Source organism: Amycolatopsis sp. NPDC058278 (assembly GCF_042881395.1).
Lineage (GTDB): Bacteria > Actinomycetota > Actinomycetes > Mycobacteriales > Pseudonocardiaceae > Amycolatopsis.
Genome location: NZ_JBHVXZ010000027.1, coordinates 55,117 through 98,361, shown reverse-complemented (window position 1 = coordinate 98,361; position 43,245 = coordinate 55,117). Strand labels below are relative to the sequence as shown.

Annotated in this window: 41 protein-coding genes (1 of these 41 only partly in view); 14 read left to right on the top strand and 27 right to left on the bottom strand. The window is 70.9% G+C overall.

Annotation, left to right across the window (positions count from 1 at the left end):
* Positions 1–40: 40 nt before the first annotated feature.
* The 12 genes from phoU to ACFVYA_RS16850 form a co-directional block, all read right to left on the bottom strand.
* Complete coding sequence (phoU, locus tag ACFVYA_RS16905) at positions 41–706, bottom strand: phosphate signaling complex protein PhoU (RefSeq protein ID WP_285987186.1); 666 nt, start codon at positions 704–706, stop codon at positions 41–43.
* 83 nt (positions 707–789) lie between these two features.
* Entirely contained in the window at positions 790–2,214 is a 1,425-nt protein-coding gene (locus tag ACFVYA_RS16900) for an LCP family protein (protein WP_285994010.1), read from the bottom strand.
* Positions 2,215–3,452: 1,238 nt separating this feature from the next.
* On the bottom strand, positions 3,453–4,121 hold the full coding sequence (locus tag ACFVYA_RS16895) for a GGDEF domain-containing protein (RefSeq protein ID WP_387045896.1): 669 nt from the start codon (positions 4,119–4,121) through the stop codon (positions 3,453–3,455).
* 120 nt (positions 4,122–4,241) lie between these two features.
* Complete coding sequence (idi, locus tag ACFVYA_RS16890) at positions 4,242–4,805, bottom strand: isopentenyl-diphosphate Delta-isomerase (RefSeq protein WP_387045894.1); 564 nt, start codon at positions 4,803–4,805, stop codon at positions 4,242–4,244.
* An 87-nt stretch (positions 4,806–4,892) separates the two neighbouring features.
* Positions 4,893–5,726, bottom strand: a complete 834-nt coding sequence (locus tag ACFVYA_RS16885) for an alpha/beta fold hydrolase (RefSeq protein ID WP_387045893.1) — start codon at positions 5,724–5,726, stop codon at positions 4,893–4,895.
* Positions 5,727–5,735: 9 nt separating this feature from the next.
* Entirely contained in the window at positions 5,736–8,717 is a 2,982-nt protein-coding gene (locus tag ACFVYA_RS16880) for an NACHT domain-containing protein (RefSeq protein ID WP_387045891.1), read from the bottom strand.
* A gap of 10 nt (positions 8,718–8,727) precedes the next feature.
* Positions 8,728–9,255, bottom strand: a complete 528-nt coding sequence (locus tag ACFVYA_RS16875; RefSeq protein WP_387045889.1) for a cysteine hydrolase family protein — start codon at positions 9,253–9,255, stop codon at positions 8,728–8,730.
* Positions 9,252–10,685 carry a purine-cytosine permease family protein gene (locus ACFVYA_RS16870; RefSeq protein WP_387045887.1) on the bottom strand — a complete coding sequence of 478 codons (1,434 nt, stop codon included), beginning with the start codon at positions 10,683–10,685 and terminating at the stop codon, positions 9,252–9,254. Before ACFVYA_RS16870 ends, ACFVYA_RS16875 begins: the two co-directional genes overlap by 4 nt.
* Entirely contained in the window at positions 10,682–11,557 is an 876-nt protein-coding gene (locus ACFVYA_RS16865; protein ID WP_387045886.1) for a PfkB family carbohydrate kinase, read from the bottom strand. Before ACFVYA_RS16865 ends, ACFVYA_RS16870 begins: the two co-directional genes overlap by 4 nt.
* On the bottom strand, positions 11,554–12,549 hold the full coding sequence (locus ACFVYA_RS16860) for an ADP-ribosylglycohydrolase family protein (RefSeq protein ID WP_387045885.1): 996 nt from the start codon (positions 12,547–12,549) through the stop codon (positions 11,554–11,556). The genes ACFVYA_RS16865 and ACFVYA_RS16860 overlap by 4 nt, the downstream gene beginning before the upstream one ends.
* Entirely contained in the window at positions 12,546–13,238 is a 693-nt protein-coding gene (locus tag ACFVYA_RS16855; protein WP_387045883.1) for a GntR family transcriptional regulator, read from the bottom strand. The genes ACFVYA_RS16860 and ACFVYA_RS16855 overlap by 4 nt, the downstream gene beginning before the upstream one ends.
* A gap of 32 nt (positions 13,239–13,270) precedes the next feature.
* Positions 13,271–13,924: a VC0807 family protein gene (locus ACFVYA_RS16850; RefSeq protein ID WP_387045881.1), complete on the bottom strand. Its 654-nt coding sequence runs from the start codon at positions 13,922–13,924 to the stop codon at positions 13,271–13,273.
* A 113-nt stretch (positions 13,925–14,037) separates the two neighbouring features.
* Between ACFVYA_RS16850 and ACFVYA_RS16845 the strand changes: the two genes are divergently transcribed.
* A complete protein-coding gene (locus ACFVYA_RS16845; protein ID WP_387045877.1) occupies positions 14,038–14,379 on the top strand; it encodes a hypothetical protein in 342 nt (113 codons plus the stop codon).
* Between the two features lie 12 nt (positions 14,380–14,391).
* Here the strand turns inward: ACFVYA_RS16845 and ACFVYA_RS16840 are convergent, their stop codons facing one another.
* The 3 genes from ACFVYA_RS16840 to ACFVYA_RS16830 form a co-directional block, all read right to left on the bottom strand.
* Positions 14,392–15,993, bottom strand: coding sequence for a glycoside hydrolase family 27 protein (locus tag ACFVYA_RS16840; protein WP_387045902.1), 1,602 nt, complete (start codon positions 15,991–15,993; stop codon positions 14,392–14,394).
* 215 nt (positions 15,994–16,208) lie between these two features.
* Positions 16,209–17,348: a tRNA dihydrouridine synthase DusB gene (gene dusB / locus ACFVYA_RS16835; RefSeq protein WP_387045876.1), complete on the bottom strand. Its 1,140-nt coding sequence runs from the start codon at positions 17,346–17,348 to the stop codon at positions 16,209–16,211.
* 34 nt (positions 17,349–17,382) lie between these two features.
* Positions 17,383–17,916 (bottom strand): hypothetical protein, encoded by a 534-nt coding sequence (locus ACFVYA_RS16830; RefSeq protein ID WP_285987173.1) that lies wholly within the window; start codon positions 17,914–17,916, stop codon positions 17,383–17,385.
* A 57-nt stretch (positions 17,917–17,973) separates the two neighbouring features.
* Here ACFVYA_RS16830 and ACFVYA_RS16825 point away from each other — a divergent pair, with 57 nt between their 5' ends.
* From ACFVYA_RS16825 to ACFVYA_RS16810, 4 genes are all read left to right on the top strand, one after another.
* Positions 17,974–18,939, top strand: a complete 966-nt coding sequence (locus ACFVYA_RS16825) for a Gfo/Idh/MocA family protein (protein ID WP_387045873.1) — start codon at positions 17,974–17,976, stop codon at positions 18,937–18,939.
* A gap of 60 nt (positions 18,940–18,999) precedes the next feature.
* Positions 19,000–20,913 carry a DUF2339 domain-containing protein gene (locus tag ACFVYA_RS16820; RefSeq protein ID WP_387045871.1) on the top strand — a complete coding sequence of 638 codons (1,914 nt, stop codon included), beginning with the start codon at positions 19,000–19,002 and terminating at the stop codon, positions 20,911–20,913.
* 85 nt (positions 20,914–20,998) lie between these two features.
* Positions 20,999–21,388, top strand: coding sequence for a TIGR03667 family PPOX class F420-dependent oxidoreductase (locus ACFVYA_RS16815; RefSeq protein ID WP_387045869.1), 390 nt, complete (start codon positions 20,999–21,001; stop codon positions 21,386–21,388).
* 95 nt (positions 21,389–21,483) lie between these two features.
* Positions 21,484–21,966, top strand: coding sequence for a DUF6328 family protein (locus tag ACFVYA_RS16810; protein WP_285987170.1), 483 nt, complete (start codon positions 21,484–21,486; stop codon positions 21,964–21,966).
* Here the strand turns inward: ACFVYA_RS16810 and ACFVYA_RS16805 are convergent.
* Positions 21,942–22,334 carry a VOC family protein gene (locus tag ACFVYA_RS16805; RefSeq protein ID WP_387045867.1) on the bottom strand — a complete coding sequence of 131 codons (393 nt, stop codon included), beginning with the start codon at positions 22,332–22,334 and terminating at the stop codon, positions 21,942–21,944. The genes ACFVYA_RS16810 and ACFVYA_RS16805 overlap by 25 nt on opposite strands.
* 79 nt (positions 22,335–22,413) lie before the next feature.
* Between ACFVYA_RS16805 and ACFVYA_RS16800 the strand changes: the two genes are divergently transcribed.
* Together ACFVYA_RS16800 and helR are read left to right on the top strand one after the other, a co-directional pair.
* Positions 22,414–24,231 (top strand): LamG-like jellyroll fold domain-containing protein, encoded by a 1,818-nt coding sequence (locus ACFVYA_RS16800; RefSeq protein ID WP_387045866.1) that lies wholly within the window; start codon positions 22,414–22,416, stop codon positions 24,229–24,231.
* A 100-nt stretch (positions 24,232–24,331) separates the two neighbouring features.
* Positions 24,332–26,539, top strand: a complete 2,208-nt coding sequence (gene helR / locus ACFVYA_RS16795; RefSeq protein ID WP_387045864.1) for an RNA polymerase recycling motor ATPase HelR — start codon at positions 24,332–24,334, stop codon at positions 26,537–26,539.
* 42 nt (positions 26,540–26,581) lie between these two features.
* Here the strand turns inward: helR and ACFVYA_RS16790 are convergent, their stop codons facing one another.
* Entirely contained in the window at positions 26,582–27,058 is a 477-nt protein-coding gene (locus tag ACFVYA_RS16790) for an Lrp/AsnC family transcriptional regulator (protein ID WP_285987166.1), read from the bottom strand.
* 277 nt (positions 27,059–27,335) lie between these two features.
* On the opposite strand from ACFVYA_RS16790, the gene ACFVYA_RS16785 reads away from it, so the two are divergent.
* Entirely contained in the window at positions 27,336–28,868 is a 1,533-nt protein-coding gene (locus ACFVYA_RS16785) for an APC family permease (RefSeq protein ID WP_387045863.1), read from the top strand.
* On the opposite strand, the gene lysA is transcribed toward ACFVYA_RS16785, so the two are convergent.
* The 5 genes from lysA to ACFVYA_RS16760 all read right to left on the bottom strand — a co-directional run bounded on the left by lysA (position 28,861) and on the right by ACFVYA_RS16760 (position 33,706).
* Positions 28,861–30,204, bottom strand: a complete 1,344-nt coding sequence (gene lysA / locus ACFVYA_RS16780) for a diaminopimelate decarboxylase (RefSeq protein ID WP_387045861.1) — start codon at positions 30,202–30,204, stop codon at positions 28,861–28,863. The two genes, ACFVYA_RS16785 and lysA, sit on opposite strands and share 8 nt — an antisense overlap.
* A gap of 205 nt (positions 30,205–30,409) precedes the next feature.
* The gene (locus ACFVYA_RS16775; RefSeq protein WP_285987163.1) at positions 30,410–30,592 is read right to left on the bottom strand and encodes an RGCVC family protein; all 183 of its coding nucleotides are present in this window, start codon (positions 30,590–30,592) and stop codon (positions 30,410–30,412) included.
* Complete coding sequence (locus ACFVYA_RS16770; protein ID WP_387045859.1) at positions 30,589–31,593, bottom strand: fatty acid desaturase family protein; 1,005 nt, start codon at positions 31,591–31,593, stop codon at positions 30,589–30,591. Before ACFVYA_RS16770 ends, ACFVYA_RS16775 begins: the two co-directional genes overlap by 4 nt.
* Before the next feature lie 506 nt (positions 31,594–32,099).
* Positions 32,100–33,005 carry a dihydrodipicolinate synthase family protein gene (locus ACFVYA_RS16765; RefSeq protein ID WP_387045857.1) on the bottom strand — a complete coding sequence of 302 codons (906 nt, stop codon included), beginning with the start codon at positions 33,003–33,005 and terminating at the stop codon, positions 32,100–32,102.
* Positions 33,002–33,706, bottom strand: coding sequence for a GntR family transcriptional regulator (locus ACFVYA_RS16760; RefSeq protein ID WP_285994007.1), 705 nt, complete (start codon positions 33,704–33,706; stop codon positions 33,002–33,004). The genes ACFVYA_RS16765 and ACFVYA_RS16760 overlap by 4 nt, the downstream gene beginning before the upstream one ends.
* A 62-nt stretch (positions 33,707–33,768) precedes the next feature.
* Here ACFVYA_RS16760 and ACFVYA_RS16755 point away from each other — a divergent pair, with 62 nt between their 5' ends.
* The 5 genes from ACFVYA_RS16755 to ACFVYA_RS16735 all read left to right on the top strand — a co-directional run bounded on the left by ACFVYA_RS16755 (position 33,769) and on the right by ACFVYA_RS16735 (position 38,735).
* Positions 33,769–34,995 (top strand): extracellular solute-binding protein, encoded by a 1,227-nt coding sequence (locus ACFVYA_RS16755; protein ID WP_387045854.1) that lies wholly within the window; start codon positions 33,769–33,771, stop codon positions 34,993–34,995.
* A complete protein-coding gene (locus ACFVYA_RS16750; RefSeq protein WP_387045851.1) occupies positions 34,992–36,035 on the top strand; it encodes an ABC transporter ATP-binding protein in 1,044 nt (347 codons plus the stop codon). Before ACFVYA_RS16755 ends, ACFVYA_RS16750 begins: the two co-directional genes overlap by 4 nt.
* A 43-nt stretch (positions 36,036–36,078) precedes the next feature.
* Positions 36,079–36,972, top strand: a complete 894-nt coding sequence (locus ACFVYA_RS16745) for an ABC transporter permease (protein WP_103338128.1) — start codon at positions 36,079–36,081, stop codon at positions 36,970–36,972.
* The gene (locus tag ACFVYA_RS16740) at positions 36,969–37,796 is read left to right on the top strand and encodes an ABC transporter permease (RefSeq protein ID WP_013230679.1); all 828 of its coding nucleotides are present in this window, start codon (positions 36,969–36,971) and stop codon (positions 37,794–37,796) included. Before ACFVYA_RS16745 ends, ACFVYA_RS16740 begins: the two co-directional genes overlap by 4 nt.
* 105 nt (positions 37,797–37,901) lie before the next feature.
* On the top strand, positions 37,902–38,735 hold the full coding sequence (locus ACFVYA_RS16735; RefSeq protein WP_387045848.1) for a MerR family transcriptional regulator: 834 nt from the start codon (positions 37,902–37,904) through the stop codon (positions 38,733–38,735).
* Positions 38,736–38,841: 106 nt separating this feature from the next.
* Here ACFVYA_RS16735 and thrS read toward each other — a convergent pair whose 3' ends face one another.
* The 4 genes from thrS to ACFVYA_RS16715 form a co-directional block, all read right to left on the bottom strand.
* Positions 38,842–40,035, bottom strand: coding sequence for a threonine--tRNA ligase (thrS, locus tag ACFVYA_RS16730; RefSeq protein ID WP_387045899.1), 1,194 nt, complete (start codon positions 40,033–40,035; stop codon positions 38,842–38,844).
* Between the two features lie 141 nt (positions 40,036–40,176).
* On the bottom strand, positions 40,177–40,332 hold the full coding sequence (locus ACFVYA_RS16725) for a hypothetical protein (protein ID WP_387045847.1): 156 nt from the start codon (positions 40,330–40,332) through the stop codon (positions 40,177–40,179).
* Positions 40,333–40,348: 16 nt separating this feature from the next.
* Positions 40,349–40,816, bottom strand: coding sequence for a heme-degrading domain-containing protein (locus ACFVYA_RS16720; protein ID WP_387045846.1), 468 nt, complete (start codon positions 40,814–40,816; stop codon positions 40,349–40,351).
* Between the two features lie 25 nt (positions 40,817–40,841).
* Positions 40,842–41,219: a VOC family protein gene (locus ACFVYA_RS16715; RefSeq protein WP_285987155.1), complete on the bottom strand. Its 378-nt coding sequence runs from the start codon at positions 41,217–41,219 to the stop codon at positions 40,842–40,844.
* A 69-nt stretch (positions 41,220–41,288) separates the two neighbouring features.
* Between ACFVYA_RS16715 and ACFVYA_RS16710 the strand changes: the two genes are divergently transcribed.
* Positions 41,289–43,238: a phosphocholine-specific phospholipase C gene (locus ACFVYA_RS16710; protein WP_387045844.1), complete on the top strand. Its 1,950-nt coding sequence runs from the start codon at positions 41,289–41,291 to the stop codon at positions 43,236–43,238.
* Here the strand turns inward: ACFVYA_RS16710 and ACFVYA_RS16705 are convergent.
* On the bottom strand, positions 43,235–43,245 hold the 3' end of the coding sequence (locus tag ACFVYA_RS16705; protein ID WP_387045841.1) for a M20 family metallopeptidase. The gene runs 1,219 nt beyond the window's last position; the window shows 11 of its 1,230 coding nt (coding positions 1,220–1,230); its start codon lies beyond the right edge, outside the window; the stop codon is at positions 43,235–43,237. The two genes, ACFVYA_RS16710 and ACFVYA_RS16705, sit on opposite strands and share 4 nt — an antisense overlap.

Genomic DNA, 43,245 nt, shown 5'->3' with positions numbered 1-43,245 from the left:
GCCCCCGGCCGCGGCCGGGGGCTTTCTTCGTCAGTGCGGCTCAGATGGTGTCGTCGGAGCCGTAGCCCGGCATCTTGCCGGTGACCACGAAGATCATCCGCTTCGCGACCGACACCGCGTGGTCGGCGTAGCGCTCGTAGAAGCGGCCCAGCAGCGTCACGTCGACCGCCGCGGCCACGCCGTGCGGCCACTCGCGGTCCATCAGGACCGTGAACAGGTGGCGGTGGATGTCGTCGACCTGGTCGTCGTCGGACTCGAGCGTCTTCGCGGCTTCGACGTCCTTCGTCTTGATGACCAGCTCGGTCTGGCGGGCCAGCTTGACCGCGATCTCGCCCATCTCGGCGAAGTACGGCCGCACCGCCTCCGGCAGCACCGGATCGGGGTGACGGCGCCGCGCGGCCTTCGCCACGTGCAGGGCCAGGTCGCCCATCCGCTCCAGGCTTTCGGCGGCGTGGATCGCCGCGAGCACCGTGCGCAGGTCGGTCGCCACCGGCGCCTGCAGGGCCAGCAGCGCGTACGCCTGCTCCTCGCACTGGGCGCGGGCGTCGTCGACCTTGGCGTCGTCGCTGATCACCTGCTCGGCGAGACCCAGGTCGGCCTCCAGCAGTGCCCGCGTGGCCCGCTCCATCGCTTCGGCGACCTGGACCGACATCGCGGCCAGGTTGACGGCGAGCTGTTCGAGTTCGACATGGTAAGCCTCACGCATGGCCCAACCCTACGGCCAACCGTGGCCAAATACCGCATCGCCGGGTGAACCGCACGTGAACCCGGACTAACGATCCTCGCGGATCAGCCCGTGGTGGTGCTCTTGCGGGTGGTCGTCGACTTCGAAGTGCCGCTGCTCTTCGGCTTCGACGTGCTGGTCGGCGGGGCCTGCTCGCCCACCGGGACCGGTGCCTTCGGGTCGGGCAGCGCGGTGTTGTTGCGCAGCGCGTCGAAGAGGGCCTTCGTCTTGCTGACGACGAGGACCTCGTTGCCGCGGTTGTTGGCCATGCCGACCGTCGGGACGGTGAGGAACGTGATCTTCGACTGGTCGAGGCCCTTCATCGACTGCGCCAGCGTCATCATCTGCTTGACGCCGAGGTTGTCGCCGAAGGTGGCCTTCGCGAAGGCGCTGATGAAGTCGCTGAGCTTGCCGGGGTCGAGCACGACGTCCGAGGACATGACCTTCTTCAGCAGCGCGCCGATGAACTCCTGCTGCCGCTTGATCCGGCCGTAGTCGGACGTCGGGTCGCCCTTGACGTGCCGCGCGCGGACGAAGTTCAGCGCCTGGTCGCCGGAGATCGTCACCTCGCCGGTCTGCAGCAGCACCTTGCCGAGGATGGTGTCGTCGATCGGGATCTCGTTGTTGATGGTGACGCCGTGCACCGCGTCGACCATCTCCTTGAAGCCGTTGAAGTCGATGCCGATGAAGTGGTTGATCCGCAGCCCGGTGATCTGCTGGATCACCTTGGTCACGCACGCCGGGCCGCCGACCGCGTAGGCGGTGTTCAGCTTGGCGAACTTCGCGCCCTTGTAGACCTCGGCGGTCGTCTTGTTCTGGGCCGGGTCCCACTTCTGGCAGTCCGGGCGGTTGATCTCGAGGTCGCGCGGGAACGACGTGACGACGACCCGCTTCCGGTCGGCCGGGATGTGCGCGACCATCACGGTGTCGCTCCGGGCGCCCGGCGTGCTGTCGGCGGTGCCGACGCCTTCCTCGGCGGACGCGCCGTCGCGCGTGTCGGAGCCGACCATCAGGAAGTTTTCGTCGTTGGCCTGCGCCTCGGCGTCCTGGATGTCGGCGGAGTTCTCGTCGAGCGCGGAGACCTGGGTGAACTTGGCGTCGAAGTAGGTCTGCGCCCCCCAGGCACCCCCGATCCCGAGGAAGACGAGCCCGGCCACGACGGCGGCGGCGATCCGCCCGAACCGGGCCGACCGGTCGAGCTTCCGCTGCTTCGTTTCCTGCAGCCGGGTCTGTTCGGCGTCGGCTTGGGCCTCTTCGGGTGCCGTGGTGACGACGCGGTGCAGGGCGGTGCGGGTGCTTTCGAGCAAGGAGGTGGGCGAGAGCCGTTCACGGCGTTCGCGCCGCTTGGCCTCTTCGGCATTCATCTCGTCGTGGGCGGCGGAGAACCGGGCGAGGGTGTGATCGATCTTGCGGCGGTACTGGGTCGCCTCGTCGATCGCTTCCATCTCGTCGGTCATGGTCAGCGGATCGAGTTCGGCCCGCGACGGCACGGCGGAGGGCCGCTGGGGTGCGGAACGAGACCCATCGCCGTCGGCGGCGGCACGCTGAGGCGCCGCCGGCTCGGGGCGGCGGTTCGCCGGGCCGTCGCCGGCCGCGCGCTCGGCGTTCGCCGTGCGGCGGGGCGCCGGACTGTCGGGCGTGGGGCGCGACGGGGCAGCCACGTCGGCCGGAGCTGCCGGGCGCCGGGACGCGGGGTTCTCCGTGGCGCGGCGGGGTGCCGGGCTGTCGGCGGCGGGGCGGCGGTTTGCCGGGCCGTCGCCGGCCGCGCGCTGAGGGCTGAGCCCTTCGGCGTTCGCCGCGCGGCGGGGCGCCGGGCTGTCCGGCGTGGAGCGCCGGGACGCGGGGCTCGCCGGGCTGGGGCGCTGCGGGGCGGCCGCGTCGGCCGGACCTGCGATGCGGCGGTTTGCGGGGCCGTCGCCGGCCGCGCGCGGGGGTGCGGCTCCTTCGGCGGCCCGGCGGGGTGCCGGGCTGTCCGGCGTCGGTCGCTGGGGGGCGGCCGCGTCGGGGCGGGGTGCGCGGCGCGGCGGGGTGCTGTCGGCCTGGGGCGCCTCGGCCACCGGGCGCCGGGGGCGCCGGGGCGGCTGCGGTGCGGCCGACGTCTGCTGCGGGCCCGGGTTCGTGGCCGGTGGGCGCCGCTGGAGCGGGGCCTCCGGCAGCGGGGCCGCGGCCGTCGTGCGGCGGGGCTGGCGGGGTCGCGGAGTGCGCGGTTGACGAGTGGCGTCCGTGGGTACTGGGTCTTCAGGAGCACCCTGCGCCGGCCTCGGGGCACCCGGCTGCGACGACCGCGCCGGGGCCGGTGGTTCGGCGCTGTGGGCCCGGCGTCCGGGCTGGTCGGGGCGGTCCTGCTGCTCGCGGGGCGGCAACGGGCGGGCGCCGGTGGTCTTGGCGACGACGTCCGAGACGCTGATCCCGCCCTGGTCCTCCATCGACCGGCGCCGTCCGGGCCGGGGCCGCGCGGCACCGTCGAGGCGGCGACCGGTTCCCGGGCTGTCGAGCTCGTCCGGCACTCGGTCTCCTTTCGCGCGATCGAAGGGGGTGGCTTCTCCGTGGCCGTCTTCCCCCGCAGGAGGTGATCGTTCCTCCGGAGGTTTTCGTTATCGTACGGATACCCCCCGTTCGTGACGACACCCTCCCGGAATTTTCTTCACCTTGAGTCGACGAACGGCCGGTGTGCGTCGACAAACGGGTGACGACGCTTGTCGGCGGACGGAGTAATCCCGTCTTTGCGTTACTCAGAGTGGGTCATTAACTGCGTCGTTTGTGCGTCGCGATAGACGACTTTGTTGCGGCCCGCGCGTTTCGCCGCATAAAGCAGGACGTCCGCGCGGCGCAGCTGGCGCTCCGGTGACGCCGGCGTCCCCGGCTCGTGCGCCAGGCCGGCGCTGATGGTCACCCGGAGTCCCGGCTGGAGTTCTGACCAGGGGTGACGGGCGACGCGCAACCGGGCGTCGTCGACCACGCGGACGGCCCGCCCGGCGTCGACCCCGGGCAGCCACAGGACGAACTCTTCGCCGCCGTAGCGGGCGCAGAAGCCGTCCGGCGGGAGGTTCTCCTGGAGGAGGTCGGCGACCCGGCGCAGGACGCGGTCGCCGACGAGGTGACCGTACGTGTCGTTGATGCTCTTGAAGCGGTCGAGGTCGATCAGCGCGAGCGCCAGCGGCGGACGGTCGGTGAACGGTCCGTACAGCCGCTCGTCGAGGTAGCGGCGGTTGTAACTCGACGTCAGCGCGTCGCGGAGGCTGCCGTCGCGGGCGATGTCCAGCGCGGACCGCAGGTGCTGGTAGGCGCGCCGCCAGTCGCCCTGGGTGGCGAAGAGGCCGGCGATGGCCTCGTGCAGGCGGAGCAGGTCCGGCGGGCTGGTCGTCCGGCCCGGCGTGCCTTCGCCCTCGGCGACCATCCCCACCTCCACCACCCCTTGGTTGTCGTCGTGGGGACGGCCGCGCTTGAGGTACCGGTGCGGAAGAAGATGAATTTCGCTCAAACGGGACGGCGACGGTGACTCTCCGGAGTGTTCGGTTCAGAGCTCGGAGAACGGCTCGATGCCATTGAGCTGGGAGAACTGGTCCTTTGCCCAGTAACTCACATTAGCCGTTGCGTCGTCCAGCAACTCAATGTAGTCAGCCCAGGCGACCCAGCGCCAGCCGCCGACCTCCTCGGGGTTCGGCGCCGGCTCGGCGTCGGCCCAGGCGGCGAACACCGGGCAGAACTCGTTCTCGACGATCCCCTGGAACGGCGGCGTCCGGTAGCGGTAGTTCGGCAGCACGCAGTGCAGCCCGGACAGCGACGGCAGCCCGAGTTCGTAGCCGGCGCGGCGCCGGACGGCGTCCTCGAGGGTCTCGCCGGGCGCGGGGTGGCCGCAGACGCTGTTGGTCCAGACCCCGGGCCAGACCTTTTTGTGGAGGGCGCGCTGGGTGATCAGCAGGGCGTTGTCGCTGCGCCGCAGGACGTAGCACGAGAAGGCCAGGTGCAACCGGGTGTGCTCGTGGTGGCTGGCCAGCTTCGGGCCGGTCTCGCCGGTGGGCACGCCGTCCTCGGTGACGAAGACGATCTGCTCGGTCTCGGGTTCGATCGCGGTATCCACGTGCCCCAGTGAACACGACGGGCCGCGCCGCGCCGTACCGCGAGGCGGGTGGGTTACCCGTGGTCCGCCCGGCGGGGTGACGGGCCGTCACCGCGCGTTGAGGTGCTCCACGAGCAGCGAGGTGACGGCTTCCGGCGTCTCCTCGGGCGCCCAGTGCGTGACGTCTTCGAGCATCTCGAAGCGGTAGGGCGCGGTGACCCAGTTGGCGGTGTCGAGCGCGGCGGCGGAGCCGAAGGAAACGTCCTCGGTGCTCCAGATGTACAGCGTCGGCACGGCGATCTTGCCGATCTTCCCGCCGGGCCGCCCGGCCCGGTACCAGTTGAGGGCGGCGGTGAGCGCACCCGGCTCGGACAGCCGCCGCACGTACTCGTCGACCTTCGACGGCGACACGCGCCGCTCGAACATCTCCCGCAGCGCGCGGCCGTCGTTCTCCAGCATCCGCCGCTCGGTGACGCGGGTCTGCCGCCACTCGGTCATGTACCGGGTACGCAGGTGCTGGTCCTCATCGGTCTTCATGGCCTCGGCGAGCGCGGCGGGGTGCGGAGTGGAGACGACGGCGAGGCTGCGAAGGCGTTCGGGGTGCGCGTCGGCAGTCCACCAGGCGACAGCACCACCCCAGTCGTGCCCGACGAGGTCGAACTCCGCCCAGCCGAGCGCTTCGGTGACGGCGACGACGTCCCCGACGAGGTGAACGATGGAGTAGTCCCCGGCCTGCTCGGGCCGAACGTCCGGCGAGTAGCCCCGCTGATCCGGCGCGACGGCCCGGAACCCGAGCACCCCGAGGGTGGCGACCTGGTGCTCCCACTCGATCGCGGCTTCGGGAAAGCCGTGCAGCAACAGCACGGGCCGGCCATCCTCGGGCCCGGCGGCGATGGCGTCGAAGGAACCGGCCTCGGTGGGGATGCTGATGTGGTCGATCACGGCCCGAATCTATCGCCTGCTGCTGTGTCCTGGTCGAAGAGCGTCGGATCCGAGGGGCCTTCTCACCTTGAGGTCGGGCCGGTGGGCGAGGGGGCTCAGATCGATGTCGTCGGTGCCGTGCAAGCGCAGCTCCCGGAGCGCCTTCAGGCGGGACACGAGCCAAAGGTCCGCAATGGAAGCGTTCATGAGCTCAAGCACCCGGAGTCCGGTCAAGGACGGCAGCAAACTCAGGTCCACCTTGGGGCAATCGATGAAGCTGAGCTCGGTCAGGCTACCGGCCCAGCGGACCAGGGCGCGGATGTCCCGTAGGTCGTAGCAGTGCTGGAAGCCGAGCTTGAGTGGCCGGTCCAGAAAGGACAGATGCTGCAGGTCTTCGAGGTCCGCGGCCCAGTCCAGCGTCAGCGCCGGCAAGTGCCGCAAGGGGGTCAGCTCGACGAGCTGGTCGCCGGCTTCGATGTGGCTCAGCGTGAGGGCTTTCAGGTCCGGGAGCTCCGCTAGCCGCGCCCACCCGTGCGTCGGCACCTCGGCGATGACCTCTCGCAGGGTGCGAATTCCTGCCAGCGGTCCGATATCCGTCGGTGCCTCGACCCAGGCGCCTGTCAAGGTGATGCTTTCCAGCAAAGTGCCCGCCAATAGGGCAAAATCGAACTCGTCCGAGCCTCCGAGGTCACAACCGAGGTACCTGAGATGTCGCAGGTGCTTCAGACCGGCAAGGGCCGCCGGTTCGTCCGCCCACAAGTAGTCGATCGGCAGATCGGCCAGCACGCGTTCGGCGAACTCCGCCGGATCGAACTGCTGTCGTGCGTTGACCAGCACTCTTACCACGGTCTTGTCCTGGGCGTTGCGGTGGCGGGTCAGGAGCTCCAAAGCGCCAGGACCACCGACCAACGCGATCGCGTGGACGGTCGCCGCCGTGGTCGCGGGGTCCTCGGGTTCGCAGTCAGCCAGCAGGTCGAGGACGAACTCGCCCGCTGCCGCCAACGCTTTTGCTTCCTCAAAGGTCGAAGGCGGGATCAGCGTGCTGGCCCGGTCCTCGATCTCGTTCCGCAGCCGCTCGCTCAACACCGGGGACGTCTCCAAGCACGCCAGCGCCACCAGGTCGAGCTTCAGCCGCTCCTGCTCGTCCGTGTCCCACTGGAGGATCCCGTCCAGCAGACGCTCGCGTTGTGCGGGATGGGCGTGGCCCGCCGCCAGGATCACCACTTCGCGCCACTCGTCGCGGTAGGCGTTCGCCGTCAGGATGCCGATGTCGTCCTCTTCGATCGCCGCCTGGGCGGCCAGGTACTCCTGGAACGTGCGGTGTACGAAGTCGATCCGGCCCGGGACCGGTTCGCGCAGCACGCCGCCTCGATCCAGGAGGTGGCGGAAGACCGTCCGCGGTGTCACGTCGATCTGGCCCATCGAACGCAGCTTCGCCGTGATGCGGGCTTCGGCGTCGGCGGCCGGGACGTCCGTGTGGCCGTTGCGGACCAGCCAGTACGCCAGGCTTCGCAGCAGCACCAGTTTCTCGGTCAGCGACAGCCGGACGGGAGCTTCGATCCCGCGCTCGATGTCGCGGCTGTCGAGCAGCATGCGCAACGCGACTTCGTACAGTTCCATCCGGTTCTCCGGAAGGCGTCCGTTGCCTTGGTGGTGCAGCGCGCACAGCAACGCGCACAGCAGCGGGTTCTCGGCGAGCCGCCGCAGCGCGCTGCGGGCGCCGATGGCCGTGATCAGGGCGTCGCGTTCTTCGTCGAGCGGCTCGTCCGGCAGCGCGTGGTGCCAGCGCGTGACGAACGTCCGGACATCGCGCGGGGTCATCGGCTGGAGCCGCACCTCGGTGAACCCCTCGGCACGCAGCCAGCCGGAGGTCACCGCGGTCGGGCGCGTGGTGACGACGAACCGTGCGCGCGGGAACGCGCCGACGAGTTCCCGCAGCCATTCATGCACCTCGCGGCGGCGCCCGTCCGGGACCTCGTCGAGGCCGTCGACGAGCACGACGGCCCGGCCTTGGCGCAGCTGCCGCTGCACCCAGCCGGGCGGCATCTCGTCGGCGATGTGCCTGCCGACTTCGTCGAGGAAGCGTTCCGGTGCCGGCAGCGGCGAGTGGCTGAACCGGCGCAGCCGCACCAGGAACGGCTCGAGGTTGTCCCAACCGTCGACGTTCTGCAGCTGCCGGCTCGCGCACTGGACGGCCAGCCACTGCAGCAGCGTCGTTTTGCCGGAGCCTGCTTCACCGCGCAGGAGAATCCTCGACGTTCGCGGCAGCACGTGCTCGATCCGGTCGCCGGAGACGCCATCCTCGGACGTGACGCTCAGGCTCAGGTAGGCGACCGACAGCGGATACAGCCGGGTTGCCTCGGCCAGGCCCGCGCCGAACAGCGCCATCCGGTCGAGCGCCGTCACGACCTGGCGGCGGAAGTCCGCGGCGAAGTCGTCCGGGTGACGGCGTTCGGGCAGCGTCGCCAGTACCTTCCGGACTGTCTCGAGGATCTCCGTCTCGCGCTGCAGGATCTCGACGAGCGCACCCGGCTGGAAGCGCGGCAGGGTGCTTGTGACCTGGACCAGGTACGCGCAGCATTCCCGCAGCACCCGCTGGTACAGCTCGGTCGCGTCGGCCGAGAGGAGCCTGGTGACGCCGGGGACGGTCCGGAGCAGGTAGCGGTAGAGGTACGCGGCATCGAGGTCGGTGGCGAACAGGTCGTCGTCGGTCAACGCGGCGCGCTCGAATGTCTCGTGCACCGCGTCCACCGCGGCCGCGCGCTCGTTCTCCGGCAACGCACGGAACTCGACGTCGAGGAAGGGCAGCAGCTGGTCGGCGACCCGAGACTCGAGGTTGGTGAACAACAGCCGGAGCTTGCGGCGGTCGTTCAGGCCGGTGACCTGCTTCTCGAGCAGGTCGAACACTTTGGCCGTGGCGTCGGCGGCGATCGGGCGATCTCCAAGCCAGATCTTGGCGGCGGCTTTCACCACCGCCGTCGTCAACGCGATCGCCGAGGCTTCGAGGCTCACCGAGCCCAGACTAGCCGAGCAGCTCCGCGGTTGTGACGACGGTCACCAGGGGGGCGTACAGCCTCATGATGTCCAATGCCTTTGCGTGGCTCTCGTCGTCCACGCCCGCGCACGCGTCAGACACCACCGTCACCGCGACGCCTGCGTCCGCGGCTGCCAGCGCTGTCGACAACACGCAGCAGTCCGTTGAGACGCCCGCGAGCACCAAACCCGCTCCGCCCACCCGGGTGGCCATGCGGGCGTTCCACTTGCCGAAGGTGTGTGCGTCCACAGTGGATGATGGGTCGAACGCGTCGACCACCTGGTACAGCGGTGCGTCCGGTGACTGCAAGGCGAACGGCCACTGCTCGTAGTACCGGCGCCACGCTCCTTCCGGGCGTGCAGGCGCGACGAACCGCGTGAACACGACGTCGTTGCCGAACGCCGTCACCAACCGGTGGATCGGCGGGAGCACCTCGGCGAAGCGGGGGGTGAACCACGGGCTCGCCGGGTCGGCGAACACGTTCTGCAGGTCGATGACCGCCAGGATCCTCTTCACGCCGCCTCCTGTTCGCGGACCCGCCGCCGCGTCAGCAATGTCACCAGGAAACCCAGGGCCAGCGCCAGCAGCACGCCGAGGTTCGCGAAGGCCCACGCGCCTTCGCGACCGCCGAGCCCGAACGGCTCCAGGAGGTATCCCTGCCACTTCAGCCACTCGGCGGACGTGTTCGTCACCAGGCCCCAGCCGAGCGCCGTCGACATCAGGACAAGGGCGATCGGGCCGACACGGACGTCGCCGTAGCGGCCGGCCGGGTCGAACAGCTCGCGCTCGGCGTAGTCGCCTCGGCGCAGCAGGACGTCCGCGAGCATCACGCCGCACCACGCCGCCACCGGGACGCCCAGCGTCACCAGGAAGCCCTGGAACTGGCCGAGGAACTCGCCGCCGAAGAAGACGATGTAGATCGTGCCGAGGATCATGATCACGCCGTCGACCAGCGCCGCCGCCGGGCGGGGGATGCGCAGGCCCGCCGAGAGCAGGGCCAGGCCCGACGAATAGATGTCCAGCACCGCGCCGCCGACCAGGCCGAGCACCGCGACGATCGCGAACGGGACCAGGAACCACAGCGGCAGCAACGTCGTCAGCGCGCCGATCGGGTCCGCCGCGATCGCCTTGTTCAGGTCCGGCGACGAGCCGGCCAGCAGCAGCCCGAACACCAGCAGCACCACCGGCGCCACCGACGCGCCGAACGTCGTCCAGCCGACCACGCCCCGGCTCGACGACGACCGCGGCAGGTAGCGCGAGTAGTCCGCGGCCGCGTTGACCCAGCCGAGGCCGAACCCGGTCATCAGGAACACCAGCGCCCCGACCCACTGCTGGGCCGAACCCGACGGCAGCGCGCTGACCGCTTCCCAGTGCACATCGCCGGCCACGAGGACCACGTAGACGACGGTCAGCACCCCGGTGATCCAGGTGATCCACGTCTGCAGCTTCATGATCGCGTCGAAGCCGAGCACGCCGGCGGCGACGGTCAGCGCCGCCACCACGACGAGCGCGACCACCTTCGTCGGTGTCCCGCCGCCCCAGCCGAGGCGCTCGAACACGGTGGCCGTGGCCAGCGTCGCCAGCGCGGCGAGCACGGTCTCCCAGCCGACCGTCAACAGCCACGAGATCGCCGACGGCAGCCGGTTGCCGCGCACGCCGAACGCCGCCCGCGAGAGCAGCATCGTCGGCGCCGACCCGCGTTTGCCCGCGATGGCGATGAACCCGCACAGCAGGAACGAGAACAGGATGCCGACGACGCCGGCGACGAGCGCCTGCCCGAAGGAGATACCGAAGCCGAGGGTGAACGAGCCGTAGCTCAGCCCCAGCACCGACACGTTCGCGCCGAACCACGGCCAGAACAGCTGCCGCGGCCGTCCGCGCCGCTCGGCGTCGTCGATCACGTCGAGGCCGTTCGTCTCCACCTCGAGCCTGCGGGAACCGGTCATCGCGTCGCCTCCACCAGCTGGTCGATCTCCTCCCGGCCCGGCGCGGTCGCCGGGCCGCGCCGGGTCACCGAAAGCGCGGCCGCCGCGTTGGCGCGCACGGCGGCGTCGAGGACCGTGCTGCCGCGCAACAGCTCCGCGGCCAGCACACCGCAGTGCGTGTCGCCGGCGCCGGTGGTGTCCACGACGTCGACCGGGAACCCGGGCACGTCGGTGATCCGGCCGTTTTCGTGGACACGACAGCCTTTCGCGCCTTCGCGGACGACGGCGACGGGCGGCAGCTCGCCCAGCACCTCGGCTTCGCGGGCGTTGCAGCTCAAGATGTCTATTGTGGACAGCAAGTCATGGAGGTCTCCAGGGTCGATGTCGGCGATGAGCGGGCCGGGGTCGAACAGGATCTTCGAGCCGGGCAGCCGGGGCAGCCACTCGATGAGGGCCGCGCGATTGATCTCGTGCAACCAACTGTATCCGCTCACGTACACGACGTCGTCATTCTTTGGGGTGACCCGGTCGAGAAACTCGGCGCGCAGCCGGCCTTCGGCGCCGGTACCGGTCGCGAAGGTGCGCTCGCCGGTCGCGTCCACCAGCACTACGACCACACCAGTGTCCATTTCGGACATGGGTTCGTGCGCCAATTCCACGCCCTCGGCCGCGAGGGCGCCGCGGGCGAGATCGCCGAAGCCGCCGATGCCGTGGCTGCCCGCGTAAAGCACCCGCGCACCGGACCGCGCGGCGGCGGCCATCACGTTGAAACCCCCGCCGGGCAACAAGTTCGTCGTCGACGCCAGGACGTCACCGCCGGGCGGGGGCAGGGCCGGCACCGCCATGACGAGGTCGACGACGACCTGTCCGGTGTGCACCAGCCGCCCGGTCATCGGCGGCGCAGCTTCAGGAGTTCGTCGACCAGCGGCCCGAACTCGAGCCGGTTGACGGCGAGCACGGTCTCGACGACCTCGGGGCGGAAGGCGCCGACACCGTACGCGGCGCCGAGTATCGCCCCGCAGATCGCGGCGACGGTGTCGGTGTCGCCGCCGAGCCCGGCGGCGAGGCGCAACGCCGCCGGCGGGTCGTCGCCCACGGCCTCGGCCAGCGCGAACGCGGCCACCACGGACTCCTGCGACGCGACCGACGTGCCGATCACCCGCGCGACCGCGTCGGCGACGGCGGCCGGCGCCATGCCCCGCACCCAGTCGCGCGCCCAGCGGATCCGGGCGGCGATCTCCCCGCCGGGTGCCCAGTGCCCGCGTTCCCCGCCGACGACGGCGGCGCGCTCGCCCGCGTCGAGTGCTTCGGCCAGGCTCGCGCCGTCGACCCCGGCGGAGACGGCGGCCGCGACCGCGGCGGCCGACGCGATGCCCAGGCTGGTGTTGTGCGTGACCCGCGCGGTCGCGACAACGGCGTCGACCAGCCGGTGCAGGTCGTCCGACGGCGTCGCGATGCCGACCGGCGTGACCCGCATGGCGGCGCCGTTGGTGGTGCCGGTGCGGCCGGCTTCGTCGGCCGGGACGCCGTCCTGGAGCCGGGCGAGCGCGCGTTTGGTGGACGGCCCGAGCAGGTCCGCGGAACCGCGGCGGACCATGTCGGCCTCCCAGATCAGCAGGGCGTCGGCGAAGACGTGCGGCTCGACGGTGCCGCGGCCGTCGATGAGCAGCCGGGCCAGCAGGACGGCCTGCTCGGTGTCGTCGGTGACCGAGCCGGCGGGCATCGACGGCGCGACCGGCTGCTCGGCGACGGCGGTGAGCAGCCCGGTGACCGGCCCGTAGGTGGCGGCGATGGCGGCGCGGGACATCGACTGCGTCGGCATGCCGAGCGCGTCGCCGACGGCCAGCCCGGTGAAGGCGCCGAGCGCCCGGTCCCGCGCGGTCACCGGTGTCCGAAGGTGAGGTGGAACTGGAACCGGTCCGGGTCCAGCAGGCTGACGACGCGCTCGACGAGCCGGCCTTCGATGTCGACCGAGGTGCGCTCGGCGCGGAGGAAGAGCTCGCCGATCGAGCGGCCGAGCAGTTCGGCGGCGCAGGCGTCGAGGCGTTCGGTGCTGATCCACTGGTCGCCGCCGACGGAGATCCGGCCGGCGGCTTCGAGGGTCTTGGTCAGGGAGCCGTCCTGCAGGCCCGTCGCGGGGAGGTCGGCGAGCGGTCCGACGGCGGGCACGGTGGCGGTTTCGAGCGAGACCCCGCGTTCGCGCTCCCGCCGCAGCCGCCGCACGGCGACGTAGGCCTGCTCGCCGAATTCTTCTTCCAGGGCCACGTCTTCGACGGCTTCGATGCCGAGCAGTTCGGTGGTGACCGGCGCACCGGCGTCGGCGAGGGCGCGGGCCCAGCCGATCCGCTGGTCGAGCTGGACGCCGTCGAAGGTGACGAAGGAGCCGACGCCGGCCTGGGTGGAGATGAGCTCGAGCTGCTGGAGCTCGGACAGCGCGCTGCGGACGGTGCCGCGGCTGACCTGGTACTGCAGGGCGAGCTGGTTCTCACCGGGGAGGCGGTCGCCGTGGGCGAGCCGCCCGGAGCGGATCAGGTCGGTGAGGTCCCCGACCAGCTGCTGCCGCTTGCTGTACATGTTCACACCTGTACACGGTGGATTAGTGCTGGTCAAGCGGCCACGAGCTCGCGCGGCCGGGCTTCTTCGGCGATCATCTTGCCCGCTTCCTTGGCGCTCAGGCCGGCGGCCAGCATGATCACCGTGAACGAGCCGACGAAGATGACCGTGCTCAGCCACACCATCGTGGCCACCGGCAGGGTGAAGGCACCGATCACGCGAGCGGCGCTCTCCAGCACGAACCCGACACCCCAGATGTAGCTGCCGCGGCGGAGGACGGTCTCGAACCGCCGGTTGCCCTGCAGCCGTTCCCAGGCTTCTTCGTGGTCGGCCTTGCCGTGGGTGAGGAACGGGCGCAGGGCCTTGGTCATGATCGGCTGCGCGGTGAAGGCGGAGATCAGGATGACGAGCCCGGTGATCCCGCTCCCGAGCGAGTCCTTGGCGATCATCATGCGGGTGTCCCCGGAGACGAAGGTCAGCAGCATGCCGACGACGTTGGTGACGAGGACGACGATGGCGAGACCGTTGAGCGTGCGGTCCTTGGCGAACTGGTAGAGCGTCCGGGCCAGCGGGAAGACCCCGGAGAGGGCGAGCGCGGTGAAGTCGCTCGCACCGAGCGAGTGGAGTCCGTAGTAGACGCCGAGGGGAACGGCGATTTCGATCGCGAGGTTCTTGAGCGGGGCGCTTGCGGGCTGGTTCGTCGTCATGAGAAGAGCTTGTCGCGGGAAGGGGCTCGGGGAGGATGCCGTCCGCCACGACTTCGGGCTGACAGATGTCATGGGCGGCCTCACGTTCGGCGCCCCTGCGTCGTCGGGTGGGTATGACAACGTTCTTGCGCGTCACGGTCGTCCTGCAGACCGTGGCGCTCTTCCTCGCGCCGGTCACCGCCGGCCTGTTGCTGACCACCCCGGACGGGCACGTCCTCCACAGCGCGTCGGCCTACACCGTATGGGTCGTCGCCGTCGTGCAGGTGGTGGCCGCGGTGCTGGTGTGGCGGCCGGGTGGGGGCTCGCCTCGGGTGGTCCTCTACGCGGTCGTGTTCCTCGGGCTCGTGACCGCGCAGGTGTTCCTCGGGATCGCGCACGTCACGACCGTGCACGTCCCCCTCGGCGTGTTGCTGTTCGGGCTGAGCCTGGTGATGCTCACCCGCCGGAGCGGGTGAGCATCGCGTGGCTCACGCCGCCGGCACGGTCCACTGCTGGTTCGCCTGGCCGTTGCAAGCCCACAGGAGCACCTTGGTGCCGTTCGCGGTCCCCTGGCCGCTCGCGTCCAGGCACAGGTTCGACTGCACCCCGGCGATCGTGCCGTTCGCGTTCACGGTCCACTGCTGGTTGGCCTGGCCGTTGCAGTCCCAGATGACCACCGGTGTCCCGTTGGCCGTGCCCTGGCCGGACGCGTCGAGGCACTTGTTCCCGTAGACGGTCAGCTGCCTGGTCGCCGTGCGGGTCCAGGTCTGGCCCGGGCCGCCCTGGCAGTCCCACAGCTGCAGCTGGGTGCCGTTCGCCGACGTCGCGTTCGGCACGTCGAGGCAGCGACCGGACGGCTTGCCGGTGATCGCCCCGCCGCTCGTGGGCGTGCCGTCGGATCCGGTGACCGTGAGCAGGACCGCCTCCCCGGCCGGGACCGAAGTCGCGTAGCTCGAGGCGAAGGTGCCGCGATCGGCCCCGGCCCACACGTCACGCACGGTGGCCGAGCCCGTCAGTCCGAGGGAAGACCACCGGGCGGTGATGGTCGCGGCGGAGCCGGTGCGGTTGAGGAGCACGACGGCCCGGCGACCGGTGCCGGACAACACCTTTTGGTAAACCTGAAGCCCCGAAGCGTCCTCGGCGACCTTCGTGCCTTGCCGGCCGAGCGCGTCCTGGTCGATCGCGATCATCTCCGGGTTGGTGAGCGCGGCTTTCGTGGCGGCGGTCATCTCGCCGGGTTTGTTGCCCGCGATCAGCGGGGCGCCCGAAATCGCCCACAGGCTCAGGTGCGTGCGGTTCTGCGCGTCGGAGAAGCCGGGCAGGCCGGCGACGAGCATGTCGGGGTCGTTGTAGTGGCCGGGACTCTGCGCGCTCGCGTGCTGGGCGGCGTCGAAGTTGGCCAGCACGCGCGACATCGAGGGCTTCTCGCCCCAGTAGATGATGTCGCCGCTGGTGCGCCACAGGTTGGCGATGCCGGGCGCCCAGTTCCACGGCTGCTGGCCGCCCCACTCGCAGACGGAGAACACCATCGGCCGTCCGGTCTGGGCGGTGGCGCGCGCGATGGAGTCGCTGATCGCGGTGTAGGAGTTGCGGGCGTTGAGGCCTTCGGCCGAGCCGCCGCACCAGTCGACCTTCACGTAGTCGAAGCCCCAGCGGGAGAACTGGAGGAAGTCCTGGTCGTAGTGGCCTTCGGCGCCGGTGCCGGGGTAGGCCGGGTGTCCGGTCGGGTAGTAGTAGCCACAGCCGTTGCGGCCGGCGTCGGTGTAGATGCCCGCTTTCAGGCCCTTGCTGTGGATGTAGGCGGTGATGGCGGACATCCCGCCGGGCCACTTCGCGGTGTCGACGGTGATGTTGCCTCCCGCGTCGCGGGAGCCCGTCCACCAGCCGTCGTCGATGTTGACGTACTCGTAGCCCGCGTCCTTCATGCCGGAGGAGACGAGTGCGTCCGCCTGCCGCTCGATGATGGTGTGGTCGATCGCGCCGGCGAAGGAGTTCCAGGAGTTCCAGCCCATCGGCGGCTTGGTGATCGGAGCCGCCGCCGCGGCACTCGACGGAGCCGCGAAGACCACCAAGGCGGACAGCAGACCCATGATCGCCACGAGCACTTTCCACGATGTCCACAAAGGACGGAAGGATTGGGACGGCGGGGCGGCGGGTGCGGACGCGTGCGACAACGGAACCCCCATCAGCATCGACGGCGAGCCGGGCGTGGCGGATGTGAACGCTAACACAAAGTCGCTTTTTGTTGTGCTGCACGTGAAATTTTCATTTCGCCGCCCTCGCGCGGCGTTGCCCGGTCGCGGGATCAGCCGCCCGAGTGCATGTCTTCCGCTTCGGGGACGCAGTCGTCGTCCGGGTCGTCGAGCCAGCCGTGGGGCAGGGTGACCTTGCCCGGGGACCCTTGGCGTCCTCGCGGGCCGGTGGCGGCTTCGGGGAAGGGGGCGTCGTGGTCGAGCTGGGCGATCAGGTCGTCCAGCTGGTCCATCGACGAGAGCATCGCGAACCCGCGGCGCAGCTCGGAGCCGACCGGGAAGCCCATCAGGTACCAGGCCATGTGCTTGCGGATGTCGCGCATCGCCTTGTCGTGGCCGTCGTGCTCGATCAGCAGCTCGGTGTGGCGACGGAGTACGGCGGCGACCTCGCCCAGGTTGGGCGGGGTGGGCAGCGGGCGTCCGGCGAAGGCGGCTTCGAGCTCGCCGAACAGCCACGGGCGGCCGAGGCAGCCGCGGCCGACGACGACGCCGTCGCAGCCGGTTTCGGCGACCATGCGCAGGGCGTCGGCGGCGGAGAAGATGTCGCCGTTGCCGAGCACCGGGATGCTGGTCACGGCCTCTTTCAGTGCGGTGATCTTGGTCCAGTCGGCCTGGCCGGAGTAGCGCTGCGCGGCGGTGCGGGCGTGCAGGCTGACGGCGGCGGCACCCTCGGCTTCGGCGATGCGGCCGGCGTCGAGGAAGGTGCGGTGGTCGTCGTCGATGCCGATCCGGAACTTCACCGTGAACGGCGTGTCCCCGGCCGCCTTCACGGACTCACGCACGATGGCTTCGAACAGCTTCCGCTTGAACGGCAGCGCCGCCCCGCCGCCCTTGCGCGTCACCTTCGCGACGGGACAGCCGAAGTTGGAGTCGACGTGGTCGGCCAGCCCCTCGCCGACGATGATCCGGACGGCTTCGGCCATCGTCTTGGGGTCGACGCCGTAGAGCTGCATGGACCGGGGCTTTTCGTCGGCCCCGAAGGTCATCATGTGCATGGTCCCGGGGTGCCGCTCGACGACCGCGCGGGCGGTGATCATTTCGCACACGTAGATGCCGGCGCCGTACTCGGCGCACAGCTGGCGGAAGGCGACGTTGGTGATGCCGGCCATGGGCGCGAGCACGACCGGGGGATCGACCTCGTAGGGGCCGATCTTCAGGGCGGGCTTGCTCAAGGTCGCGGTCACGTCCTCCATTGTCGCCTGTGGTGTCGATCACACCAGTTCGGGCTCACTTGTTCCAGACCGTGACGTCTCCCGTGACGCCTCCGTCGATGCGGTCGCTCACCCCGGTGACGTCGATCCGGAACACCCGGCCCTCCGGGGTCCGGCCGCACACGTGGGTGCCCTTCTCGGCGCCGCTGATGTACGCGGCGCCGCGCTCGTCGACCGCCGATCCGCAGCCTGCGCTGTCCGGGGTTCCGCTGCTCGTCCACACCGCCAGCTTCCCCGCGTCGTGGTAGCTCTCGAACACCCCTCCGGTGCCGCCCACGATGTACGTGTCACCCGTGCGCTTCGGGGGGTTCAAGTCCAGGTTGAAGCGGCCGAACTCCAGGTGACCCTGGTAGTAGACGGTCGCCGGGGCGGCCGCCTTGGTGCTCTCCGCCGCCGGAGCCGGCGAAGCGGCCGCGGAGCTGCTGACGGCGGCGGGCGAATCGTCCTTGAACAGGCCGCCGAAGTCGGCGATGCCCGACAGCAGCGCGCCGATCGCGCCCATCAGCGCAACGGCTCCCGCGATGCACCCGGCCTTCTTCGCCTCCGCCATCACTCCCCCTCACGACGTGATCGGTTCGTCACTCTAGACAGGCATAGGGTTCGGCGTATGACGAACGTGCCCCTCCGCTGGGGAATCATGGGTACCGGCGGGATCGCCGGCGCCTTCGCCCGGGACCTGCGGCTCACCGGGTCCGGCGTGGTCGCCGCGGTCGGGTCGCGCTCGGCCGGGAGCGCCGGGAGTTTCGCCGACCAGCTGGGCATCCCCACCCGGCACGGCAGTTACGAAGCCCTCGCGAACGATCCGGACGTCGAAGTCGTCTACGTCGCCACGCCGCACCCCCTGCACCACGCCAACGCCCGGCTCGCGCTCGAGGCCGGGAAGCCCGTGCTCGTCGAGAAGCCGTTCACGATGAACGCTGACGAGGCCCGCGACCTCGTCGACCTGGCGCGGACCGGGAACCTCTTCCTGATGGAGGCGATGTGGACGCGCTTCCTGCCGCACGTCCGGCACATCCGCGAGCTCCTGCCGAGCCTCGGTGATGTCGTCACCGTCACCGCTGATCACGGGCAGTGGTTCGCCGAGGACCCCGCCTTCCGGCTGTTCGCTCCCGAACTGGGCGGGGGTGCCCTGCTCGACCTCGGGATCTACCCCGTCTCGTTCGCGTCGATGATCCTCGGGCCGCCCGCGCGCGTGGCCGCGATGGCGACGCCCGCCTTCACCGGTGTCGACGCCCAGACGTCGATGCTGTTCGGCTACGCGAGCGGGGCGCAAGCGGTCCTGACCTGCACGTTGAGCGCGGTTTCGCCGACCACCGCGTCGATTGTCGGCACGGACGCGCGCATCGAGATCGACGGGCCCTTCTACGCTCCCGCCTCCTTCACCGTCATCCCGCGCGAAGGCGAGCAGAGCCGCTTCGAGTACGTCGATGAGGGGCGTGGCCTGCGGCACCAGGCCGACGAAGTGGCGCTCCGGCTGGCCGCCGGGGAGACCGAGAGCCCCTTCATGCCGCTGGACGAGACCGTCTCGATCATGACGACCATGGACGAGGTGCTGGCCGCGACCAGGACGTGACCCGGGATTGAGTAGTGCTACGGATCCGCAGGTGGGCGCGGGTGCGTGACCCTGTCCGGTATGACCACCGAAGCAGATGTGCTCCTCCGGCTCGCCGGCGAGATCGACGACCTGGGGCGTCGTCTCGCCCTGGTGGGTTCCGAACTGCGGACGGCCCGGGACGTTCAGCCCGAGCAGGCCGGACGCGCCGAGCAGCCCGCGCAGGCCGGACAGCCGGAGCAGACGCCGCAACCGGAGCAGGCACGGCAGCCTGAGCCCCAACCGCAGGCCCAACCGCAACCGCAGCCGCAACCCCAACCGCAGCCGCAACCACAGCCCCGGCCGATGCGGCCCGAGTCGGTCCCGTGGCCGCAGTACCAGTGGCAGCCGCCGCCGCAGCAGCAGTACGTTCCGCCGCCGCAGCAGCACTACGCTCCGGCGCCGTCGCCCTACCTGCCGGTGCCGCGGCCGACGCTGGGCGAAAAGCTCGGCCGGGAAGGCGCCGGCAGCCGCGTGCTCGCCTGGGTCGGCGGGGCCGTGACGCTGCTCGGCGTCGTGCTGCTGCTCGTGCTGGCCGTGCAGCGGGGCTGGCTCGGGCCGCTGCCGCGGGTGCTCGTCGGTGCCGGGTTCGGGCTGGCGCTGACCGGCACCGGCGTGTGGCTGCACCGCAAGCCCTCCGGCCGCACCGGGGCCTTCGCGCTGGCCGCCACCGGCATCGCGACGCTCTACCTGGACGTCGTCGCCGCGACCACGCTGTACGAGTTCCTGCCGGTGCTCGCCGGGCTCGCGGCCGGGCTGGCGGTCGCCGTCGGCGGGCTGCTCGTGGCCGTGCGCTGGGAGTCGCCGCTGCTGGCCACCGCCGTCGTCATCGGCTGTGTCGTGTGCGCACCGATGATCGCCGGTGGGTTCACCCCCGAGCTGGTCACCTTCCTGCTGATGGTCCAGCTCGCGGCGGCGCCGGTGCAGCTGCGCCGCGACTGGCCGTCGCTGACGCTCGCCGCCGGGATCCCGCCGCTGCTCGCCTCCGTGATCAGCACGGCGTGGCTCGGCGGGGGCGGCAGCTGGGCCAACACCGCCGCGGCCGGCGGCGCCGGGGTCGCGTCCGTCGTGCTCGCGCTGATCGTGCTGCGCCGCCGCGAGAACGACCCCGCGGCGCTTTCGCTGCTGGCCACCGCGGTGCTGCCGACGCTCGTCGCGGCGGTGCTGCTGCCGAAGGCGCAGGCGGTGCCGATCACGGCCGGGGCGGGCGTCGTGCTGCTCGCCGTCTGGGCGGCGCGCCGCTGGTGGCCCGGGTTCGCCGGGCAGGTGGCCGGGCTGGCCGGGTTGGTCGCGATCCTGCAGGCGACGGTCACCCAGTTCGACGGCCCGGTGCGCGCCGGGGTGCTGCTCGGCGAGGCGTTGCTGCTGGTCGTGGCCGCGGTGGGCGGCCGCAACCGGGGCGCGCTCGCCGCCGCGCTCGGGTTCGCGTCGATCGGCGGCCTGCTCGGCGTGGTCTTCGACGTCACGCCCGCGCTGCTGATCGTGCCCCGCACCCACTCGGCCGCCGAGCTGACCGGCGCGCTCGCGGTCGCCGCGCTGATCCTCGCCGTGTCGGTCGTGCTGCCGTGGGCCGCCGCGCGCCTGGCGGTGTTCCGCGGCCCGGCCGAAGACCTGCCGATCTGGCTGCTCGCCGGGGTTTCGACGCTCTACGGCGCTGCCGGCGTCGTGCTCTGCGGGGCGCTGCTGGCGGTCCCCGGCCGGACGGGGTTCCTCCTCGGCCACGCGCTGATCACGGTGTCCTGGACGATCGCGGCGCTCGTGCTGCTCCTGCGCGGGATCGACGTCGTCGCGCTGCGGGTGAGCGGGCTGATCCTGGTCGGTGCCGCGGTGCTCAAGCTGGTGCTGTTCGACCTGGCGGCGCTGGACGGCCTGGCCAGGGTCGGTGCGTTCCTCGGCGCGGGGCTGGTGCTGCTGGCGGCCGGGACGCGGTACGCGCGGCGGGTCGCGTCGCGCTGAGGTTCTTCCCGCGCCGGCGCGGGAAGAAATTGTCGGTGCCCCGTGGTTACCTGGATCACCTTGACCGACGACCAGGGGCACCGACATGGCACAACCGAAACTCACCGACCGCGCCGGCGACTCGATCGCCTGGCTGACCACCGTCACGCCGAAGGGGCGCCCCGCGCCCCGGCCCGTGTGGTTCGTCCTCGACGGCGACGACATCGTGGTGTTCAGCGAGCCGGGCACCGCGAAGCTCCGGCACATCGAGGCGAACCCCCACGTGAGCTTCCACTTCAACAGCGACGAGCACGGCGGCTCCATCCTCGTCGTCAACGGGAAAGCGCACGTGGAGGCGGGCAAGGCGTCCGAGGCACCCGGGTACCTCGACAAGTACGGCTCCCACTACGCGGCGATCGGTTTGACCGCGGACGAGTTCGACGCCAGGTACTCCGTCCGCATCCGCGTGGTGCCCGAGCGTTCCCGGGGGTTCTGACCAGTCCATTTCGGACGGTGAGGCACCGGGAGTTCGTGGGAAAGTCACGGATTCGCCGTCGTGTGGACACTCCGGTGTCCGGTTATTGTGCATTCGTGCCCGAACACACCGGCGAAACCCGCAACGAGCAGCTCACGCGCAACATCGGCGAGCTCCTGCAGGAACTGCGCGTCGCGCAGGCCGGGGTGCAGATCCTCTTCGGCTTCCTGCTGTCGGTCGTGTTCACCGACCGGTTCCACGACGCCAGCGGGTTCGAGAAGTCGCTGCACCTGTCCGCGGTGGCGCTCGCGGTGGCGGCCACGGCCCTGCTGACCGCGCCCGCGGCGTGGCACCGGCTGCTGTTCCGCACCGGCAGCCGGGAACGGATCCTGACCGTCGGCAACCGGCTCGTGCTGGTCGGGCTGGTCTGCCTGGCCCTGGCGATCACGTCCACGGTCGCGTTGATCGCCAAAGTGGTTTACGGCTGGATCGCCATGGTGATCATGGCCGTCCTGTGCCTGCTGATCTTCGGCATCCTGTGGTTCGTCATGCCCTTCCGGCTGCACCCGGACGCTCAGCCGACGGGCCCGCCCAAGTAGCGCGTGTCCTCCTGGACGAAGCAGAGCGGGTTGCCGAACGGGTCGTCGGCGTAGAAGGAGCGTTCGCCCCAGAACTGGGTCTCGATGGCGTCGTCGGCCCAGCGCGGCCCGGCGGCGCGCACCCGCTCGAACGTCTCCTCGACGTCGTCGACCGCGAGGTAGACGATCCGCGGGTCCCGCTGCGGGCGCGGCTCACGGTGTTCGAGCGGCGCTTCGACGCAGGCCAGCACCACGCCGCCGCAGGTGAAGTAGTGCCGATTGACCGCGATCCGCTCGCCGGGGGCGCCGAAGACGGCCGCGTAGAACGCGACGGCGACCTCGATGTCGTCGACGGGCTGGATCAACCGGAACACCCGCGGGCCGCTCATGCGGGCACAGTACCGCTGTTCATCCCGTGTTCGGCAGCAGTTGCCGAGGTGGTCGGAAGCCGCCCGTAGCTTCCCGCCCGTGACTGACACTTCTCGCCGGACCTTCCTCCTCGGCGCACCGGCCGTCGCCGCCGCGGCGACCCTGCCGAACGTCCTCGGGGCGCCGGCCGCCCAAGCCACCGGCCGGCACCGCCCGGACCCGGAAGATCCGCGCTTCACGCTCGTGGTCATGCCCGACACGCAGTACCTGTTCGACGAGGACCGCGGCGACGCGGCCCCGCTGGACGCCTCGCTGCGGTACATCCTCGACGAAGCCGACGACAACGTTGTCTTCCTCGCTCACCTCGGCGACCTCACCCAGAACGGCCGGGCGGACGAGTTCGCCCGCATCAGCCGGTCGTTCCAGGCGCTCGACCGCCGCCGGTTCCCGTACAGCACTCTCGCGGGCAACCACGACATCGACGGCTCGAAGGACGACCAGCGCGGCCCGTCGCCGTACCTCGACGCGTTCGGGCCGCAGCGCCAGCGCACCTCGCCGACGTTCCGCGGCGCGACGAAGGACGGCTACAACAGCTACCACGTCTTCCGCGGCGGTGGCCGCGAGTGGCTGCTGCTCGCCCTCGACTGGCGGCCCTCGGCGGGCGGCTTGAACTGGGCGAAGCAGGTTCTCGCGCAGCACCCGACGCTGCCGGCCATCCTCACCATCCACGAGCTGGTCTGGGCCGACGACGACCACCAGGCGCAGTTCTCGACGTTCGGCGAGCACGTCTGGCAGGAACTGGTGCAGGACAACGACCAGATCTTCCTCACCCTCAACGGCCACTACTGGCCGACCGGGCGGACCGTCCGGAAGAACGCCACCGGCCACGACGTGCACGTCCACCTCGCCAACTACCAGGACCGCTACTACGGCGGCAGCGCGATGGTCCGGCTCTACCAGTTCGACCTCGCGCGCGGCGTGATCGACGTCCGGACGTTCTCGCCGTGGCTCGCCGCGCAGGACCACCTGAGCGAGCTGCAGCAGGTGGAGGTCGAGCGCAGCGGCACGGCCGACTACTTCAGCCTGGAGATCGACTTCGCCGAGCGCTTCGGCGGCTTCGCGCCGGTGCCGGTCCCGCCCGGGCGGCCGGCGAAGCAGCTGCTGGTGCCCGGAACCGTCGCGTACTGGCGGTTCGAAGGCGGCCAGGACGGCAAGGCGGTGCCGGACGACGTCGTCGTGCGCGACCAGACCGGCCGCGGCAACGACCTCACGCGCGTCACCGCGCCCGGGAGCGGGCCGGACGCGTTGAAGTACTCGAACGAGTGCTCGCCGCGGCAGCCGTCGCGCGCGAGCCTGCGGTTCGACGGCGGCCGCGATCCCAGCCGGGGCGCCTACCTGCGCACGGTCGACGCGGCGCCGATCAACAAGCTGAAGTTCGAACGCGGCTACACGGTCGAAGCGTTCTTCCGGCTGCCCGCGGACTTCAAGGACGGCCACCACGGCTGGTGCGGCTTGTTCGCCCGGCAGGGCAGCGGCGCGGCCGCGGGCAAGACCGGCGACGACCCGCAGGAATCGGCGGCCACACTGTCCCTTTCGGACGGTGGGGAGCTGCAGTGGGCGGTGTACCCGCTGAACCAGGACCGGACCTCGACGAACTGGGGTCACGAGCTGCCGGTCGAAAAGTGGTGGCACGTCGCCGTGGTCAACGACGGCCGGCGCACGACGATGTACGTCGACGGCTGCCCGGTGGTCCGGAACCCGGCCACGCCCGCGGTCGGGCTCGCCGACCCGGGCGGTTCGTGGCTGGTCGGTGCCTCGTCCTACGGCGGGAAGGTCGACCGCAGTTTCGCGGGGTTGCTGGGTGACGTGCGCGTGGTCGACCGGCCGCTGAACCCGCGTGAATTCATGCTGGGCTGAGACCCTTGACAGCGGGTGGACAATAAAAAATCTGCGTGCTCTTCGAAACAACAGAAGAACTCGCCGAATCTGATAAGAGTCTAACCGCTGTGAGGGGAACTTGTCAAACCAGGGGTACGACGAGGAATTGCGGAAAGAACGGGCCTACGTCGCCGCGCTGTACGAGCGGCTCGATCGCGAACGCGCGGCGGCGCAGGCCCGGTACCACGGTGCACTCGGGCAAACCGAGGTGACGCCGGGGGAACGGGAGACCGACGTCCGGTGCCGGTCGCGGGAGGCGGCCCGGCTGGACGTCGCCGACAACGGTCTGTGCTTCGGGCGGTTGGACGCCCGTTCGGGCGAAACCAGCTATGTCGGCCGGATCGGGTTGTTCGACGCGGAAAACGACTACGAACCGTTCCTGCTGGATTGGCGGGCGCCGGCCGCGCGGCCGTTCTACGTGGCCACGGCGGCGCGGCCGGAAAACCTGCGCCGCCGCCGTCAGTTCCACACGATGGGCCGCCGGGTCCTCGATTTCACCGATGAAGTGCTGCTGGGCCTGCCGGGCGACACCGAACGCGGGGACGCGGCGCTGCTCGCGGCCGTCAACGCGCCCCGCGGCGAGGGCATGCGGGACATCGTCGCGACGATCCAGGCCGAGCAGGACGAGATCATCCGCCTCGGCCACGCGGGGGTGCTGGTGGTCGAAGGCGGCCCGGGCACCGGCAAGACGGCCGTCGCCCTGCACCGGGTGGCGTACCTGCTCTACACCCGGCGTGAGCGGATGTCGCGCAGCGGCGTGCTCGTGGTCGGGCCGAGCCCGCTGTTCCTCGACCACATCGGCCGCGTGCTGCCGTCGCTCGGCGAGACGGACGTCGTCTTCCTGACCACCGGCGATCTGGTGCCCGGGCTGCGCGTCACGGCCGAGGACCGGCCGGAGGTGGCGCGGCTGAAGGGATCGCTCGAGATCCTCGACGTGCTGGCCGCCGCGGTCGCCGACCGCCAGCAGGTCCCCGCTGAGCCGGTGCCGATCGACCTCGGCGACGTCACCGTGGCACTCGACGCCGAACTCGTGGCCCAGGCTCGGCTCGAGGCGCGCGAGACCGGGCTGCCGCACAACGCAGCCCGCGCGGTCTTCCGCGAGCGCGTCGTGGCGCTCGTCGCCGAGCGCGGAGTGGCGAAGATCGGCGAAGGCTGGCTGACGCGGGCGGACCGCGGGTTGTGGGCGGACCTCCGCGCCGAGGTCCTCGAGGAGCTGGCGGAACACGAAACTTTCGAGACCGCCCTCGACGAGCTGTGGCCGTACCTGACGCCGGAGACGCTGCTGGCGCCGCTGTACGAGTCTCCGCGCCGGCTCGAGGCCGCCGGGGCGGACCCGGCGTTGTTCCGCGCGGACGGCCCGGCTTGGACCGTGTCCGACGTGCCGTTGCTGGACGAGCTGACCGACCTGCTCGGCCGGGACGACACCGCCGAACGTGCCGCCGCGCGCCGGCGGGCGGAAGCCGAGGCCGAGTACGCCTCCGGCGTCATGGAGCTGATGAAGCTGGACCGCGAGGAGCTGGACGAGGATGTCCAGCTGGTCGCCGAGGACCTGCTCGACGCCGGAGACCTGGCCGGGCGGTTCACCGAGCGCGACCCCCGCGACCTGGCCGAGCGGGCGGCCGCGGACCGCGACTGGACGTACGGGCACGTCGTCGTCGACGAAGCCCAGGAACTGTCCGAAATGGACTGGCGCGTGCTGATGCGGCGGTGCCCCAGCCGGTCGTTCACGATCGTCGGCGACCTCGCGCAGCGCCGCTCGGCGGCGGGGACGACGGCGTGGGGCCCGGTGCTCACGCCGTACGTCGGCGACCGCTGGCTGTACCGCGAGCTGACCGTGAACTACCGGACCCCGGCGGAGATCATGACCGTCGCGGCCGCGCTGCTGGCGCGGTTCGCGCCGGACGTGCGGCCGCCGGAATCGGTGCGCGCGTGCGGGGTCCGGCCGTGGTCCAGACGAGTGGCGGCCGAGGAGCTGTCCGACGCCATCGACGACTTCGTCCGCGACGAAGCCGGCCGCGAAGGCACCAGCGTCGTGCTCGGGCCGCCGGGGGTGCCGGGAACGATCCCGGCCTCGGCGGCCAAGGGACTGGAGTTCGATGCCGTGCTCGTCGTCGAGCCGGAGCGGATCCTGGCCGCGGGCCCGCGTGGCGCGGCGGAGCTCTACGTCGCGCTCACGCGCGCCACGCAGCGCCTCGGGGTGCTGCACCGGGATCCGCTCCCGGCGGCGCTGACCGGCCTCGTCGAGGCCGGGGTGCCCGCGAGGTCCGGGCACCGGCGATTCCTGTAGGGAACGGGGGTGGCGGGCGGCGACGCCCGTCATCCCCGGCCGCTACGCCGTGAGCCGGCCCCAGGAGTAGTTCTGCTTGGCCAGCTTCAGGTACACGAACAGTTCGGTCCCGGACACACCCGGGATCTTCCGGATCTCTTCGCCGAGCACGTCGAGCAGGTGGTCGTCGTCCCGGCAGACCAGTTCGGCCAGCAGGTCGTAGCGCCCGGCGCACAGCACGACGTAGTGCACGTTCGTCAGCTCGGCCAGCTTGTCCGCGACTTCCCGGGGATCGACGCCGTCGACGTTGATGCCGACCATGGCCTGGCGCGTCAGGTCCACATTGGCGGGGTCGGTCACCGCGACGATCTGCATCAGGTCGTCGCGCAGCAGCCGCTGCACGCGCTGGCGGACCGCTCCCTCCGAAAGCCCGACCGCCTTGGCGAGCGCGGTGAACGAGGCCCGGCCGTCCTTCTGAAGCAGGTCGATCAGTGATCTGTCCGTATTGTCCAGCGCGCGCGCACGTGATTCGTCACCCATGCCGTCCCTCCCTGTGTTTCGGCATGTGATTTGTCAAGTGCGCAGCGTATCGAGACCTGCGGAGAAAGCGAGCCCTCCGGGGCAGCTTCGCGCGATTCGACGTGCACGCCGCGCTCAGCCGAGGAATCGGTGGTCGAAGCCGAAATCGACAAGGCTTTCCGAGGCGGTTTTGTGCGCCCGCGCACAGCCGGACCCGCGCACCCGCCCACGCCGGGTAGCGTCTGGCCGCTCGGTCGTACCGGCAACCCCCGTCTCGGCAACCCAGGAGGACCAACGCATGTCGGAGGCCGTGGCGCTCGGCGCCCCCGCCGTTCCCGCGAAGGGACTGCGCGCCGGCGCGCTGGGCATGGTGTCGTCGATGGTCATCGGGATGTCGTCGACCGCGCCGGCGTACTCCATCGCGGCCACGCTCGGGCTGATCGTGCTGGCGGGCACCGGGTTCAAGGCGGCCGCGTTCGTGCTGCTCTCGTTCGTCCCGGTGCTGTTCGTCGCCTTCGCCTTCCGCGAACTGAACACCGCGGAACCCGACTGCGGCACCAACTTCACCTGGGCGGCGCGCGCGTTCGGCCCGCACGCCGGGTGGTTCACCGGCTGGGTCGTCACGGTCGCGCAGCTGCTGGTGATGAGCAGCCAGTCCGCGCTCACCGGCCGGTACACGCTGCTGCTGTTCGGCGCGTCCGGAGCGGCGGGCAACCGGTGGGTGACGACGGCGATCGGGGCCGCCTGGCTGCTGGCGCTGTGCTGGCTCTGCCACCGCGGCATCGAGGTGTCCGCGCGGGCGCAGTGGATCCTGCTCGGCGTGGAGCTCGCCGTCCTGGTGCTCTTCTCGGCCGTCGCGCTGGTCCGCGTCTTCGACGGCACGGCCGGACCGCAGGCGACGGTGCCGCGGCTGGACTGGCTGTGGCCGGGCGGGGTCTCGGCCGGCACCGCGGTTTCGGCGGTGCTGCTGGCTGTGTTCATCTACTGGGGCTGGGAAAGCTCGCTGTCGGTCAACGAGGAGTCGGCCGACCCGCGCCGCGCGCCGGGGCGGGCCGCGGTGCTTTCGACGGTGTTGCTCGTGCTGAACTACCTGCTCGTGACGGTCGCCGCGCTCGCCTTCGCCGGGATCGGCACCGACGGGATCGGCCTGGGGAACGCGGCCAATGCCGACGACGTCCTGGCCGGCCTGGGCGGCGCGGTGTTCGGCGACGGCGGAGGCGGCAAGGTCCTCGGCGTGCTGCTGATCGTTTCCGTGCTGACCAGTGGCGCGGCCACCAGCCAGGCGACGATCATGCCGGCGGCACGCACGACGTTGTCGATGGCCAGCCACGGTGCCCTCCCGCCCGTCTTCGGGCGCGTGCACCCGCGGTTCCGGACACCGACGGTGGCGACCTGGGCGTTCGGGCTGGTCTCGCTGGCCGTGTACGTGCTCCTCGCGCTGGTCAGCGACAACGTGCTGGCCGACTCGGTGGACGCGGTCGGGCTGACCATCGCCATCGAGTACACGATGACGGCGCTGGCCTGTGTGTGGGTGTTCCGCCGGACACTCTTCGCGAGCGTGCGCAACTTCGTGCTCCGCGGGCTGCTGCCGTTCACCGGCGGCGTGTTCTTCCTGGCCGTGCTGGTGTTCGCGCTGATCGAGTACGCGCGGCCGGACGCGGGCGAGACGACGGTGTTCGGCATCGGCGGCGTCGCGGTGATCGGCGTGGTGTCGATCGTGCTCGGGGTGCCGCTGATGTTCGCCGTCCACCGCGCCTGCCGGGAGTTCTTCGCCGGCCGGCGCCTGCCGCGCGGGGTCGTGCCGCGCGGCTGCGACAGCATCGTCAGCTGAGGTCGCGGCGGCTGAGGTCTTCTTCGGTTTCGCGGCGCACCAGCAGCGTCGCGACCCCGTTGCGCACGCCGACCAGCGGCGGGCGGCCGACCTGGTTGTAGTTCGACGCCAGCGAGTGGTGGTACGCGCCGGTGCACGGCACGGCAAGGAGGTCGCCCGCGTGCAGGTCGACGGGCAGGCTGATGCCGTCGGCGAGGACGTCACCGGCTTCGCAGTGCCTGCCGACCACGGTCATCGGGATGCGCTTCGCCGTCGAACGCCGTCCCACCAGGCGTGTCGTGTACCGCGCGCCGTAGAGGGACGGCCGTGCGTTGTCGCTCATGCCACCGTCGACCGCGACGAACGTGCGGCTGCCGCGCTTGACCGCGCACACGCGGTAGACCGTGATCCCGGCGGGCCCGACGATCGCGCGGCCGGGCTCGATCGTCAGGCGGGGCAGGGGAAAGCGGTGTGCCGTGCACTCGTAGGCGAGCGCCACGCGCAGGCGCCGCGAGTAGCCGCCGAGGTCGAACGCGGGCTCGCCGCCGAAGTACGGCACCGCGTGCCCGCCGCCGAGATCGAGCTCCCGCAGCGTGACGCCGTGGGTGTCGCGGATCCGGACGAGCACCTCGGCCATCCGGCGCGCGGCCGCTTCGTACCGGTCGACGCGCGAGACCTGCGACCCGATGTGGCAGTGCAGGCCCTGAAGCCGCAACCCGGGTTGCCTTCGCACGGCTTCGACGGCGGCGTCGACGTTGTCCGGAACCCCGTCGAGGAGCGAGAAGCCGAACTTCTGGCCTTCGGTGCCGGTGCTGATCGCGGCGTGCGCCCCGGCCGCGACGCCCGGCGTCACCCGGATCATCACCTGCTGAGCGCCGTGGGCGAGCGCGCCGAGCTGCTCGATCTCGTCGAGCGAGTCGACGACGATCCGCCGGACGCCGTAGCCGAGCGCGGCCTTCAGGTCCTCGGGAGTCTTCGCGTTGCCGTGCAGCAGCATGCGCTCCGCGGGGAAGCCGACCGAACGCGCGACGGCGATCTCGCCGGCGGAGCAGGTGTCGAGCGACAAGCCCTCTTCGGCGACCCAACGCAGTACGGCTCGCGTGCAGAGCGCCTTGCTGGCGTACGCGACTTCGACGTCCGGCAGCGTTTCGCGGTACTCGCGTGCGGTCTCGCGGACCTGCTGTTCGTCGATGAGGTAGGACGGCGTCCCGAAGCGGGCGGCGAGGTGGCTGACGGGCGCGCCGGCGAAGAGCAGTTCGCCGTCCTCGCCGATTCGGGTGCTTCGCGGCCAGACTCCTGGCTCGAGGTGATCGGCGGCTTCGCAGCCGAGGCTGGGAAGAAGCTCGCTGAGCGTCACGGGTGCCTCCGGGCATCACGGCGGATCGGATGTCGCCAGGACACCTCCGCGAGCGGCTCCGGAGATCACCCGTGAATGCCGTCCTGACGGCTTCCGGGCGCTCGCTGACGTCTTGTTAACGCGGGAGTAACATCGGCCACACCCCAGTTGACCTGCGCAGAGCGTCCGCGGGCGGCCGGTGGCCCGGCGCGTCGGCCGGGTCCGGTCAGTGCGCCCGGTGGTCCGCCGCCGAGCCGCACACGCAGCCGCGGTCGGCTTCCCGGCCGGCCGCCGTCGCGGCGCAGTAGCGGCGTGCGATCGCGTCGTGCGTGCCGACCGGGTGCGGGCAGTTCGGGCACTGCGTGCCGTTGCGGGGGACGTCCGGCGCGTCGGGCACCGGGGCCGTCACGGTGTCACCTTTGCCGTCCGCAGGGGCTCCCCCACCGCGTGGAGGTGCTGCAGCACGTACCCGTACGAGCGGGCCCAGCCACACTCGGCGTAGGAGATCTCGTGCCGGGCGCAGAAGTCCCGGACGATCACCTGCGCGTGCTTGAGGTTCGGCCGGGCCATGCTCGGGAACAGGTGGTGCTCGATCTGGTAGTTCAGCCCGCCGAGGGCGAAGTCGGTCACCGGGCCGCCGCGGACGTTGCGCGAGGTCAGCACCTGCTTGCGCAGGAAGTCGAGCTTGTGCCCGGCCGTCAGCATCTCCATGCCCTTGTGGTTCGGGGCGAACGAGCAGCCCATGTACAGCCCCCACAGGAACTGGTGCACCAGCACGAAGATGATCCCGGTCAGCGGCGAAAGCACGATGAACACCGCGGCGAGGTAGGCCACGAGGTGGGCGATCAGCAGCGCGGATTCGAGCTTGTGCTTGCGGACGTCTCCGTGCCACACCGCCTTCACGCTCGAGACGTGCAGGTTGAGGCCTTCGAGCAGGAGGAGCGGGAAGAACAGGAACGCCTGGTACTTCGCCATCCAGCGCAGGAAACCGCGCTTCTGCGAACTCTGCGCCTTGCTGAACGCGAGCGCGGCGATGTCGACGTCCGGGTCTTCGTCCTCGTGGTTGGGATTGGCGTGGTGGCGCGCGTGCGTGCCGATCCACCAGCCGTAGCTCAACCCGGTGAGTCCGCCGTGGACCAAGCCGGTGGCGTCGTTCGCCTTGCGGCTTTGGAAGATTTGCTTGTGCCCGGCGTCGTGGCCGATGAACGCCAGCTGCGCGAAGACCATCGCGAAGAACGCGGCGAGGAACAGCTGCCACCAGGAGTCACCGAGGTAGACGAAGGCGACCCAGCCGCCGCCGAACGCGGCGAGGTTGAGCCCCATCCGCACGGCGTAGTGGCGGCGTCGCCGCCGCAGCAGGCCCGCCTCTTTGATGAGCCGCGACAACTCGGCGAAATCACTGCCGGGCATCGCGGGAGTATCGGAAATTTGCGTGGAAGTCATCAACGCACCGCTCTGGGTAAGTCCTAAAGGCTTGTCCAGCAACGGTTTCCAGCCCTGACGGGGTCTGGGTCCGGTTCGGGAAAGGGCACTGGGGCCTGGTCGCGGTGGTACCGCGTCCTCCCCACAGCCTCCCATCCGGCGCTCTCGTTGGCAATTCCCCGCTGGCCACCGAAAAGGTGTAGAGTCAGCCACATCGGGATGACGGTGACCTACCGCACACCCCGAGACCTTCCGGCCGGTCTGATCGGCCGGGGACAGGAGCTGAAGCCGGGTTCTTGACCCGTTCGTCTCGCAGCCGTGCCGGTCGTTCGACCGGCGAGCAGCCGCCCGCAGTTGCGCACAGCGACGCCCGGGGCGCCCAATCAGGTTGCGGCAACGAGGTTTCGTGCCCGGAAGACACCCTGTCATCGGGTGGCTCGTCGACGAGCCGGGGTTCGGTACCACCGCCCCCCGTCCCGCCGACGAGCCGCCAGTTACAAAAGCCCCCACGAGGAAAGCAGTCCGGTGAGCTGCTCCCGTTCGGGTTCGGTCAGCAGCCGGCTCGGCGGCCGGACATCGGGGCGGCACAGGCCCAGCCGGCCCAGCGCGTCCTTGACCACGCTGACGTTGTTGGCGTTGCCGTTGGCGGCGCGGAGTTCCTCGAACGGCCGGATCCGCTCCCAGACGGTCATCGCCGCCGGATAGTCCCCTGTGGACAGTGCGTGGAACATCTCCAGCGAGATCGCCGGGTCGACGTTCACCAGCCCGGACGTGAAGCCGGTGGCGCCGACGGCGAAGTAGCCGGGTGCCGAGAGCTCCGCCAGTCCCGCGATCCACACGAACCGCTCGAAACCCGCGTCCCGGGCGACCGTGCCGAACCGCACCGGGTCCGGCACCGCGTACTTCACGCCGATGACGTTCGGTGCCACCTCCCCGAGCGCGCGCAGCTGCTCACCGGCGATCGCCGGGTTGCGGACGTAGAGCACGACGCCGAGTTCCGGCACCGCGTTGGCGATCGTCGCGTGGTAGTCGACCCAGCCGTCGCCGGAGATGTACGGGTGCACCGGCTGGTGGATCATGATCATGTCGGCGCCGGTGTCCCGCGCGTGGACCGCGGCCCGCGTCGCCGACGCGACGTCGTGGCCGATCCCGGCGAGCACGCTCGCCCGGCCCGCCGCGGCTTCGACGGTGACCTCGAGGCAGTGCCGCGCTTCGCCCGCGTCGAGGGCGTAGAACTCGCCGGTGTTGCCGTTCGGCGTCACGACCTCGATGCCGCCGGTGATCAGCCGGTCCACCAGCTTCGCGTACGTCTGGCCGTCGACGGCGCCCTCGGCGTCGAACGGCGTGACCGGGATGGCCACCACCCCGCAAAGCCGCCGCCTCTGCTCCTCGAACGTCATCGGGCCCCCTTCGGATCGCCGGTCTCGGTGGTGCGTTCGCCGGGCAGCCCGAAGCCGACCCGGTCGATGAAATCGGTGATGTGCTGGCGCAGCAGGTGTTCGGTCTGCCGGGCGTTGCCGCTCTCGGCGGCGTTCAGGATCGCCCGGTGTTCGGCCGCTTCGCCCTGCCAGGTCGGGCTGATGCCCCAGCCGGTGACGGTGATCAGCGCGGCCTGGTCCCGCAGCCCGTCGAGGACCTCGACCAGCAACGGGTTCCCGCACCCGGCGTAGAGCGCGCGGTGGAACAGCCGGTTCGCCAGGCTGGCCTTCGCGCGGTCGCCGGCGGCCGCGCCGGTCTCGACCCCGGCCAGTACCTGCCGCGCTTCGCCGAAGTCCGCACCCCGCTCGACGGCCCGCCGGACGGCTTCGGGCTCGAGCAGCGCCCGCAGGTCGTAGACCGCGTACGCGCTCTCGGCGTCCATGACCCGGACCGCGGCCCCCTTGTACGTGCTCATCGTGACCAAACCGGAACCGGCCAGGATCCGCAGGGCCTCGCGCACCGGTGTCTTCGACACCCCGAGCAGGGCGCCGACCTCGGCTTCGACGAGCGTTTCGCCCGGCCCGAACTCCCCGCTCAAGATCGCTTCCTTGATCGCGTCGCGGACGAAATCCGTCCGTGAAACGGGCGGCGGCGGCCTCCGGGCCGAAGAAGTGCTCGCCACTGGCATGTCCGATCTGATATACGATGCGACATACAACATTATCACGGACCTAGGGAGCAGCCATGCAGCGTTGCACCGGCCTCCGATTCCGACGAGTGCTGCTGGCGATGGGTCTCGCCGCCGGTCTGGCGGCCTGCGGCGCGCCCGGCGGCGACGGCGGCCAGGCGGCTGATCCCCAGGCCGTCCCCGACAAGCCGGGCAAGCCGGTCGAGCTGAACATCCTCGACGTCGCGGGCAACCTGCAGCTCACCAAGCAGATGATCGAGAACTTCAAGGCCGCGCACCCGGAAGTGCTGGCGAAGGTCACCTATTCGACGGCACCCGCGCCGAGCATGGCGGGCAAGCTGAAGGCCGAGCAGGACGGCGGCGTCGCCCAGACCCACCTGGTGCTCAGCGGTACCGACGGCCTCTCCGCCGGCATCGCGAACGGCACCCTGGCGAAGGTCCTGCCGGACTTCTCGAGCCGGTTCCCCAACCTGATGCAGAACTACCTCGAGCCCGCGGCGAAGATGCAGGAGCTGGCCAACGGCTACGGCGTCGAGGTCGTCTACTACCCCTCGGGCCCGCTCCTGGAGTTCAACCCCGGCGCGGTGCCCGCCGCCCCGGCGTCCCCGCAGGAGCTGCTCGACTGGGCGAAGGCGCACCCGGAGAAGTTCCAGTACGCCCAGCCGTCGAACTCCGGCCCGGGCCGGACGTTCCTGATGGGCCTGCCGTACCTGCTCGGCGACAAGGACCCCAAGGACCCGGACAAGGGCTGGGACAAGACCTGGGCGTTCCTGCAGGAGCTCGGCAAGTACGTGAAGTACTACCCCTCGGGCACCACGGAGACGATGAAGAACCTCGCGTCCGGTGCGGTGGACATGATCACGTCGACCACCGGCTGGGACATCAACCCGCGCAAGCTCGGCACGGTGCCCAACACGGTCAAGACGGCGATCATGCAGCCGATGCACTGGGTCACCGACGCTCAGTACGCCCTGATTCCCAAGGGTCTTTCGCCTGATCAGGAGTCGGCGATCCTGCAGCTGATCGCGTGGATGCTCAAGCCCGACCAGCAGGCGATCGCCTACGACGACGGGTACTTCTACCCCGGCCCCGCGGTCAAGGACGTCACCCTGCAGATGGCGCCGCAGAAGAGCCAGGACACGCTTCGGCAGTTCGGGCGCCCGGAGTACGAGCAGTGGATCGCTCAGTACCCCAAGGAGACCTCGCTGCCCGCCGAGCAGCAGGTCAAGGCGTTCGACAAGTGGAACCAGCTGGTCGGCGGCTCGAAGGTCGGCAAGAAGTGACGTTCGGGCAGCTGCGGCTGGACGGCGTCTCGCGCAGCTTCGGCACCGCGAACGCCCTGCGTGGCCTCGACCTCGCCATCACGCGTGGCGAGTTCGTGGCCCTGCTCGGCCCGTCCGGCTGCGGCAAGTCGACGGCGCTGAACTGCCTGGCCGGCCTGCTGCCCCTGACCGAGGGCAGCATCTGGCTCGACGACACCCGCATCGACGGGCAGCCCCCGGAACAGCGCGGGTTCGGGATGGTGTTCCAGAGCTACGCGCTGTTCCCGCACATGTCCGTCCGCGCCAACGTCGGCTTCGGCCTCAAGATGCGCAAGGTCGGCCGCGCCGAAGCCCGCCGGCGCGTCGACGAAGCGCTTCGCCTGGTCCAGCTGACCGAGCACGCGGCGAAGTTCCCTGCGCAGCTGTCCGGCGGGCAGCAGCAGCGCGTCGCCATCGCCCGCGCCGTGGTGCTGGAGCCGCCCGTGGTCCTGATGGACGAGCCGCTGTCCAATTTGGACGCCAAGCTCCGGCTCGAGATGCGCATGGAGATCCGCCGCCTCCACCAGACGCTCGGCCTGACCACGGTGTACGTCACCCACGACCAGGAGGAGGCCCTGTCGCTGGCCGATCGCCTGGTGGTCCTGCGCGAGGGTGCGGTCCAGCAGATCGGCACGCCGGAGGAGGTGTACGCCCAGCCGGTGAACAGCTACGTCGCGTCGTTCATGGGCTACCGCAACCTTTTGGACGTGACGGTCACCGGAACCGCCGGCTCTTCGGTCACCGTGGAAGGCGCGGGAGTCCGCCTGGCCGGCCGCGGCACGCTCACCGAGGGCCCCGCGAAGGTGGCGATCCGCCCGGAGGACTTCGTCGTCGGCGACGGCACGGAGAACGCCCTCGACGTGACGGTCGAGATCGTCGAGTACCACGGCCGCGAGCTGTCGGTCTCGGCCCGGCTGGAGACCGGGGTGCCGGTCTACTTCCGGACGGACAAGCGCCTCGCGCCCGGGGACACCGTCAAGATCGGTGTTCCCGCCGAGCGGGTCCTGGTGTTCGCGCCGTGACCGCGGCGACGATCGGTGCCGCTCACCCCGCGGAGGTCGCGCCGTGACCGCCGTGGCGACCGCCCGGCCCGCGCTGCGGCACCGCCTGGCCGAACGCGGCATCGACCGCACCCTGCTGCTCCTGGTGCCCGGCCTGCTGGTGACGGCCTGCCTGTTCCTGTACCCCTTCCTCTACGGCCTCCAACTGTCGTTCGCGCCGCGCAAGGGCGGCGTCTTCGCCAACTACGCGCGGTTCTTCGGTGACCCGTACCTGCGCGACACCATCTGGACGACGCTCGGCATCGCCCTCCCGGCGACCTTCATCAACGTCCTCGCCAGCATCCCGATCGCCTACGTGATGCGCGGCCGCGTCCGCGGCAAACGGCTCCTGACGACGATCCTGGTCGTGCCGATCACGCTCGGCACGGTGCTCACCGCGCAGGGCCTGATCATGTACGGCGGGCCGGCGGGCTGGCTGAACAAGGTGCTCACCGTCCTCGGCGTCACCGACCAGCCGCTCCCGCTGATCCACAACTACACCGGCGTGCTGCTGTCGCTGGTGATCACCGGCTTCCCGTTCTCCTTCCTGCTGACGCTCTCCTACCTCTCGGGCATCGACCCCTCCCTGGAGAAGGCGGCCGCGACGCTCGGCGCGAACGGCGTCCAGCGCTTCCGGCGGATCACGCTGCCCCTGCTCGCTCCCGGCCTGGCGATCACCTTCTGCCTTTCGTTCGTCATGGCCTTCTCGGTGTTCCCCTCGGCCCAGCTCGTCGGCGACCCCGCGAACGAGACCCGGGTCATCTCGATCGCCGCCTACCACGCCGCGTTCGAGGAGTACGACTACTCGATGGGCTCGGCCGTCGCGATGCTCATGGCGGTGGTCATGCTGATCGTGATCGGCCTGGTCATGGCGTGGCGCGGCACGCTGTACCGCGGAGCGACCGGAGGCAAGGGATGACCGGTTGGGTCGCGCGTCCCGGACGTTGGGTCGTCTGGGCCGTCGTCGTGTTCTTCTTCGTCAACCTTGCGGGCGTGGTGCTCTCGGTGGTCGTCGACTCGTTCGGCACGCAGTGGTTCGGCACCTGGCTCCCGGACGGCTTCACCACCCACTGGTACGCCGACGCCTGGCGCGAGTTCGGCCTGTCGGACGTCCTCCTCACCACGGCGATCGTCGCGCTCGTGGTGATCGCCGTGTCGGTGGCGGTCGGCGTCCCGGCCGCCTACGCGCTGGCCCGCCGCTCGTTCCCCGGCAAGCGCCTGGTGATGCTGCTGTTCGTGCTGCCGATCCTGATCCCTCCCATCACCTACGGCATCCCGCTGGCCACCGTGCTCTACAAGTTCCACCTGGCCGGCACGATCACCGGCGTCATCCTGGCCAACCTGGTGCCCTCGGTGCCGTTCGTCGTGCTGACGATGACGCCGTTCATCGAGCAGATCGACCCGAAGATCGAGGCCGCGGCCCGCATGTCCGGTGCACGGACCGTCTCGGTGTTCACCCGCATCCTCGGCCCGCTGCTGCTGCCGGGCATCCTGGCCGCGTCGATCCTGGTGCTGGTGCGCACGGTCGGCATGTTCGAGCTGACGTTCCTCACCGCCGGCCCGGACTCGACGACCCTCGTGGTGGCCCTCTACAACTCCGTGTTCGCCGCGGGCATCCGCGCCAACCAGTCCGTCGACGCCATGGCGACCATCTACACCGCTTCCATGCTCGTGCTCCTCCTCGTCGCGTTGCGGTTCGTGAACCCGACCCAGCTGGTGACCCGGATCCGCGAGGAAACCTGATGTCGTGCGTCCGATTCTACCGCCAAAAGTCGAACACCTGATCGACACGATCGGGCGAATCCCGCTGTTGCGCCTCCCCCGAGGGGAGGTGCCAGGCTGACGGGCATGCGTTATTCGATCGGCGACCTGGCCCGCCGGACCGGGCTGACGATCAAGGCCGTCCGCTACTACTCCGACCACGGCCTCGTGCCGCCGTCCGGCCGCAACACCGCAGGTCACCGCCGGTACGACGACGCCGCGCTCGCTCGGCTCGACCTCGTCCGCACCCTCCGCGACCTCGGGCTCGGCCTCGCCGTGATCCGCCGGATCGTCGATGGCGAAACGACCGTCGCCGACGTAGCGGCGAGGCACGCGAAGGCCCTGGAAGCGGAGATCCGCGTGCTGCGCCTGCGGCAGGCGGTGTGGACGGCCGTCGCCGCTCGCGGCTCGACCACCGAGGAGACGAGAATCGTGCACGAACTGGCTCGACTGTCCGAGATGGAGTGCGTCAGCGACTTCCTCGCCGAAGCGCTGGGCGACCGTCCCGAACTCGCCGGGATCGCCCGGACGCTGACTCCGGAACTCCCCGGCAACCCGAGCCCCGGCCAGCTCGACGCCTGGATCGAACTGGCCGGGCTGGCCCGGGACGCGGACTTCCGCGCCGCCATCCGCCGGCTCGCGGACCAGCACGAGGGCGGCCTGCGCCGCGACCTGGCCGCCGAGGTGCGCGCCGCCGTCACGCCGGCGCTGGCGGCCGGAGTCGACCCGGGCTCCCCGCAGGCGGCGGTGATCGTCGACGGCCTCGGCCGCGACCGCACCGAGCTGCGGAAGTGGCTCGGTGTCGTCCACGATCCCCGCCGCGAGCGGTACCTGGAGCTGCTCGCGGTGATCAACGGCTGGGCCGCGCCGGAGAGCCTGACGCCGACGCTGGACTGGCTGACCGCGGCGGTGGCTTCCTGACCCCGCTCCGGCAGCTCCGCGGCGGCTGCGACGTCCGTCGCGCAACGGCTTCCCGGCCTCCGCCGCGATTAGCGCCGGTACCTCCCCCCGCGGGAGCTGATCGCCGCTACGGCCTCTTGACCTCCGCGCCGATCCGCGCCAGCACCTCCTCCGCGGGCGCCGCGTCGGACCGGCTCCCGTCACGCAACCGCACGGAAAGCTGCCCCGCGGCGGCCTCCCGCGGGCCGATCACGGCCTGGTACGGCACCAGCCGCCCGTCCCGGATCCGCGCGCCGAGGCTGCCTTCCGCCGCGATCTCCGCCCGCACGTCGCCGCACCGGTCCAGGACCTCCCGCGCGTACGGCAGCTCGGCGGCGGACACCGGCAGCAGCCGGAGCTGCACGGGCGCCAGCCAGGCCGGGAACGCGCCGCCGTGGACCTCGATCAGCTGGGCCACCGCGCGCTCGACGCTGCCGATGATGCTCCGGTGCACCATGACCGGCCGGTGCTTCACCCCGTCCGCGCCGACGTACTCGAGGCCGAACCGCGCGGGCTGGTGGAAATCGACCTGGACGGTGGACAGGGTCGATTCGCGGCCGGCGCCGTCGGCGATCTGGACGTCGATCTTCGGCCCGTAGAACGCCGCTTCGCCCTCGACCGCGTCGTACGGGAGGCCGTCGAGGACCGAGCGCAGGATTTCCACGGCGTCGTCCCAGTTCCCGGGCACGTACTTCCCGCCGGGACCGGGCAGGGAAAGGCGGTAGCGCGCCGGGCTGATGCCGAGGGCGTCGTAAGCCCGCCGGATCAGGGCCAGCGCGGCGGCGGCCTCGGCTTCGACCTGGTCGAGGGTGCAGAAGACGTGCGCGTCGTTGAGCTGGATCGCGCGCACCCGGCTCAGCCCGCCGAGCGCGCCGGACAGTTCACTGCGGTACATCCCGCCGATTTCGGCCATCCGCAGTGGCAGCTCGCGGTAGCTGCGGCCGCGCGAGCGGTAGATCAGCGCGTGGTGCGGGCACAGGCTCGGCCGCAGCACGAGCTGCTCGCCGCCGACGTCCATCGGCGGGTACATCTCGTCGCGGTAGAGCGACCAGTGCCCGGAGATCTCGTACAGCTCGCGTTTGCCCAGCACCGGTGAATGGACGTGCTGGTAGCCCGCGCGCCGTTCGAGGGCGTGGACGTACTCCTCCAGGCTGTAGCGGACAATCGCGCCGTCGGGCAGCCAGTAGGGCAGGCCGGCGCCGATCAGCGGATCGGTGCCGAACAGGCCGAGTTCGCGGCCGAGCTTGCGGTGGTCGGGCATCGTGGACTCCCTCGTGGACAGCGAGGCGGAAGACCACAAGACGAAGCCCGGGGCATCCGCCCCGGGCTGGAAACGTCGTTCAGCGCGCCGGGACACTCTCCGGCGTCGTCGTCCGTGCAGCGCGCTTCATGGGATCGACGGTAGCAACGGCCGGCAAGCCGTTTACTCCGCCGGAAGCCGGAAGGTGTCGAACTGCGGTTTCCCGGCGGGCCGCAGCACGAGCACGTTCACGCCGGTGGCGGTGTGCCGGGTCTCGACGTGCTCGAACGCCTTCGGAACGACGCCGTCCGGGAAGAGCCGGCGGTGCCGATTCGACAACCCGGCCGGAAGAAGTTCAGGGGGTCAGGAACAGCTCCAGCTGCTCGACGACGAACGCGTGGTCGTCGGCCTGCGGGAGCCCGGACACGCCGACCGTGCCGACCGGCCCGACCCCGCGCACCAGCACGGGGAACACGCCGCCGTGGGCCGCGTAGAGGTCCAGGTCGAGGCGGGAGTGCTCCTCGAACGAGCCGCCCTTCGCCCGGAACTGCGTCCCGATGAAGAAGGAGCTGTGCCCGTAGCGGTCGACGACGCGGCTCTTGCGGTCGATCCAGGCGTCGTTGTCGGCCGACGTCCCGGGCAGCGCGGCGTGGAAGAGCCGCTGGCCGTTGCGCCGGATCGAGATCGTCACCGGCAGCCCGCGGTCCCGGGCGGCCGTCAGCAGCTGCTGGCCGAGGGCGAGGGCGGTCTCGTTGTCGAACTTCGTGAACTGGAGGCGTTCCTCCTGCTCGGCGAGCTGGGCGAGGCGGTCGGCTTCGGTCATGGAGGTATTAAATCAACAGTGTTGTTTAATTACCAGTGAACTCGGTCAGGGACAGCACGTTGCCGTCCGGATCGCGGAACCAGGCGATCCGGCCGCCCGGCGTGGTCCAGATTTTGTCGGTGTCCTGTGGCAGCGTGTCGAAGGTGAGGAACTCCACGCCACGGCCCCGCAGCTCGGCCACCGCCGCCCGGATGTCGGCGACCGCCCAGCCGAGCACCGTGAACGGCTGTGGCGTGAACTCGGCGACGGCGGTGACGCGCAGCATGGTCGCGCCGCTGCGGAACACACACGCGAAGGGGGTCTGCTCGATGAACTCGAGCCCGGCGACATCCGTGTAGAAGGCGCGCGAGCGCTCGAGGTCGGTCGACGGTGCGAAGGCGACCAGATCCGCTGAGTTGAGCATGGCTCCACCTCTCTCGGTGGCGAACGTACCCCTCCGGCCGGGCAGCGGCCGGGGGACGAGGAGGTGGGCATGGGGCGGATCCGGCGTCGCACGGTGCTCGGCGGTGCGGCCGCGGCCACCGTCGCCGGCACGCTGCCGGTGGCCTGCGCCCCCGTGCCGCGGACGGGCAAGATCGACGACGTCCGCCACGTCGTCGTGCTGATGCAGGAGAACCGGTCGTTCGACCACTACTACGGCACCATGGCTGGGGTACGCGGCTTCGGCGATCGCGCGGCCCTGCGCGACGTCTTCCGCCAGCGCGGCGACCGAGGCGGCCCGGTACTGCCGTTCCACATCGACACGTCCGTTGTGGACGGCCAGGACCTCGGCGAGCTGCCGCACGACTGGAACAGCACGCACCGCGCGTGGAACGGCGGCGCGTACGACCGCTGGACAGCGGCGAAGAGCCCGATGACGATGGGGTACTTCACGCGCGACGACATTCCGTTCCAGCACGCGCTGGCGAGCGCGTTCACCCTCTGCGACAACTACTTCTGCTCGATCCAGGGCCCGACGCACCCGAACCGGCTGTACCACTGGACCGGCACGATCGACCCGGACGGCCTCGCCGGCGGCCCCGCGACGCACAACGCGCCGGACTACGAACCGTCCTTCCGCTGGACGACCTACCCCGAACGGCTCGAGGCCGCGGGGATCTCCTGGCGGATCTACGCGAACGACGAGGAACGCGGCGTCCCCGAGCACTTCGTCGGCGACTACGGCGACAACCCGCTCTGGCTGTTCCAGAACTTCCACGACGCGCTGTACTCGATGGACCCGGCGAAACGCCGGCTGGCCGAGCGCGGGAACCTGCGCAAGCAGCTCGTGCCCGACTCGGGGAAGGGCAAGGACCTCGACCACGTGCTGGCCGAGTTCATCGCCGACTGCGCGGCCGGCACGCTGCCCGCGGTCTCGTGGGTCGTCGCCCCGTACGGCTACTGCGAGCACCCGGCGGCCCGGCCCGTCGACGGCGCCGCGTACCTCCAGCGCATGCTGAAAGCGCTGTGGGACAAGCCGGAGCTGTGGGAATCGACCGTCGTCTTCGTCAACTACGACGAAAACGACGGCTTCTTCGACCACGTCGTCCCGCCGACGCCGCCGCCCGGCACGCCGGGCGAGTACCTGCCGGGCAACCGGCCGGAGAAGGGCGAGCCGTCCGGGCCGCCCGTCCCGATCGGGCTGGGCCCGCGCGTGCCGATGACCGTCGTTTCGCCGTGGAGCCGCGGCGGCTGGGTGAACTCGCAAGTCTTCGACCACACGTCGGTGCTGCGCTTCCTGGAGACGTGGACCGGCGTGCGCGAGCCGAACATCTCGGCCTGGCGCCGGGCCATCTGCGGCGACCTGACCAGCTGTTTCGACTTCCGCGCGCCCGACACGACCATCCCGCTGCTGCCCGACGCGAACGCGTTGCGCGCCGAAGCCGACCGGACGCAGGCCCGGCTGCCGAAGCCCGGGCTGGGGCCGGGCGCGCTGGTGCAGGACCCCGGCACGGCGAAGGCGCGCCCGCTGCCCTACCAGCCGGTCGCGTGGGTCACGGCCGAGGCCGGCGTCCTTCGGTTGCACCTGGCCAACCACGGGACGCAGACCCTGCAGCTGGCCGCGTACGCCTACCACGCGGGCGGGACGTCGCAACGCTTCGACGTCGGGCCCGGCGCCTCGATGGCGGGCGAAATCGCGCACGGCGGGACGTACGACGTCGCCATCCACGGCCCGAACGGCTTCGTCGTCGAGGCTTCGGGTGGCCTGGGCCTCGAGGCGGCGGTCACGTTCGCCGCCACGCCCGCACTGCGGGTCACGGTGACCAACAGCGGACCGGCACCGGTCACGCTGAACGACGTCACCCTTCCGCCGGGCGGCGCGCACGACTTCCCGGTGCCGGCGAGCAACGGCTGGTACGACGTCACGTTCGAGACGCCGGGGTGGCGCCGCCGGTTCGCCGGTCACCTGGAGGACGGCCGCCCGTCGCGGACCGGGCCTTAGCGGAGGG

Excerpts from the sequence above, each read along its gene's own strand:
- ACFVYA_RS16710 (WP_387045844.1), top strand. The coding sequence starts at position 41,289 with ATGGGGCGGATCCGGCGTCGCACGGTGCTCGGCGGTGCGGCCGCGGCC.
- ACFVYA_RS16740 (WP_013230679.1), top strand. The coding sequence starts at position 36,969 with ATGACCGGTTGGGTCGCGCGTCCCGGACGTTGGGTCGTCTGGGCCGTC.
- ACFVYA_RS16735 (WP_387045848.1), top strand. The coding sequence starts at position 37,902 with ATGCGTTATTCGATCGGCGACCTGGCCCGCCGGACCGGGCTGACGATC.
- ACFVYA_RS16765 (WP_387045857.1), bottom strand. The coding sequence starts at position 33,005 with ATGACGTTCGAGGAGCAGAGGCGGCGGCTTTGCGGGGTGGTGGCCATC.
- ACFVYA_RS16850 (WP_387045881.1), bottom strand. The coding sequence starts at position 13,924 with ATGACGACGAACCAGCCCGCAAGCGCCCCGCTCAAGAACCTCGCGATC.
- ACFVYA_RS16720 (WP_387045846.1), bottom strand. The coding sequence starts at position 40,816 with ATGACCGAAGCCGACCGCCTCGCCCAGCTCGCCGAGCAGGAGGAACGC.
- ACFVYA_RS16830 (WP_285987173.1), bottom strand. The coding sequence starts at position 17,916 with ATGGCGGAGGCGAAGAAGGCCGGGTGCATCGCGGGAGCCGTTGCGCTG.
- ACFVYA_RS16785 (WP_387045863.1), top strand. The coding sequence starts at position 27,336 with ATGTCGGAGGCCGTGGCGCTCGGCGCCCCCGCCGTTCCCGCGAAGGGA.
- ACFVYA_RS16755 (WP_387045854.1), top strand. The coding sequence starts at position 33,769 with ATGCAGCGTTGCACCGGCCTCCGATTCCGACGAGTGCTGCTGGCGATG.
- ACFVYA_RS16815 (WP_387045869.1), top strand. The coding sequence starts at position 20,999 with ATGGCACAACCGAAACTCACCGACCGCGCCGGCGACTCGATCGCCTGG.
- ACFVYA_RS16820 (WP_387045871.1), top strand. The coding sequence starts at position 19,000 with ATGACCACCGAAGCAGATGTGCTCCTCCGGCTCGCCGGCGAGATCGAC.
- ACFVYA_RS16770 (WP_387045859.1), bottom strand. The coding sequence starts at position 31,593 with ATGCCCGGCAGTGATTTCGCCGAGTTGTCGCGGCTCATCAAAGAGGCG.
- ACFVYA_RS16790 (WP_285987166.1), bottom strand. The coding sequence starts at position 27,058 with ATGGGTGACGAATCACGTGCGCGCGCGCTGGACAATACGGACAGATCA.
- ACFVYA_RS16825 (WP_387045873.1), top strand. The coding sequence starts at position 17,974 with ATGACGAACGTGCCCCTCCGCTGGGGAATCATGGGTACCGGCGGGATC.
- ACFVYA_RS16715 (WP_285987155.1), bottom strand. The coding sequence starts at position 41,219 with ATGCTCAACTCAGCGGATCTGGTCGCCTTCGCACCGTCGACCGACCTC.
- ACFVYA_RS16845 (WP_387045877.1), top strand. The coding sequence starts at position 14,038 with ATGACAACGTTCTTGCGCGTCACGGTCGTCCTGCAGACCGTGGCGCTC.
- phoU (WP_285987186.1), bottom strand. The coding sequence starts at position 706 with ATGCGTGAGGCTTACCATGTCGAACTCGAACAGCTCGCCGTCAACCTG.
- ACFVYA_RS16840 (WP_387045902.1), bottom strand. The coding sequence starts at position 15,993 with ATGGGTCTGCTGTCCGCCTTGGTGGTCTTCGCGGCTCCGTCGAGTGCC.
- ACFVYA_RS16855 (WP_387045883.1), bottom strand. The coding sequence starts at position 13,238 with ATGTACAGCAAGCGGCAGCAGCTGGTCGGGGACCTCACCGACCTGATC.
- ACFVYA_RS16895 (WP_387045896.1), bottom strand. The coding sequence starts at position 4,121 with ATGGTCGCCGAGGGCGAAGGCACGCCGGGCCGGACGACCAGCCCGCCG.
- ACFVYA_RS16805 (WP_387045867.1), bottom strand. The coding sequence starts at position 22,334 with ATGAGCGGCCCGCGGGTGTTCCGGTTGATCCAGCCCGTCGACGACATC.
- ACFVYA_RS16865 (WP_387045886.1), bottom strand. The coding sequence starts at position 11,557 with ATGACCGGGCGGCTGGTGCACACCGGACAGGTCGTCGTCGACCTCGTC.
- dusB (WP_387045876.1), bottom strand. The coding sequence starts at position 17,348 with ATGGAGGACGTGACCGCGACCTTGAGCAAGCCCGCCCTGAAGATCGGC.
- ACFVYA_RS16870 (WP_387045887.1), bottom strand. The coding sequence starts at position 10,685 with ATGACCGGTTCCCGCAGGCTCGAGGTGGAGACGAACGGCCTCGACGTG.